The following is a 57,671-nucleotide window of genomic DNA, read 5'->3' on the forward strand; positions in this document are numbered from 1 at the left end:
ATGTGACGGTGGTGGATGCGAATGCCTTGATTCTGGGAGCCTCGACGGTTTCCGGCACTTTGGGAGTGACCACTTCGGGAGCCATCACCCAGTCCGGTGCGTTGAGTGTGGCCGGAGTCGCCACACTGGCTGCTGGAGCGGCCAACAACATCACCCTGGCCACGGCGACCAACGACTTTGCCACGGTGGCCATCACCACGGGTAATAATGTGACGGTGGTGGATGCGAATGCCTTGATTCTGGGAGCCTCGACGGTTTCCGGTACCCTGGGCGTGACCACCGCTGGTGCCATCACCCAGTCCGGGGCCTTGAATGTGGCGGGAGTGGCCACTCTGGCAGCCGGTGCGGCCAATGACATCACCCTGGGCACGGCGACCAACGACTTTGCCACGATGGCCATCACCACCGGCAACAACGTGACGTTGGTGGATGCCAATGCCATCGTGCTGGGGGCTTCCAACGTTTCCGGCACCTTGGCTGTGACCACCTCCGGGGCCATCACCCAGTCTGGCGCCTTGACCGTGACCGGGGCGGCGACCCTGGCGGCGGGAGCGGCCAACAACATCACCTTGGCCACGGCGACCAATGATTTTGGTACGATCAGCATCCTCAGCGCGTTGGGTTTGACGTTGGTGGACGCCAATGCCGTGACCTTTGGCGCCTCCACGGTGGGTGCGGGCGGCGTCAACGTGACGGCGACCGGGATCACCGTCAACGGTGCCTTCACCACGGCTGCGGCCAATGGGGCCATGACCTTCAATGCCGGAACCGGCACCTTCACCACGGGGGCGAGCGGCACCATCGCGGTGGGGTCTGGCTCTCTGCTCATCGAAAGCAATGATATCGCGCTTGGGGCCAACATTACCGGCATCGGCATTTTGACCCTGCGTCCGGATGCCAATACCGACACCATGGATCTGGCCTCCACCACCGGCGGCGGATGGCAGTTGAACGCCACGGAGTTGGCTTATCTGCAAGATGGCTTCAGCAGCATCACCTTGGGCCGGACCGCGGGTACGGGCATGGTGTATGTGGGGGGTACGGCCACGGCGGCCTTCAAGGATAACGTGGTCTTCCTGACCGCGCCGACCACCTTGGGCAGTCAGGGCATCTCCACCACGGGTTCCGCGACTGCCGCCTCCTTGACCTTCAACAGCGGTATCACCCTGGCGGGTGATGCGGGCATCACCACCGGAGGTGGGGATGTCACCTTGAATGGTACCGTGGATGGGGCGCAGGCGCTCACCATCACGGCGGGCACTGGTCTGGTCAACCTCAAGGCCGCTGTCGGCAGCACCACGCCGTTGGCCTCCTTGACCGTGGCTTCCAGCGGTGGCGCCGACTTTGCGGCAACCGTCAACACCACGGGTGGAATCTCCGTGAATGCTGCCGGAGCCTTGGGCGTGCATGCCAACATGACCTCCAGCAGCGGCAATATCGCCCTGGCCACCACCACAGCCAACGGCACCATCACGCAAGACTCCGGCACCAGCATTACCGCCACCACCGGAACGGCGGGACTCACCAGTGCCGCCGGCAACATTCTCCTGGCCCATCTCCAGGCCGGAACTACCGCCACCGTGCAGGCGGCGGGTGCGGTCACCGATAACAACGGTGCCAGCACCAACGTCACGGCCACCACCTTGAATATCACCGCCGGAACCCGTATCGGTTCCACGGGGGCTTCCAATTTTGCGGCCAGCACCGACGCTTTGGAAACCGCTCTCACCAATCTGTCTGCCACCATCACCGGAGATGACGGGCAGATCGCCATCAGCAACACCGGCGCGCTCACGGTCACCAGCCTGACGCTTCCGGCTTTGGGGGCCGCCGATGGCGCGGACAATACCCAGGTGCGCATCACCACCACCGGCGATTTGAATCTGTCCGCCGCGGCGGTGACCTCCAGCGTGGATCTGGATGACGATCTGGGCTTTGTCACCACCGGTGGAGATTTGATCCTGCCGGCCAACGGGGGTGGTTTCGCGGACGGTTCTCTGGCCAACAGCAACATCGCTCTGGTGGCCAGTGGAGCGGGCAAGAACATCGGCGCCAGCGGCGCCATGGGGGCCACTCTCACCATCATCGGCGACAAGGTGCAAGTGGTCTCCGGCACATCCGAAACCCTGGCGGTCAAGGCCAATCAACTGGATGTGGTGATCAACGGCACCGGCAATACCCTGACCATCGGCGAAGCGACCGGTTCCACGGGTTACACGGTCAAGGATCTGGATGGCGACGGCAAGAGCCTCTACGCGCCCGGCGGCGTCAGTGTCACCGCGGCCAACACCGTGACCCTGGACAACCTGACCACCGGCAGTGGCAACGGTCAGATCGCGGTCAATACCACGGGAACCGCGGGTGTGGTGCTCTCCGGCACCTTGACCGGCACCAGTTCCCAATCCCTGACGATCAACTCCGCCGGTACCGTGACCGGTGATGCCACCACCTCCCTGACCGGTCTGGGCTCCATGTCCATCACCGCCGCCGGCATCGCGTTGGACAAGAATTCCACCCTCGCGAGTACCGGGGCGATTTCCATCAACAGTTCCGGAAGTGTCAGCCTGGGTAACATCACCACCGGTACCGGGGGCACTGGCGGTTTGACCATCGCCAAGGTCTCCGGCTCCACGGCCACCTGGAATCTGTCCATCCAGGGCACCATCAATGCCGGTGGGCAATCGGTCTCCATCACGGCGCCTGGTGCCATCACCGTGGGTACGGGCGGAGTCATCACCAATGCCGCTGCCGTGGCCCTCACCGCCGCCGACGCCATTGGCTCGTCGAGTGCACCCATCACGGTCAATGCCGCCTCGGTGGCCGTCACCACCCAGAATACCGGCAAGGCGGTCTACATCAACAACACCTCCACCGGCACTGCGTCACTGGTGGCCACCACCGCTTCCGGAGCGGTGAATTATTCACAAGCCGGTGGCACCCTCAACGTCGGGACGGTCAGCCTGGGCAACGCCAATCTGACCATCGATCCGCCCCAGGATGTGGTGTTGACCAGCTCCGTGGATCTGGGAGCCGGCGTGTTCGACAGTCAGTCCACCGGTACCTTTACCTCGAATGCCGGCGCGACTGTGATTGCTCAGGGAGGCATTTCGATTGTGGCGCCGGCGGGCATCACCATCCGGGGCAACATGACCGCCACCGGTGGCGCCATTGTGGTCACCGCCAGCAACACCACCGCCGACATCACCCTGGCGGATGGCGTGACGCTGGCCACCACCACCGCGGCCAAAACTGGAACCGGGAACATCACCCTCACCGCCGGACACTCGGTCAATCTGGGGGCCATCACCAGTGGCGGCAAGGCCAATGTCACCGCCACCACCGGCTCCATCAACAACAACAACGTGGTCAACTCCACCCTGGTCAACGTCACCTCGGTTTCCACCGCCGCCCTCTCGGCCCCCATCGGAACCATCGGTTCCATGACCAATCCGGTGCGGGTTGCCACAGGGGATACGTTAACCGTTGCTCCTGGTGGCAAGGACAGCAATAATGTCTCCGCTAACCTGACCGGTTCGGCGGCGGGCAGCACCCGGACCTTCACGGTTCAGGGCACGCCACCCGGTTCGGTTTGGTTCAATGGGCGTTCCTGGCCCTTCTCCTTGATCGACGATACCAACACCGCCGTCTCCGGAACCTTGATGGCGCAAACCCAGCGGTCTGCTCCGGGTGGCCTGTATCCGGCCACGGTGGGCAACATCCAGGAGAATTACTCGACCCGTTCGGCTTGGCGCATCATGGAGTTCTTCCCGGTCGCGCCGGCCCCGATCACGGATCTGCTGTGGAAAACCGAAGCCGGTGGTCTGACCCTGCCGGCACAGCGGTTGCAACCCGAGGATCTGGCCCATGCGAAAAGAAGCTCCGACCAGCGGGTGGAACTCGAAGAGCCGGTCCAGGAAAAACAGGCTGGGCTTTTCAACAGACTCTTTGCTAAACTGTTTTGATCTTTCGATGCCAAGAATGGGGCTTTTATGTCTGATCATGCCATGTTGAATCGTAAACGGTTCGCGACTGTTTTGCTGGGGTTGATGCTGGCCGTGCCGGGAGCGCTTTCCGCCGCCTCGCCGGCCAAGGAACCCGCAGCGGTTGCCGATGACAAAGGACCACCCCTGGCCCGTATGGGTGATGTGGTTTTGACGGTGGCCGAGTTCCAGCGGTTGATGAATTACAGCAACAAAGAGGTCAAAAAACAGTTGCTGGGCAATCCCGATCTGCTCCGGCAGAAAATTCGTGAGGCCCTGCTGCGTAAGACCATGGTGGTGCGCGCCAAGGCCAGCAAATGGGACGAACGTCCTGAAGTGGTCTATTTGATGCAAAGAGCCAAGGACGGATTGTTGGTGGAACAGTTCCTGGAAAATGTGGCCAAGGTTCCGGCGGATTTTCCGGATGAGGCTCTGGTACGCAAAACCTATCAGGAGAACAAAGACAAACTTCAGTCTCCTCCCGCGGTGAACGTTTCCCAGATCTTTCTCAAGCTCGAACCCAACGCCGACGAGAAAAGCAAACAGGAAGCCGTCAAAAACGCCGAGAAATATGTCGGTTGGATCAAGAAGGGAGATGCGGATTTCGCCACCCTGGCCAGGAAATATTCCCAGCATCAACCCAGCGCCGCCCAGGGTGGTGACATGGGGTGGGTGGAAGTCAATCAGTTGTTGCCCGAGGTCCGCAAGGCCCTGGAAGGGATGAAGGCCGGAGATGTGGGGGGACCGGTGGTGAGTGGTCAGGGGTTGCACGTCATCAAACTGATCGCGTCCCGGGAGGCCACCACCCGTTCCTATGAGGAAGTGCGGGAGTCGTTGGTCCAGTTGTTGATCTCCCGGCGGTTGCAGGAGAACAAGGATAATTATTTGAAGGAGATGGTTGAAAAATATCCCATCTCTTTGACCGAAGAGAATGTTTCCCATCTGAAGTGAATCCAGGCGTATCACACTTCGGAAACGCGCCATCAAAGGATGATTGCATCATGCCAGAACTGATTTTTTATCAAAAACCGATGCCGTTGAACAAAGAAGTGCATCGGAATCTGCGGATGACCAACCAGGCAGGACAGTATGGCTTCGCCAAGCCGACCAACTCCGTGATTCTGGCGGGGGGGGAGTTCATCGAGGCGGCCAAGGAGTATCCGATTGTCTTCGTGCGTAGCGGTGGGGGGATCATTCCCGCTGCCATGCTCGGTTTGCGTGATGCGGAGAATTTGTTCATTCAACCGGATGGCACTTGGGATGCCCGGTACATTCCGGCTTTTGTCCGGCGTTATCCTTTTGTCCTGGCTGGCGGGGACAATACCCAGGAGATGACGGTCTGTATCGACGAATCGTATCCCGGATTTTCCACCACCGGCGACACGGGGCAACCCCTGTTCGACGAACAGGGCGAAGCTTCGGAATGGTTGCAGCAGGCGATTCGCTTCTTGCAGGAATATCAGGCCCAGGTGCGCCGCACCGAGGTGTTCATCAACCGTCTGAACGGATTGGATCTGTTCGTGGAGTTGACGGCCCGGGCGGATCTGGTGAATGGTGCCCAGTACGCCATGCAGGGGCTTTTGGTGGTGGATGAGAAGAAATTGTTGGAATTGAGCAAGCCGCAGGCCCTGGAATTGTTCCGTTGCGGTGAGTTGGGTTGGGTGTATGCCCATCTCTTTTCACTGTCCAACATGGGACGGTTGGTGGACCTTCTGGCCAAACGTACTTAAGGAGCGTTCGACCATGTTTGATGTTCAGCTTCTTGACAAGATCAAGTTTTTTGCAGACTTTCCCCAGAATGCCAAAAACGAGATCGCTGCCCTGGATACGGTCTTCAAGAAATATCCGGCCAACAGTCCCATCATCAACGAAGGGGACGAGTCGGATTCCTTCTTCATTCTGTTGCAGGGCAAGGTCAGCATCTACAAGAAGCCGAACGTCAATCCCATCAACGAATTGAAACCCGGTGCGGTGTTCGGCGAGATCGCTTTTTTGAGCGCCAAGCCCCGGGCCGCCAGTGTGGTGGCCCTGGAACCGTGCATCCTGCTGGAATTCGACCGCAATATTTTGCACCAGTTGACTCCGGATGTGCGGGATCACCTCAAAGACAAGTTGATCAACATTCTGGTACAGCATCTCAACGACATCATCGATCTGCGCACCAAGGAAACCTTTGGTCTGGCCACCAACAATCCCCACGAAGCCGAGATGATCGGTACCAAGGTGGAGGTGCACAAGCAGATTTTTGGTCAAGAGGGGTATTATATTTACTATGTCGGCAACGGCGAGGCCTTGATCGAAAACAAACACGAAGGCACCCAGAACAAGGTCCGCATGACCGATTTGACCGAGGTGATCCCGGGCAAGTTCGTCACCGCCATCAAAAATGCCAACCGGGATCCGGACGACTATCTTTATGGACAGTCCGGTGACTTTGGCGGTTATCTGGTGCTCAAGTCCGCCCGGCATGCGTGGAAAAGTACCCTGATGGCCATTCAGGCCGAAAAGTTCAATGTGGATCGCAAAACGGAAACCTTCCGCAATCGCAATCTCGAACTCTCCTGATTCATTGAGGCGGGTGGGATCATGGCTCCATGATCCCACTCCCTTTTATCACCGACCTGCCCCATTTGTCTCCTCCGGCGGGAAAATCATCATGAAAAACATGCGTTGCGTATCGGGTCGGCCCTGGGCTGTCCGGTTTGTTCTGGTGTTGTGGATGCTCTGCTGGGGCTGTCTGGCCTGGGCGACGGGGGAAGGTCAACCTTTGACCGCTTTCAGTCCCATCTGGAAGCAGACCGCGTTGACCCACGAGATCACGGAGAGCGTCATTGGACTGCTGAATCAGGAGATTGCCGCCATCGCGTCGAATGTGACCGATGACAGTCCCGAAGGGCGCCGCCGGAGCGCTTTGAAGGATCGGGTGATTCTCCTGCGGCAGTTGGGGGAGACCCTGGTGCGTCAACAGGAGATGGCCCAGACCAAACCGGAAAAAGGGCGCAGCGAAGCCGATCTGGACGCCAAAATTCGGGAGTGGGAGAAAAAAGCGCCGGCTCCGCCCCCGGTCAATCCCTCACAGGAGGTGTTCAAGCAGTTGGAGGAGAAACGGGCCGAACGGCTCAAGGGGGTCAAGGCGTTGCAGGATGCCCGGGACAGCCGACGGCAGATGCTGCAACGTATTCCGGAGATGATCCTTCAGGCCAAACAGACCCAGAAGACCGCCGAAGAGGAGCGGCGCAAGTTGCCTTCCATGGGAGGCAAGGCGGATGCGGCCAAGAGTGGACTGGTGGCCTTGAAGCTCGACAACGCGGAGTTGAGTCTGCAGGTGAGTCAAGCTCAGGTGGCGTTGTGGAATGCGGAGTTGGCTTACGAAAAGGAAAACGGAGTCCGTCTGGACAAGGAGTTGGAGCTGGCGCAACGGATTTTCGAGTGGGAGGAGCAGCAGGTCAAGCTGTATCAGGAGGCGTTGAGCCAGTTGCAGGCCCAGGCTTTGGAGGTGAAGACCGGTGACCTGGAACGCAAGGAGAAAGAGGCGGAACAGGCTCATACTCCCCAGGAGAAATTTCTGGCTCATTGGGAAATTCTGGTCGCCCAGACGCAAAAGAGCTACGTCGAGTGGCAGCAGTTGCGCACCGATGTGGCCACGGTGATCACCGGTCAGGAGTCCCGCATCAAGGAGGAGGAGACGGAACTGGGCAATCTGGGGGCGCTGGTCAAACGGCTCGGATCCCAGGGGGTGGCCGCCGAACTGCTCAAGTCCACCTTTCGGCTGATGGGGCAGCGGCGGCTGGAGCTGGAACAGGTGCTCACTCCGGCGTTGCGGGAGCGTCTGGTGCTGGCTCAGGCGCGGCGGGTGGAGATCGAAACCCGGTTGGTCAATCTGCGGGAGCAATGGCGCCTGGAGTTGTTCTCCCTGCCTATCGACGAGGCGCAGAACGGCAAACAGGGGCAGATGCACAAGGAGAAGGCCAGCCGTTTCTTTGACGCCTTCCGGCAGGGGTTGATGGATGAAAAGCGCATCCTGTTTGAAATCAATGTGGATGAGCGACGGCTGGAACTGTTGACCGCGGAGCGGGCCACTGTCCTGGACTCGTTGGAACGGTTCGTGTTGTCCAAGGTGTTTTGGATTCAGGATGCGGATCCCATCGGTTTGTCGTTGATCACCGGTGTGCTGGATGAATTGGGGGGGGCGGATCGGGAAAACAGCGTATTGCGTTGGATGGAGCGGCTTTTTTCCGTCGAGAGCGCAGCGCGGATCCAGGAGGCGATCTATCGACCCTTGGTACTGTTTTATGGAGCCTTGTTGCTGTTGGCGTTGTTGTTCGGAATTCCGCTGTCACGGCGTTGTGTGCGCAGCCTGTCAACTTGGCAAGAGTCCAGCGACGTGGACGCGGATGGGACGTTCTGGGTATGGCCGATCTTTGCCGTGTTGGCGGATGGGGCCTTGTGGTCGATCTACTGTCTGATCGGGGCGTTGGCCCTGGACGCGGCGGGTTTGCCGGAGGGGGTGGGCAAGGTATTGGCTCGGATTTTGACCCATCTGGCGTTGTTTTTCTTTTTGTGGCGTCTCAACCGGGGGGTATTCGGGGGCGATGGCATTGCCCGTCGTCAATTTCTCATGCCGAAAGATCTGGCCGCGACCCTGCACCAGGCCATGTGGATTTTGCTGGCCGCCTATCCCAGTCTGTTGATGCCCTGGATCATTTTTCGAGGCTCGCCATTTGATTTCCAGGCCATGCCCCGCTTGGGTTATACGGCCTATGAACTCACGGTGGCGGCGGTGCTGTATTACCTGATCCGGGACTCCTCTCCGTTGGTGCGTCACTCCTTTTGGGAAAGCAGTGACGCCGATGAGGGGGAAAAGCTGCCATCCAAACTGCAAGGTGGCTTGCTGGCCGACAACTGGCGGTTGATCAGTCGGGTGTTGTTGCTGGGCATCCTGGCTGTGGTGGGAATCGACGCCTTCGGGTACCGTTTTGGCGCCGCCACCATCACCCGCAATGGCTTGTTGACCCTGGTGACCTTGTTTGTGTTGATCGGCGGTTATCGGCTTTCGGTCTCCGTGGCGGCCCGTCTGGCCCGGGATCGCCATTGGGTGGTCTCCGTGGCCCCGGGGGAGGATGAACGGGAGAGCCAGGGGGAGTCGGCCTTGAGCATTCGCAAGTTCTTGCGACTGGTGTTCATCGTGGGCGGGGGATTGATGCTCGCCTCGTATTGGGGGGTCAACCGCCAGACCCTGGATGCCTTGAACGAATATACCCTGTTTGCCACCACCCTGGCGGATGGCAGTGTCGATGTGATCACCGTGGCGGACACGTTGCGTTTTGTGTTGACCCTGTTGATCTCGTTTTGGCTGGTGCATCACCTTCCCGGCATCTTCGAACTGTTTCTCTTCTCCCGTCTGCGGGTCGATCAAGGGGTGCGCTACGCCATCCTCACCATGAGCCGTTATATCGTGGTGTTGGTGGGCCTGCCCGCAGCCTTGTCGGCGTTGCATGTGGATGTGGGCAAAATCGCTTGGCTGGCAGCGGCCATCAGCGTGGGAATCGGTTTTGGCTTGCAGGAGATTGTCGCCAACTTTGTCAGCGGTATCATTTTGTTGCTGGAGCGTCCGGTGCGGGTCGGGGATCGCATCTCCGTAGGGGCGGTGATGGGAGAGGTACGACGCATCAACATTCGCGCCACACGGGTGCTGAACCAGGATTTGCAGGAAATTTTGATTCCCAACCGGGATCTGATCACCAAGGAGGTGATCAACTGGACTTTGAGTTCCAAAGAAGTGCGATTGGTGATCCCGGTGGGGGTGGCCTACGGCACCGATGTGGAACGGGTGCGCGCCATCCTGCTGGAGGTGGCGGCCCGGGATCCGTTGGTGTTGCGCACGCCGGCGCCCCGGGTGCTGTTCATGAATCACGGTCCCAGCGCCTTGGAGTTTCAACTGCGCATCTATCATGTGGATCCGGATATACGCGCCACCATGACCGATCGACTCAATACCGCCATCAATCGGGCCTTCCGCACCCACGGCATCCAGATTCCCTTCCCGCAGCAGGAGGTGCATATCCGCACCGGGGGGGAGATCCCGCCAGAAAAGGATGCGGCGTCACCGGGTGGTGGTTGAGCGACTGGGGAAGGGGGGGCAGCTTTTGGAGGCCTGGCCGCTGGTGCCGAAACGGTTGGCCAGTTCCTCCAGCACCTGTTCCACCGGAATCTCCAGATGGGCGAGCATCACCAGGGTGTGAAACCATAAATCGGCGGTTTCGTGGATGATCGCCGCGGGAAGGCGGTTTTTGGCGGCCAACAGGGTCTCCACCGCCTCTTCCCCCACCTTTTCCAGGATTTTGTCCAATCCTTTGGCGTGGAGTGCGGCGACATAGGAGGTGGCGGGGTCTGCCTGTTTGCGCGCCACCAGCAGCGGATACAGCCGCTGGAGAATGTCAGCGGCGTTGGGATCCGTGGTCATTTGGGGGCGTAGATCTGGCTGGGATCCAGTTCCGGAGCGGCGATGGCCTTCCAGGTGCCGGGGGAGGCCTCCAGAAAGAAACAACTGCGGCGACCGGTGTGACAGGCCACTCCCACCTGATCGATCAGCAGCAGCAACGTATCCTGATCACAATCGGTGCGGATGGCCTTGACCTTTTGCACATGACCGGAGGTCTCGCCCTTTTTCCAGAATTTCTGGCGGCTGCGGGACCAGTAGCAGGCCACGCCGGTGCGCAGGGTCTCGATCAGGGAGTCCCGGTTCATCCAGGCCATCATCAGCACTTCGCCGGTGTCGTATTGCTGGGCGATGGCGGGGATCAGACCCAGATTGTTGAATTTCAGTTCATCCAGATTGGGCAGGGGATTCATGGGGACTCCTTGGGCAGACGGACCTCCACACCCTGATCCCGGAGATAACGTTTGACCTCCGGAATGGTGTGTTGACGGAAATGGAAAATGGAAGCGGCCAGCACCGCATCCGCGTGGCCGGCGCGCAGGCCTTCGAGCATGTGCTGCATGGTGCCGACTCCCCCGGAGGCGATTACCGGAATGGTAACCGAGTCGGCGATGGTACGGGTGAGTTCCAGGTCGTAACCGTTCTTGGAGCCGTCTCGGTCCATGGATGTGAGCAGAATCTCGCCGGCTCCCAGCTCCTCCATGCGTTTGGCCCAGGCGATTGCGTCCAGTCCGGTGGGTTTGCGGCCTCCATGGGTGAAAATCTCCCAGCGGATCGGGCGGTCGGTTTCGTCCCGGGTCACGCATTTGGCGTCGATGGCTACCACGATGCATTGGGAACCGAACTGGTTGGCCGCCTCCCGCACGAACTCGGGACGAAAAACCGCCGCAGTGTTGATGCCCACCTTGTCGGCTCCGGCTTGCAGCAGGCGGCGGATGTCGTCGTTGACCCGCACGCCGCCTCCCACGGTCAGGGGGATGAAGACCTGTTCGGCGGTGCGTCGCACCACCTCCAGAATGGTGTCACGGTTTTCGTGGGAGGCGGTGATGTCCAGAAAGGTGAGTTCGTCCGCGCCTTCCGCGTCATAACGGCGGGCGGCTTCCACCGGATCGCCGGCGTCCCGGAGGTTTTCAAACTGAATTCCCTTGACCACCCGGCCTTCGCGGACATCCAGACAGGGAATGATGCGTTTGGCAAGCATGCGGCACCTTTACGCCTTTCACCATTAAAAACAAAGAGGGGGTCTGGGGGATTCATCCCCCAGGGTTTTGATTCTTTGGATTTCCAAGGGCTTCGTCCCTGGACCCCATTAATGAACGGCACGTCCCGTGATGGTCACGGTTGAACAGGATGTCACCCCGCCGTTTCCAGCCAGCGGACTGCGGCCTGGAAATCCAGCCGTCCATCGTAGATCGCCTTGCCGGTGATGATGCCGGCGATCCGGCCCCCATTGGCAAAGGGGCCCGCGTGGGCATGGGCGTTGTGGATGTCCTCCAGGCTCGACACCCCACCCGACAGGATGATCGGCAGGCTCACCGCCTCGGCCAGGGCGCGGGTGGCGGGAATGTTGGGGCCGGTCAGGGCGCCGTCTCTGGAGATGTCGGTGAAGATGATCTCCGCCACGCCCGCATCCTCGAAGCGGCGGGCCAGATCCAAGGCGGTGATGTCGGTGGTGGTGGACCATCCTTCCACGGCCACCCGGCCATCCCGGGCGTCGATGCCCACCGAGACCCGACCGGGATACAGGCGGCAGGCTTCTTTGACCAGTTGGGGATCGCGGCAGGCGATGGTGCCGAGGATCACGGTGTGAATGCCGGATTCCAGCCACAGGCGGATGGTCTCCAGCGTGCGGATGCCGCCGCCGAGTTGCACCGGAATGGTCAAGGCGGCCAGAATGGCGCTCACGGCTTTGGAATTGACCGGTTCTCCGACAAATGCGCCGTTGAGATCCACCACATGCAGCCGTTTGGCGCCCAGGGATTGCCAGTGGCCCGCCATGGCCCCGGGATCGTCGGAGTAGACTGTGGCCTGTTGCATCTCGCCTTGGAACAGGCGCACGCATTGACCGTTTTTCAAGTCGATGGCCGGGATGAGGATCATGGTCTAAGGTCTCCATTCTACAAAGTTTTTCAGCAGTCTCAGTCCGGCTTCCTGGCTTTTTTCCGGGTGGAACTGGGTGCCGAAGAGGTTGTCTTTGGCCACAGCCGCCGGAAAACGGATGCCATGGTCGCACCAAGCCGCGACCGTTTCCGGGTTGTCGGATTGGCCGTGGTAGGAGTGGACGAAATAGCAGTGGGTTGCGTCGGGGATGCCGTGCCACAGGGGGTGGGGCCGGGTGGGGCGAATGCGGTTCCAGCCCATGTGGGGGATTTTGAGCCGTTGGGTCGGGTTCTGGGGATCGGGCATCGCGTTGGAGAAGCGCACCACCTGACCGGGCAGCAGCGCGAGTCCGGGATGAACGCCGAATTCGTGACCTTCGGTATAAAGCAGTTGCATGCCCACGCAGATGCCTAAGAAGGGCTTGCCCGCCTGGATGTGCGCGAGGATCGGCGGGATGAGACCGGCGGATTCCAGGTTGCGGCGACAGTCCGCGAAGGCGCCCACCCCGGGCAGAACCAGATGATCGGCCTGCTGGAGATCTGCGGGTCTGCCGCTGACCGTGACCCGGCCTCCCGCAGCTTCGAGGGCTTTGGCCACGGAGCGCAGATTGCCGGAACCGTAATCGATGACCGTAATCATGGGTGTGCCATTGGAACGCGTCGTAAGGGGTTGGGGTGTCGGGGGTGAGGGACTCAGGCGCTGGTGCGTTGGATGTCGGCGCCCAGGGCGTGCAATTTTTCTTCGATGCGTTCGTATCCCCGGTCGATGTGGTAGACCCGGGAGATGACGGTGGAGCCTCGGGCGGCCAGTCCCGCCAGTACCAAAGAGGCGGAAGCCCGCAGGTCGGTGGCCATGACCGGCGCGCCCAACAGATGATCCACCCCGTGGACTTCGGCGATGTTGCCATGAATGCGGATGTCCGCTCCCAGGCGTTGCAATTCCGACACGTGCATGAAGCGGTTTTCAAAGACGGTTTCGGCGATCTGGCTGACCCCCTGGGCCAGACTGTCGAGCACCAGCATCTGGGCCTGGAGATCGGTGGGAAATCCGGGGTAGGGGCTGGTTTCCAGATTGACCGGCCTGATCGGATCCGGAGCGAGAATGCGAATGCGGTCCGGTTCCGGGATTTCCACGATGACGCCCGCATCCCGGAGTTTCTGGATCGGGGTTTCCAGGGTTTCCGGGTCTGCGTCGGTCAAGGTGATGTCGCCGTGGGTGACTGCCGCCGCCACCATGAATGTGGCGGTTTCGATGCGATCCGGGATGATGCGGTGCTGGGTGCCGTGGAGATCCTCCACCCCATCGATGATGATGGTGGAAGTGCCCGCACCCTGGATGCGCGCTCCCATTTTGTTTAAGAAAATGGCCAGATCCGACACTTCCGGCTCCCGTGCGGCGTTTTCTAAAATGGTGCGGCCATCCGCGAGGGCGGCGGCCATCATCAGGTTTTCGGTCCCGGTGACGGTGACCGGATCCAGATGGATGGTGGCCCCGTGCAGACGATTGGCCCGGGCGCGGATGTAGCCTTCGTCCAGGCTGATGTCCGCCCCCATCTTGCGCAGCCCTTCGATATGCAGATTGACCGGTCTGGACCCGATGGCGCAGCCACCGGGCAGGGAGATTTCCGCCATGCCGTGTCGGGCCACCAGGGGACCCATGACCAGAATGGAGGCGCGCATGGTGCGGACCAGATCGTAGGGGGCGCGGAAGTTGTTGACTCCGCTGTTGTTGATCTCCACACCGAGCCGTTCGTCCACGGTGATGGCCGAACCGTGCTGGCCCAGCAACTCCAGCATGGTGGTCACATCCTTGAGGTGGGGAATGTTCGACAGGTGGATGCGGTCGCCGGTGAGCAGGGTGGCGGCGAGGGCGGGCAGGGTGGCATTTTTGGCCCCACTGATGGGGATGGTCCCCCGCAGGGCATGACCGCCCCGAACGATAATTTTATCCATTGACACAGTCTACCGGTGTTGAACATGAGTGAACAAGTCATCGACGTGGATGATGATCCGTCGTGATGGCTTTCGTCTGGTTCCTTGATGGTTTTCGAGTATAGCACCCTGTGGCGTGGGTTGCCATTGCCGACGGTGTTTTCCGACGGATTCGGAACGGTATAATTTTGTGATCCCGGGGAAAAATCCGTTGACGCATGGGGAGTGTGATGCCAAACTCACTGATAGTTCAATAGATTTCTCATGTTTGAACCTGGGGGCAAAGGGAACATGATCGTCAAGGCCGAATCCGACGACACTGTGAACGCGGCCAATTTCGTCGCGGTGCGGTCGTACATCCTCAATGCGATTGAAAAGGGCCGGATGCCGTTTTCCGGCTGGCCATTGGAGAATTTTCACGCCATTCCCGACGTTCCGGATGCGGAAGGCAAGGCCGTGGCCCTGCTCGGGGCGTGGCTGGATCGCCACATGAATCCGAAACTCCGCGCCATGATGTTCGGGGACCTGCGGGAGATCCAGTTCGAGGCGGCCAAACGTTCCGCCGAGGTGATCCTCTCCCAAGAGACCCGCAACGCCTTGAAACAGTATCGGGATCGGGTGTTCGGCGAAGGTCAGGGGTCCATGGAGCTGGCGGTCAAGCAGTTGCTGGAAATGGCGGGACGCACACTGCCCCGGGATGCCCATCAACTGTTGGAGACCTATCGGCAACGCAAGGGACTCAGAAGTCCCGCCGAGGCGGTGCGGGCGTTGGTGGATTTGGCCGAACGTCCTCCGGTATCGGCTCCGGTGGCTCCGGTTTTGTCGGTGACTCCGGTGGCTCCGGTGTCGTCGGTCTTGATTCCGATCGGCAAACCGAGGCCATCCGGGGAGCGTGCTTTGCATCGGGAGGTCAAGGCGTTGCTGGAGGATTGGAAAAAAGGGCAAACTGTCTTGAATCATTCGGGAGGTGAGGCATGAAGCGGGTATTGATTCCCATAGCGCAAGGGTGCGAGGAGTTGGAGGCTGTCACCCTGATCGACTTGTTGCGTCGCGCCGGAGTGGAGGTGGTGACCGCCGGTTTGGGAGTGGCCGGACCGGTGACTTGCAGTCGTGGCACGGTGCTGGTACCGGACACCACCCTGGAGGCGGTGCGAGATGAGGCGTTCGACATGGTGGTGTTGCCCGGCGGTCTGCCCGGAACCACCCATCTGGACGAAGATCCCCGGATTCGGACGCTGTTGCAGCGTATGGACCGGGAAGAAAAAATGGTCGCCGCCATCTGTGCCGCCCCGATGGTGTTGGCCAACGCGGGTCTTTTGGCCGGGAAAAAGGCCACCAGTTATCCGGAGTGCATCCCGGAAGCGCATCTGTCCACCCTGGAGTATCGGGAGGAGGCGGTGGTGCGGGATGGTCGGGTGATCACCTCCCGTGGTCCCGGGACCGCCATGGATTTTGCCCTGGCGTTGATCGAGGTGTTGACCACACCCGCGATCCGTCAACAGGTGGCGGCGGATTTGCTGTATCCGTAAAGATGGTGTGTGAGGGAAGGCGGAAGGACGCTGGTGTGGGGGAGGCTGGCGTCCTTTTTTTATGATTTAATATTATTTTTTGTTTTGTATTATAGTCTAATATGGTGCGTGAGTGAGGTTTGTTTTGTAGCTTGAGCTGTCAGAGGATTGGTTGATTTTGATTATGTTAAAATCCAACAACGAGCCCCCGTCTTTGATGGGGGCTCGTTGTTTTTGTAGTATTATAAGTACGATGTTTTATATTGTTTTATTAATTTTTATATAAATTTCATCTCCTAATGATGCTCTGAAAGGTTCTTTTGCTAAGAGTTTTTTATTGATTCTCCCTGCGCAAGAAAAATCTCTTGGGGTGAATTCGTTGGATGGTTCGTTGGGTGGCAATAAACCCATACTTTGGTATGCTTCCGCGACCAGTTCACTGCAAAAAACTGAGGAAAGATCTTCCTTATTTGTGCTTCCTGGCAAAACATCGATCAAGGATTTGATCAGTTCGAGTTTGTGTTTTTCATAGGGTCTGTCGCGCAATTGCTGTCTGATTTCCCATAGTTTTTTTTCCATTCCTCTTGTGATTCCGTCGCCTGTCGTCTCTTCCTCCTCAATTTTGATTCCTTTCGGAATTGCGAGAGATCTGTAAGCGATTTCTCCATCGTAACGTTTGATTCTTTCGCTTAGTGAGACAATTTGCACCCCCATTTTTTCTTTTCCATCAGAGGCGTCTTTGATGTTGGAGAGTGTGGTTGATTCCCATGAGAAAAGCCCTATATCGTTTTTGATGACCATGCCTACATGGGACCATTTGGACCATTCGCCCAATCGGATCATCCAACTGGTCGGCCCTCGACCCGAAAAAAGTAGAATGTCTCCTGTTTTGAGATTGTTGCGGTGTTTTAAGTATTCGTCCATATATTGTTCATCCTTTTAGTTTGCGTTGGTGGGAGGAAAATTTGTGTGAGTTTTTAATCTGAATTTCTAGGTGATATGCTATTTAATTATTTATTGTAGATCTGTAGATCGATAATATTGTTCTAAGGCGTGTTCTGCAGGAGGGTGGTAGTTGGTTTTAAGTTGATTCTAAGTTTATTTTATTCCTGATTTTGAATCGGATATGCCAATCAAGGATTTCTATTTTGAAAATCTTCGCTATATTTGAATTTATTTTGATACTCGCACAAGGAAATAATAAGTCAAGGTATTTTTTGTGGTTTATTTTTTTATATCTATTAATATTGTAAATATGAAATTAATTATCAATTGTCTTGCAATTTTTGTCTGTTTGATTATTATTATTTAAGTATAGTATAATCTTGATGGCTTTTGATGCATTCTATGCCATTTCGACCCAATTGAAGGATCTTCAGGAGATGGTGTGCGAGTCGTGCAACAAACACGACAAGTAGATCATCCGGTCCGGTCCGCGCCATCCAGTCCGCTGGCCATCAACGCCACCTCCAGGGCCAGCAGGCCATGGGCGAGGGTGACTTTGGGGGGGCGGTGGGTCTGAATGGCCTGGATGAAATCCTCCAGTTGGCATTGCATCGGGTCCGGGAGTACCGGGGGCCAGATCCGCTCGCCGAGCAGGCGACGGGCGATCTTCTCCCGGAGGTTTTGGGGGGGTGGGGGACCGACCAGGTGGGCGTAGTCAAAGGTGCCGGTGGCATGGTGGATGCGCAACTCGTCCGGACGTTTTTGCGCGACAAACGTGCCGGCGGCCACCAGCAGCGTGGCGTTGTTTGGATAGGCGATCAACGCCGCGCTGGTATCCGCGCAGCGCAAGAAGTCCCGACTGCTCAGAGAACGGGCCTCGATGCGCAACGGGGCGCCAAAAAACCAGTTCATCGCGTCCAGCCAGTGGATCCCCTGATTGACCAGTACCGCTCCGTCTCGCCCCCGCCAGCCTGATCCTTGCAGATAATATTCCCGGTTCCGGGGCCACAACAGGGTCAATTGGGCCAGCTTCGGGGAGGCGGGATCCAGAGTGTCGAGCTGTTGTTTGATCGTTTCCAGAATCGGATTGAAGCGGTACGGGGAGATGACGCCGATGGGCACGGGCGACCCTTGGGCGCGGGCGGCGAATTGTCGGCATTCCGCCACCTCCACCCCCAGCGGTTTTTCGATCAGCATGGGTTTGTTGAACGCCAACGCCTGGGTGGCCAGCCCGATATGCCGCGCCGGTTCCGTCAGGATCAGCACCCCATCCACTTCCGCATCGTTCAACACCGCTTCGACCGTGGGGGCGACCCGGGGAATGCCATGGGTCCGGGCAAAGGCGGCAGTCCGCTCCGGGCTGCTTCCCCAGGCGGCAACCACCGTCACGCCGGGCATGGCGCGGATGGTTGTGGCATAGCGGTGGGCAATGCCCGAAATGCCCAGAATGGCCAGTTGCGCGGTCATGGGGGAGGGTTCATTCGATGGGATGGCATGAGCGCGATTGCCCGATCCATCTGGAGGATCACCCCAGGGCGATGCGGATCCCGATGAATTGTTTTCCTTTTGTGGAAGGGTTCAGGCACCCAGGCGATTGGCGCCGCGCGCATTCCGGGAAGAGGCGATCATGGCCTGCCAACTCAAGGGGAGTCCGTCGGCTGTCTGCCTTGGTCCTTCCAATCCCGAAAGGCATTTCCATTCCATCATTTCTTCATATTCCGGCTCCATGTCACCGAACCATTCGCGTCGGGGGGGAATTCGGATGGTCATGTATTGTCCCATGGTGTGTGGTTCCTTATAATCGTCAACGATCCGTGAGTGTGTTGTTCCGTCTCGCTGACAAAATTCAATGATCATGCCAGATCAACCCAAGACCGGGAGATTCTTCATGGCCGTCGGCCCCTTGCAGCCCCCCTCTTCCCTGCCGCCTTTGGCTGGATTTCGTTTGGCCACCGTGGCTTGCGGCATCAAAAACGGCAAACGTGAGCGCGATGATTTGTTGCTGGTGGCCATGGACCCGGAAACGACCGTGGCCGGTGTGTTCACCCGCAACCGGGTGCATGCCGCGCCGGTGGCCCTGTGTCGGCAACGACTGACGTCAGGAGTGGCCCGGGGACTGGTGGTCAATTCGGGCAATGCCAATGCGGTCACCGGTCCGGGAGGCTTGCACGACGCCCTGGAAGTCACCGGAGAGGTGGCCCGGTTGCTGGATGTGCCTGCGGAAACGGTGTTTGTCGCCTCCACTGGCGTGATCGGCGTGCCCTTGCCTTTGGAGCGGATGCTGGAGGCCTTGCCGACGCTTTGGAATGGCCTGGGGTGCGAAGGGTGGTTGCAGGCCGCCCGGGCCATCATGACCACCGATACCTTTCCCAAACTGGCAACCCGTTCCTGTGTGATCAACGGGCAGCAGGTCACCTTGATCGGCATGGCCAAGGGAGCGGGCATGATCCGTCCCGACATGGCTACCATGTTGGCTTTTTTGTTCACGGATGCGGATGTGACCTCGACCGCTTTGCAAATCCTGCTGGAGCGGGCCGTGGAGACCAGTTTCAACGCCATTTCCGTAGACGGGGATCAATCCACCAACGATACGGCTTTATTGTTCGCTTCTGGACGCTCGGATCACGGGAGCCTGGACGATCCGGACAGCCCGGAGGCCACACCTTTGGCCCACAGCCTGGAGTCCTTGTGCCAGGAGTTGGCCCAGGGGATCGTGCGGGACGGGGAGGGGGCCAGCAAGTTTGTGACCATCACCGTTTCCGGCGCGGTCAGCGACCCGGAGGCGAAACAGGCCGCCATGGCCATTGCCAACAGTCCCCTGGTCAAGACCGCCTTGGCGGGTAGCGATCCCAACTGGGGCCGGATTCTGGCGGCGGTGGGGGCGGCGGGGGTCTCTTTGCAGCCGGAGTCCTTGTCGTTGTGGTTGGGGGATGTGCTGGTGCTGGAACGGGGACAGTTGGCCGAAGGGTATACCGAAGGCAAAGGGGCCGCCGTGATGGCCCGTCCGGAGATCGTCATTCGGCTGGATCTGGCGGTGGGCGCCGGAGCGCGCACGGTCTGGACCTGTGACCTGACCCACGATTACATCACGATCAATGCGGATTATCGCACGTGACCCCAACCCCGTCGCTGCCCTGGTCCGAGATTCGGGTGGTGCTGCTCGACATGGACGGCACCCTGTTGGATCTGCATTTCGACGATGTGTTTTTTCGTCGCACCGTGCCGGAGGCCTATGCCCGGAAACACGGGATGCGGTTCGAGGAGGCCAGGGAGCGGGTGTTAAAGGCCTATCAGGAACATCAGGGCACGTTGGCCTGGTATGACCTGCACCACTGGTCCGAGCGGTTGGGGTTGGACATTCCGCTTTTGAAAGAGGATGTGGCCCATTTGATCGCGGTGCATCCCCATGTGTTGCCTTTTTTGGAACGGGTGGGGGCCAGTGGGCGTCCGATTCATCTGGTCACCAATGCCCATCCGCTTTCGTTGGACCTGAAACTGGCCCGTACCCCCATCGGGGCCTATCTGACTTCGACCATCACCAGTCACGAGGTGGGTTGGGCCAAGGAGCAGGCCCCTTTCTGGCCGGCTTTGGCCCGGCGTCTGGATTTTGATCCGGCCAGCACTTTGCTGGTGGACGATGCGGAGTCCGTATTGACCGCCGCCAGCGCATTCGGCATCGCCCATCTGCGTCAGGTGCGTCATCCCAACTCCGCGGCACCTCCCCATGCGGCGGGACGGTTTGTCTCCGTGTTGGATTTCAGGGAACTGGGACTCCCGGATGCCCCGTGGACAGAAGGGGAGGTGTCATGAGCGGATCGGTGCCTGCAGGGTGGTTGCGACAGCATCTGCTCACGATTCTGATCGCCGGGTTGGGGGTGGGGGCCACCTTTTTTTCCTGGTGGCTTTCGCATCAGCCGGTCCATGAGAGTGGCAGTTGGCGTTGGATCCTGCTGGTCGGCGGCGTGGCTTTCACCACGCTGCTGGTGACCATGCACGCCCGTTTGCAAAAGGATATGCGGCGGCAGCTCAAGGCCAAGCAGGAGTTGACCGCCGCCAACCGGGCTTTGACCCTTTTGGAACAGTGTCACAAACTGGTCAACCAGGAAAAAAGCGATGTGGTGATCCTGGCCCGGGCCTGTACGCTGCTGGTGGAGGTGGGGGGATACCGGTTCGCCTGGTGCGGCTTCGTGGAATCGGATCCGGAACGCACCATCACCCCGGTGGCCCATTCCCGGCTCGATTCGGAACGGATGCGGGATTTCCGGCAGACCTGGCTGGAATCCGGCAACATTCAGGAACCGGCCCGTACCGCCATTCGCAACCGGGCACCCACCCCCATGCACGACATTCTGCTCTCCCAGTCCACCGGGATGTGGCAGCGACAGGCCATGCGTTATGGTTACGCCTCGGCGGTGGCGTTGCCGTTGCTGGATCGGGAGAGCCTGTTCGGGGTGTTGAGCGTCTACGCCCATACCCCCCGGGCCTTCAGCGCCGTGGAGGTGGAACTGCTCACCGAGTTGGCCAATACTTTGGCGTTCGGGGTGCTGGCGGTACGGGAGTCCAAGCGGCGCAAAAAGGCGGAAAAGGAGCTGGCCCATCACCGTCAGATCCTGGAAGAGCAGGTCGCCAAACGCACCCGGGTGTTGAACACCGTGGCCGCCATTGCCCAGCGGTTGTTGTTTCACGGGGGGTGGCGACAGAACATCGACGCGGTGTTGATGGATCTGGGGGTGGCGGCCAATGTCAGCCGGGCCTACATCCTCAAGGCCAGCGTGGAAGACAACGGTGGACTGTTGATCACCCTGATCCACGAGTGGACCGCCCACGGCATCCAGGCTCAAAAAGAGGATGGACGATTCCACGAGTGTCCCCTGGACCGGTTCGGACTCTCCCGCTGGAAGGAGCGGTTTGTCGGTGGCGAGTATTTGTTTGGCCGCACCCGGGACTTTCCGGAGGAGGAGCGGGCCTTTTTGTCCGAACGGGGCATCCTGTCCATCGCCGTGATGCCGATTCTGGTCCACGATACCTTTTGGGGCTTGCTGGGCTTCGAGGATTGCCGCCGGGAACGGACCTGGAGTTCCGGCGAGATCGACGCTATGCAACTGGCCGCCAACACCCTGGATGCCGCCATCCGCAAGGATCGGCTGCTGGAGGAGAAACGGGCCGACGAGGCGTTGATTCTCAAGCTTTCCACGGCGGTGGAGCAAAGTCCCAACATCGTCTTGATCACCGATGCCTCGGGTCGCATCGAGTACGTCAATCAAAAATTCACCCAGCTCACCGGCTACGGCCCGGAGGAGACCCTGGGAACCACGCCGCTGATTCTACAGGCGCAGGCCAAGTCTGGCAGCGACTACGACCGCATGTGGGAGATGTTGCGTTCCGGGCAGGCGTGGCGGGAGGAGTTCCAGAGCGTGCGCAAGGACGGCAGCCTTTATTGGACCCATGCCTCCCTTTCGCCTCTGGTCAATGCCGAGGGGCATGTCACCCATTTTGTCTGCATCCAGGAAGATGTCACCCATCGCAAGATTTCGGAGTTGCAACTGCGGGAGACCTTTGAAAAATTGACCCGCAGCGAAAATCGCTTGCAGGCCATTCTCGACAATATGCCGAGTCTGGTTTTTCTCAAGGATTATTCCGGGCGTTATGTACTGGTCAACCGTCCCTTCTCCGAGACTTTTCAGCTCGACCCCGCCGCGATCATCGGGTGCCGGGACGATGAGCTTTTTCCGGAGGAGATCGCCCAGGGATTCATCGAGTCGGATCGCACCGTGTTGCAACGGGGAGTGGCGGCGGATGTGGACATGATCATCCCCATCGGATCCGACAGGCGGATTTTTCATACCATCCGTTTTCCCGTGGTGGTCGATGACAGTGGTTTCTTGTCCATTTGCGGCATCGCCACGGACATCACCGATCGGCGCATCGCCCAGGCGCGGCTGTTGCGCTCCAAACAGGCCCAGGACATCCTCAACGGGTTGCTGTTCGCCGCCATGGATCAGTCCCTGTTTTTGTGGGAGTTCATCCGCGACGCCTTGGGGCGGATTCTTTCCGCGCCCTGGTTCGTGCCGGATGGCCGGGGAGCGATTCATCTCTTTGGCGCCGGGGAGGGCGGGGGGGATGTGGTCTGTCAGATCGGTTTGAGCGACTCGGGCAGCGCCGAGCGGGCCGGCAAGGCGTTGCTGGAAACCGCCTGGGGGGTGCAGACCCCCGGAATCGTCTTCATCGACGCCGGCAGTTGGCCCGGAGGGATCATTCCCGGTCTGCCGGAGGGGGCATGGAGCTATTATTCCGCGCCGTTGTCCCCGGGTGGACAGGTCAAGGGGGTGATTCAAATTTTTCTGCCCTCCACCCATGTGCGGGGCCGGGATGAGGAGGATTTCCTTTCCACGGTGCGCAACACCCTGGCGGGCATCGTGGAAAAGAAAATTCTTGACCGTCAACTGATCCTCGCCAAGGAGAAGGCCGAATCCGCCAGCCATGCCAAAAGCACCTTCCTGGCCAACATGAGCCACGAGGTGCGCACACCCATGAACGGGGTGATCGGCATGTTGACCCTGCTGGGCAAGACCCGCATGAATCCCATGCAGCGGCAATATCTGGCGGTGGCCACCCAGTCCGCGGAACTGCAATTGAGCGTGCTCAACGACATTCTCGACTTCTCGAAGATCGAGGCGGGCAAACTGGTTTTGGAACAGATCCCCTTCGATCCCCGGGATGTGGTGGACAGCATCGGCACCATGCTCTCCGGCGCGGCCTATGGCAAAGGGTTGGAGCTGGCGATTCATGTCTCCTGGCGGCTGCATCCGGAGTTGATCGGCGATGCGGTGCGCTTGCGTCAGGTGTTGATCAATCTGGCGGGCAATGCCATCAAGTTTACCCAGAACGGCGAAGTGACCATCCGGGCGGATCTGGTGGAGGATGGTCCGACTGCGGTGCGCATCCGGTTTCATGTGATCGACACGGGCATTGGCATTGCCTCCCAGGCCCGGGAGAAGCTGTTTCAGCCTTTTGTTCAGGCCGATGATTCCACCACCCGGCGTTTTGGCGGAACCGGCCTGGGACTGGTCATCGCCCGGCAGATTGTCGAGGCCATGGGAGGGATGATTGGACTGGCCAGTCAACCGGGGGCCGGTTCGATCTTCTGGTTTGAAGTCGAGTTCGGCAAGCTGCCCGGGTCCCGGCCTGCCGAAAAGCCGGATCTGGGCCCTGTGCGGGTGTTGCTGGTGGAAGACAATGAGACCCATCGGACCATCCTGGAGAATTATCTGCATGTGTGGGGGGTGCGGTGTCGCAGCGTGGTGAGTGGCAGGGAGGCGTTGGCCCTGTTGCGGGAGACGGCCCGGAATCCGGATGAGGCGTTCGACGTGGTGGTGTTGGATTTGCGCCTGACCGGGGTGGATGGGCTGGATGTGGCCCGCATGATCCACGCGGACCAAACCCTTCCGCCCCTCAAGGTGATGCTGTTGAGCAGCGGCATTCATCTGGAAGAGTCGGTGTTGAACGAGGCGGGGGTGGGGGCGTTCATCATGAAACCGGTTGGCCCCAAGCGTTTGGCTCGTGCCCTGGAGGTGCTGATCCATCCGGCTGGACAAGGGGAGGCGGAGAGCGGAGGAGGCTCGGTGACCCGCACGGCGACCGCCTTTGTGGGCAAGGTATTGCTGGTGGAAGATACCTTTGTCAATCAGCAGGTGGCGGCCAGCATGCTCAAGCAGATGGGGCTGGAGGTGGAGATCGCCAGGGATGGGGAGGAGGGGGTGGCCAAGGCGTTCGCCGGGAGGCCGGATGTGATCCTGATGGACATGCAGATGCCGAACATGGATGGATTGGAGGCGACCCGTCGCATCCGGGAGTGGGAGGGATTGCGGGGACATGGGGAGCCGGTGCCCATTCTGGCCATGACCGCCAACGCCTTGAGCGGAGACCGGGAGCGTTGCCTGGAGGCGGGGATGAACGATTATCTGGCCAAGCCGGTGCTGTGGGATGCCCTGGCCAGCAAGTTGTCCCAGTGGTTGCCGATCCACGAACGGGAGATGGTGCCCCCTTCACCGGTGGCCCGGGAGATTCCCGATGAGGGCAAGGCGCTGTTTCTGGATTCGGTCTGTCTGGAACGTTTCTGGAACGCCATGAAGGCGGTGCCTGGGACTTTTTCTTTGGTGATCGAGGAGTATCTGTCCAGCGCCCCCAATCTGTTGCAGGCCATCGAGCGGGGCGGGACCAACGGGGAGTCGGAAGTGGTGCGGTCGGCGGCCCATGCGTTGAAATCCAACAGCGCCACCGTGGGGGCCATGGCTTTGTCGGAATTGTGCGCGGTGATCGAAAAGGCGGCGCGGGAACGGGATACCCTGCCGGCGGTGCGGTTGCATCCGGCGGCGGTGGCTGCGTTTCAGGCGGCGCAGCCGGGGTTGCAGGAGGCGTTGGAAAGGGAGTCGATCATCGGCCAGGGGGGATGACTGGGGAACATCCGGAAATCGGGGTGGCGCATCCGGGTGGCGCGGGCCGTTCCGATTTCCGGAGGGTGTTGGGGCGCGGTCTAGCGTGGATAAAGACAGCCGGCGGGCTGGGCAACCGGAACCGCGTAGGTGACGGTGGTGGCCGGAACGGTGTAGGCGACTGGAACGGTATAGGCCACGGGCGCGGAATAGCTCACGGTGACCGGGGTGACGATGGCCAGGGTGGAGGGGGCCGCGTAGGCCACCGGGTAGGCGGTCGCATAGACGGGATAAGCGTGGCGGGGAGCGGTATGGGCATGATGCTCGACGCTGGATCCCACCAGCAGGCCAGTGATGCCGGCGCCGATGATGGCGGCTGCGGTGGCGCCACCGTCCGCCTGGGCTGGGGTCGGGGTGCCGACGGCCAGGACGGCGGCCAGGGCGGCGGTCGTGGCGAGGGAACGGAGGCCGAATGGGGTCTGGATGGTCTGCATGAAACGCTCCTTGGATCTGGGGTGTTCAGGCGCTCGTTTTCAACCGGGGCCTGTTTCGTGACGGGTTGAACATTAATGGTACGGATCGAAAAAGACGGATCTTAACGGAAATCGTGGGGCCGGATAGGCCCCGGATCGTGTATCGTTGTTCGATGAATTATCGCATCGTTGATGCCGGATGCCAAGGCGTGATTTTGGGTTGGATGGGCGTTGGTTGCGGGATTTTCGTGGATTGGCGGGTTGTTTGGGGGGAGAATCCGGATCCCCGCGTTTTTTTGGGGAGCGTGCGGGGATCCGGGGGGGGGATGATCAGGCTTGCTGGGAGGCCAGATGGTTCAGCCCCTCTTGGAGCCGGAGCAGGCTTTGGTCCCGGCCCAGCATCCACAAGGTTTCCAGGATCCCCGGTGAAGCACCGGAGCCGGTGAGCACCACCCGCAGGGGTTGGGCCAGTTGCCCCATGGAGAGGTTGAAGGTGGTCAGAGTGGCCTGGAAGGCGCTCTCCAGGGCGGCGGTGGTCCACTCCGGCAGGGCTGCCAGGGCGGAGGCCAAAGCCGCCAGGGGGTCGCGCATGGCAACGGTCAGATGTTTGCGGGCCGCTTTTTCTTCGTAGGGCTGCACCGAGTCGATGAACAGGAAACGGCATTTCTGCGCCATTTCCACCATGGTGGCGGCCCGGGCCTGGAACTCCGGCAGGATGGTTGCCAGTTTTTCGGCGGGGGGTGGGGGGTCGATGCCGAGTCGGGCCAGTTGATAGGCCAGTTCCGGCAGGAGCTGTTCCGGGGTGGCGGCGCGGATGTGGTGACCGTTGATCCACAACAGCTTGGCCCGGTCGAAGATGGCTGCGGAACGGCCCAGGGAACCGATGTCGAAGAGCTGTTCGAGTTCGGTTGGGGTGAAGATCTCCTGTTCCCCGTGGGACCAGCCCAGGCGGGCCAGATAGTTGTTGAGAGCCGACGGGAGAAAGCCCTCCTCCCGGTATTGCAGCACCGAAACCGCTCCGTGGCGTTTGGAGAGCTTGGCCCCGTCGGAACCGTGCAGCAGGGGCATGTGGGCGTAGGCGGGAATCTCCCAGCCCAGCGCCTTGAACACATGAATCTGGCGCGGAGTGTTGCTGATGTGGTCTTCGCCGCGGATCACCAGGGTGATGCCCATGTCATGGTCATCCACCGCCACCGCCAGGTTGTAGGTGGGAGAGCCGTCGGAGCGCACCAGGATCAGGTCGTCGAGTTCGCCGTTGGCGATGCGGATCGGTCCCTGGATGTGATCCTCCCAGAGGGTTTCGCCCTCCCGGGGGGTCTTGAAACGGATCACGTGGGGGCGTTGCGGATCCGCCGGGAGGTTGAGTTCCCGGCACAGACCGTCGTAACGGGGTTTGTCTCCGGTTTCCCGCTGGCGTTCCCGCAGGGCGTCGAGCCGCTCTTTGGAGCAGGTGCAGACATAGGCGTGACCCGCCTGAAGCAGTTCCTGCACCACATCCAGATATCGGCGGGTGTGATGGGATTGAAAATAGGGGCCTTCGTCCGGCGACAGTCCCAGCCAGCGGAGTCCTTCCAGGATCACCTCCACCGCCTCTTGGGTGGAACGTTCCGTATCCGTGTCTTCGATGCGCAAGACGAAGGTACCCTGGTGGCGACGGGTGTGAAGATGGCAAAACAGCGCGGTGCGGGCGCCACCGATATGGAGGAATCCGGTGGGTGAAGGGGCGAAACGGGTGCGCAGCGTCATGGTGGGCATCTTTGGTGGTCCTGGTGTCCCGAAGGACACGGAAGCGGGGAATTCCCCGGTGAATGGGTTTGGCTGCTTTCTATTTTTTTTCAAGAAACGGATTTTGTCCAGACTGGCGTTGGAGGGGGGTCTTGGGTAAGATTCGTGGTTCTCAAAGGGTGCGTTACCCCATCAACCTTGCAAGGAGCCGTACCGTGGGTTCACCGAAAGACCTCAACCAACCTGAAATTTATGTCAGCGCCCTGGTTCGGGCTGCGCAATTGAACAATGTCGATGCGCTGACCCGCTGGCTGGCCGATGACGAGCAGGCCGAGGCCGGTCCATTTTACAAGTGGTTCCGGTATTTCGCCGAGCGCCTGATGGCCATGGCGCCGAGTCCCGAACACGGTTTCGCGGCCCGACCCATCCGTCCCGTGGCCCCGCCCAAGATCGGTCGCAACGATATCTGTCCTTGCGGCTCGGGCAAGAAGTTCAAACAGTGTCATCTGGAGTCCGAGCAATCCGTGGCCTGGAAGATCGGTTCTCCCACGCCGATGATGCGGGCCATGGCCGCCTCCCAGATCATTCAGGGGTTGTCGCTGGATGTGCTCGACGAGGTGCCTTTGGACAAATGTGCGCCCCTGGTGCTGGCGGAAATGGCAGCAGCCTATCAGAAAGAAGGGGAGTTGGATACCGCTTTGACGCTGCTCAAGCGCATGCTGGACGGGGACCGGGAAGATCCCTTCCTGTTGATCGACTACTGGATCGCCCGTTACGCCGAATGGCTGGTGGATGCGGGCTTGCAGGACGAAGGGGAACGGTTCCTGATCGACGAATACAAGAATCTGCGCAAGATCGAAGCTTGGCAGGTGGCCCAGAAGCTGGCGGCCTTCTACATCGACCAGGGCAACCTGGAAGGGGCGGAGAGCTGGGTGGATATCGCCATGGAGGGCAGACCGGACAATCCATTCAATCACTATCTGCGGGGTTTGTTGCGCCATGGCAGCGAGCAGTGGGACGAGGCAGCAGCCTCTTACGAGCGTGCCCAGGAGTTGAGCGCCGGTTTCCGGGAGCAGGAGCAGGCCTACATGGCGGAACTGGTGGCCGAATCCCTGGAGCGCGCCCGCAACCGTCAGCCGTTGATGGAAGAGGACGGGGAGGATGAGGAGGGCGAGGCGATGGAACAGCCGCCGTTGACGGGTCCGGACGGGGAGGATCGCTGATGGAGCGCAGTCATTATTGCAACGACGTGCGTGAGACCCTGGTGGGTCAGCGGGTGGTGCTGTGCGGTTGGGTGAACCGGCGTCGGGATCACGGGGGGGTGATTTTTGTCGATCTGCGGGACCGGACCGGTCTGGTGCAGGTGGTGTTCAGCCCCGATGAACACAGCACGGTCCACAGCGAAGCCCATCAGTTGCGCAGCGAGTATGTGGTGCATCTTTCCGGGGAGGTGGCCCGTCGTCCCGCCGAGACCGAAAACACCAAACTGCCCACCGGTTTGATCGAGGTACGGGTGGATCGGTTGACCATTCTCAACGCCTCCCAGCCTTTGCCGTTCCAACTCGACGAGGAGGTGGGGGAAGGGGTGCGTCTGACCCATCGTTTTCTGGATCTGCGCCGTCCGATGATGCAGCGCAACCTGATGACCCGTCACCGGGCCATGCAGTCCATGCGGCGCACCCTGGACGAGTGCGGATTCCTGGAACTCGAAACCCCCATGCTCACCCGCAGCACCCCCGAAGGTGCCCGGGACTATCTGGTGCCTTCCCGGGTCAATCCTGGGGAGTTCTATGCCCTGCCCCAGTCTCCCCAGTTGTTCAAGCAGTTGTTGATGATCTCCGGGTTTGACCGCTATTTCCAGATCACCCGCTGTTTCCGGGATGAGGATCTGCGGGCCGACCGGCAGCCGGAGTTCACCCAGGTGGATCTGGAGATGAGCTTTGTGGATTCGGATCAGGTGATCGGTCTGGTGGAAGGGTTGGTGGCGCGGCTGTTTCAGGAGGTGCTGGGGGTGACCCTGCCCGCTCCGTTCCCCCGCATGACCTATGACGAAGCCATGGCCCGTTATGGTCTGGACGCCCCGGATACCCGCATCCGCATGGAGTTGACCGATCTGACCCCGTTGCTGCGGGAGACCCAGTTCAAGGTGTTCGCCCAGGTGGCCCAGATGACCGGTTTGCGGGGCCAGCAGGGGGCCATCAAGGTGTTGCGGGTGCCCGGCGGGGCCTCCATGACCCGCAAGGAGATCGATACCTATACGGAATTCGTCTCCATCTACGGGGCTAAGGGGTTGGCCTATATCAAGATCAACGGTCCCTGGCAGGAGGGGGGATGGCAATCTCCCATCGTCAAGTTTTTCTCCGAAGCCGAATTGGCCGCCATCGCCGCCGCCACCGGAGTGCAGACGGGGGATCTGCTTTTCTTTGGCGCCGACCGGCTCAAGGTGGTCAACGAGGCGTTGGGGCGTCTGCGGGTCAAGGTGGGGCGGGAACTGAACCTGATGGACGAGATTCCGTTTTCCTTCGCCTGGGTCACGGAGTTTCCCTTGCTGGAGTGGGACGAGGAGGCCAAACGGTTTTCGGCGGTGCATCATCCCTTCACCGCCCCCATGGTGGAGGATTTCGCCAACCTGGAAGGCCAGGGGGGCGCGGGAGTGGACACGGTTCGTTCCCAGGCTTATGACCTGGTGCTCAACGGCAGCGAAGTGGGGGGGGGATCGATCCGTATCCACGACCCGGCCATGCAGCGGCGCATGCTGGAACTGCTGAACATCGGTCCGGAAGAAGCCGAGGAGAAGTTCGGATTCCTGTTGCGCGCCTTAGAGTTCGGCGCGCCGCCCCACGGTGGATTGGCCCTGGGCATGGATCGTTTGCTGGCCATGATGGTGGGAGCCGACTCCATCCGGGATGTGATCGCCTTCCCCAAAACCCAGAAGGCCGCCTGTCCGTTGACACAGGCCCCCTCGGTGGTGGATGCCGCCCAGTTGCGCGAACTCCATCTGCGCAGCACCGTCCGGCCTCGGGGAGAGTAGGCGGAGGCGCTCTTTCTGACTTTTGTTGGTATGATATTTGCGAGCCAATCCTTAGCCGGATGAGCGGGATGGTGTTTCGGGATTGGTTTTTTGACGGTTGTGATCGATGCGACCACCCGGTGGGCGATCACCGGGTGGTGATTACGGGGAGGGAGCTGCATGATTCTGGTTTTTCATGCACACCCGAAGGTCAGGGGCGTTTTTGTGCCGGAGCGTTTTTTTCAATGACTGGAAGGGTCCCCTCCGGGTAAGATCGAACCGATTCAAGCGGAAACAAAAGAATCGGTCGGAGCCGGAGCATTCGGACGAAACGACACTTTCGAGAACAGGTCGCCAACCATGTCATGCAGGATCACGTCGGTCATTCAGGATAGTGTCGCCACCGTCAACCAGTACCGCACCGTGTCGGAAGGTGTGGACATCATGGTGTCGCGGGGTGGTGGTTCCCTGGTGGTGATGGAAGGGAGCGCCGTGGTCGGCTATTTCTCGGAACGGGATCTGCTGGTGCGGGTGGTGGGCAAGAAACGGGATCCGTTCCGTACCCCGATCCATGAGGTGATGACCCGGGATCTGGTGCGGGTGGAGTTCGACACCACCTGCAAGGCGAGTCTCAACCTGATGAAAGAACACCGCATCCGCCATTTGCTGGTGTTCGACGGACAGCGCTTCATGGGGGTGGTCTCCATGCGGGATATCGCCGCCATGATGACCCGGGCGGTGAGTTATTCCGATCTCACCGTGAATGTGGTGGGTGGGGTGGTGCTGGTGGTGGTGTTGTCGGTGATCGGTTTTCTGATTTATCTGGTTCCCGACATGATGGGATTTGTGCGGCGCTTTTTCGCCTGAATCGGCTGGCCGGCGCCGCACGGTTTGAAGAGGGCTTAAGGGGGTTCAGCACTGGACCCAGGGCAGTCCGCGAAAACGCCAGCCGTTGACGCTGGAACGGTGATGCTGCTCGTCCCGATCCCCCTCGAACCCTTCCAGGACGTGGTAGACGGACGAAAACCCTTCCTGGATCAGACGGTTGCCTGCGTCGATGGAACGGTGCCCGGAACGGCAGATCAATACGATGGTGCGGGTTTTGTCTTTGGCCGTGCGGGTGATATCCGGGACAAAATCAGGATTCAACTCAAAATCCGGGGCGTCTTGCCAGGGAATGTTGATCACACCCTTCGGGCAGCCGACGAAAAAATGTTCCACCTCGGAGCGGATGTCGATGAAAAGCGTGTCCGGCTTGGATACCAACTGGAACGCTTCGGCTGGCGTCAGATGTCCAAGCTGGGGATCGGATGGACTGTGGGGGGCGGATGGCAGCATGCGAGAGGTCTCCTTGGGAAAGATCGATGGTTCATGAGGGCATCCCGCGGGGGGATTGGATTTCATGCCGATGGATGTGATCGGTTTTACGGGTGGACCCTTCCGGTCCGGTTGTTTTGAAATGGCGTCCAGGACGCTTTTTCAAGAGGTAAACCGGATGCGTGGTTCCGTCAAGCGGCTTTGGCACATGACCGGCGAAATGACATGAGCATGAACGTAAATAAACGTAAACAGAGTGTCCGGGGGAATGGCTATGATCGGTCCACCGAGCGCAGCGAACGACCCGGTCGTCCCTCGATCCTGGCCAATCAGAATATCCAGCCGAAAAAAGGCAACCGACTCCAGGAAATCCATTTGGCGGCCTCCCGGGTCGAACGGTCCCAGGGGCGGGATGCGGTGCGTCGCCGTCCGGTGGTGACCTCCCCCAGTCAGCCCATCGGCGTGCGCCTCTTCGAAGAAGGGGTGGTGATCGCCGCCGGACTCTCCCTGATCGTCAAGAACGGCATCAGCCATATCGCCGGCTGGATCCGCGATGGCCGGGAACTGGTCAGTGGTTACGGCCAGTCCCGATCCCAACCCTGGGACCGGGAGATGGTCGAAGAACCCGAAGAGGAGATCTGGCGCGACGATGCCCAGACCATGCAAGGCGGCGCTTTGCGTCTGATCGGTCGTCCTGCGGAAGACGACTCCCTGCCGGATGAGAGCGAATCCTTGTGCGATGCCACGGAATCCCCATTGCGCCAGGAAGTGGAACGGAATAAAGTTCAAAGTTTGGACGCCGAAGAGCAGGGCTTGTCGGAAGAGCAACTGGAGGACCAGGCCGGCGCCTTGCGCGCCCGCTTGCACGACGCATCGCGGCTGGGCTGATTCACGGATGCGCTCGGGACTCTGCAACTCCCTGCGCTGGAGTGTCCGCATTTTGGAACCCGTACCATCCGGCAAGAACTCATGAATTCCGAATCCTTCAGCAGCGCGCTGCCTCCCGGGTCGAAACTGCTTTGGTTTGAGATCATCCGGGTCCTGGGCAAGGGCGGGTTCGGGATCACCTATCTGGGGCGGGATACCAATCAAAACCAGGTGGTGGCCATCAAGGAATATCTGCCCACCGTCTTCGCCTCCCGTCGCGGGGGCAGTGAAGTGCTTCCCAACTCTCCCGAAGACAAAAAAACCTTTGACTGGGGTCTGGACAGCTTTCTCAAAGAGGCCCAGATCGTGGCCCGTTTCCGCCATCCGAGCATTGTGCGGGTGGTGAGTTTCTTCCGCAACGCCAATACCGCCTACATGGTCATGGAGTACGTGGAAGGGGAAGGGTTGGACGCCATTCTCAAGCGGCGCAAGGTGCTGCCGGAAGCGGCCATCAAACGCATTCTTCCCCCCCTGCTCGACGGCCTGGAACTGCTGCACAAAGCCGCTTTCATCCATCGGGATCTCAAGCCCCCCAATATTTTGATCCGCGCCGATGGTTCCCCGGTGATTCTCGACTTCGGCTCGGCCCGTCAGTCCGTGGCGGGTCAGGGGGATCAGATGACCAGCCTGTTGAGTCTGGGCTACTCCCCCTTCGAGCAGTATGACTCCTCCGGGGATCGTCAGGGGCCCTGGTCGGATATCTATGCCATGGGAGGGGTGCTGTACCGCTGCATCACCGGTGACAAACCGGTGGATGCCTCCCAGCGCATCGCCGCCCGTCTGCGTTGCGAACCCGATCCGGTGAAACCGGCGGTGGAGATGGGACGTGGACGTTATTCCCCCGGCTTTCTCAAGGCGGTGGACTGGGCCTTGATGGTGCTGGAAAAGGAACGTCCCCAGTCCGTGAGCGAATGGCGCGCCATGCTGCTGGGGGAGTCTTCCGCCGCGTCCGCCGAGGCGTCGGGGGATACGACCGTTCTGACCAGCCTGCGCCCCCCGGAAGCGGGTGTGGTGGGGGGCGGGGGGGATGGGGTGGCCCGCAAGAAAAGCAGTTGGCGCAGCTTCATCGCCTCGATGAACGAATTTGCCACCCAGGTCAATCCCGAAGAGGTCAATGCCCGCAAGACCGTGGTGTTGCGGCCCACCCGGGGGGATCTGGCCAATCCCGTCGCCACTTCATCCGAAACCCAAGTAGTGTCCCCGGCGACGGCCACCCGACTCCAGGAGAGCAACACCTCTTACAGCATGCCTGGTCCTCCCCCGGTCGCGCCGCCGCCTCCCCCCCGGAAACGGGGAGCCGTCTGGGTGGATCCTTTGACCCGCATGGAGTTTTTGTGGCTGCCCGGCGGTGTCTTCAAGATGGGTTCTTCCCTGGGAGAGTCGGGCCGACGGTCCGACGAAATGCCTCAACATGAAGTGCGGCTGGATGGATTCTGGATCAGCAAACATCTGGTCACCTGGGGCCGCTGGAACCGGGTGATGGGGGATTATCCACCGGGGATGTATCGGGAGAGCAAGATCAATCATCCGGTGGCCCGGGTCTCCTGGACCGATGTGCAGAAGTTCGTGCGTCAGTTCAGCCGTCTGCTGGGGGAGAATTTCAATTTGCGCCTGCCCACCGAGGCGGAATGGGAGTACGCGGCTCGGGCCGGTCTCGACGCCCCTTTCATCACCGGGGATGAGGATCACTGGAGTCTGACCGATTACGCCTGGGTGAAAAGCAATGCCGGCGGCCAGTCCCGTCCCGTGGGGGAGAAGCGCCCCAACGATTGGGGACTCTACGACATGGCGGGCAATGTGCGGGAGTGGACCGAGGATCGTTTCCAGGCCGAGGTTTCCACCCGTGGGGTGGCGGTCAATCCCCACGGCGGCACCGTGGATGACGCCCGGGTGGTGCGGGGCAGCGGTTTCATGTGCATGGCCAAGGAGTGCCGTACCGCCCGTCGCATGCGGGTGGAGCCGTTTGCCTCTTATGACGATCTGGGCTTTCGGCTGGTGCGCCTCGCCTGAAACCGGATCCGGGTTGGGGGTACCCTCTACCCTCTTTTGCCCGGCACGGAGGTGATCCGTGGTCTTATGGTTTATGCTTCTTCGCTTTCAAAATCCAGTCCCACGCCCCTTGGATTGATCCGGGCCACGGTGCAGGGAAACGATACCTCGTAGGTGGATCCCCCTTCTTTCATTTCCAGAAAAACCACCCCTTTGTCCCCGACTCTGAGTTCATCCGTGGGCATGTCCGACTCCATGAAGGCGCCGCTCATGCTCACATCCGCCGTGAATCCGGAAACGCTCTGACCCAGGGCGACTTCCAGGCGGATCTTGGTGTGAAACGGGAACCGGGCCTCGGTTCTGGGGCGTTCGGGTATCCCGGATGGGGTGGAGGGGGGCGGTTCCGGGGTCATGGGCGCAACTCCTGCGTGTGAGAAGGGGTGAGGTGTAATCCGGTGGCCGTTATTGTGGACCGATTCGGTATGCCCGCGCAATCAGGAGAGACATTTGGAGGCGATTTCGTGGCTGTTGCGGGATAGACCCGGCAGGGCGACGATCTCTTCCAAGGCGGCGCGCATGGCCTGACGGCGTCGCGGTTCAAACTGTTTCCAGCGGCTCAAGGTGGAGACCAGTCCCGCGGCGGTCTGGGGATTGTGGGGATCCAGATCCCGGATCACTTCGGCCAAAAACCGGTAGCCCGATCCCGCAGGATCGTGGAAACAGACCAGATTGGCCCGGCAGAAGGTGCCGATCACCGCCCGGATCCGGTTGGGATTGCGGGGGTCGTAGGCCGGATGGGTCATGAGCTGGCGTACCCGTTCCAGGGTCTGCTCCAGGGGGGCCATGGCCTGGATGGCGAACCATTTGTCCATGGCCAACGGATTGGCGTGCCAACGTTGTTCCATCCGGGCCAGGAGTGGTTGGGCTTCGGGTCGTCCGGCGTGGACCAAAGGCAGCAATCCCCCCATCCGATCGGTCATGTTGTCGGCGGATTCGACCTGCTCGACGGCCATGCGGGCCGCCGGATCGTTGTCCGGCAGGGCCATCAGCAGTCCCAGAGCGAAATTTTTCAAGGAGCGTCTGCCGATGGTGGCACCGTCGAGCCGATAGTGGCCGGGAGTCTGGTTTTCGGCGTAGAGTTCCAGCAGGGTGTCGCGACAGGCCATCGCCAAGCCACACCGTATCGCCTCCCGCGCCCGGAAGAGGGCGCCGGGATCGGCATTTTCCATGGCTTCCACCAAAACCCCCAGAGGGGGCAGGGTGATGGCCAGGGTCTTCATGGCCGGATCCAGTTCCGGGGCTTGCAGGGTGGCGGAAAACGCCCGCACGAAGGGATCCGGTACGGCGACGGATTGATCCGGCGGCGTGCGGGCGGCGGTCAGCAGGGTGCGGATGGCCAGAGTCTGTCCGGCGTCCCAACGGTTGAAAGGATCGGTCTCCGCCCCCCAGAGAAAGGCCAGATCCGCCTCCGAAAGGGGGGCGTCAAGCTTGACCGGAGCGGAAAAACCCCGCAACAGCGACGGGATCGGGGGGCGTTCGATCCCGGTGAAACGAAAGGTCTCGACGGCACGGGTCAACTCCAGCACCCGTTCCAGAGGGGCGGCAGCCGGATTTTCCCCTTCCAGGGTGAGGGGCAGGGGAGCGCCGGATTGGGGATCCAGCAGGGCCATGGCCAGCGGAATGGTCAGAGGCGGACCGGATTCGGTCTGGTTGTGGGCGCGGCACTCCTGCTGGATGGTCAATTCCAGAACGCCGGAGTCGGGTCGGTGCTGCTGGTGTACGGTCACCCGGGGGGTGCCGGCCTGGTGATACCAACGCTGAAACAGACTCAGATCCCGACCCGAGGCGCTCTCCATGGCCTGAATGAACGCCTCCACCGTCACGGCCTGACCATCGTGGCGGTGCAGATAGAGGGTGATGCCCCGATGGAAGGCTTCCCGACCGATCAGGGTCATGAGCATGCGTACCACCTCGGCCCCTTTGTTGTAGACCGTGGTGGTGTAAAAGTTGTTGATCTCCATGTAGGCTTCGGGTCGGACCGGATGGGCGGTGGGTCCGGCGTCCTCGGGGAACTGCACCGAACGCAGACGCTGGACCTCCCGGATGCGCTGCACGGGTCGGGAGCCCACATCCGCCGAGAACTCCTGATCCCGGAAGATGGTCAAGCCCTCCTTGAGACTGAGCTGGAACCAGTCGCGACAGGTGACCCGATTGCCGGTCCAGTTGTGGAAATATTCGTGGGCGATGACGCTTTCCACCTCTTCGTAGTTGGCGTCCGTGGCGGTTTCCGGATCGGCGAGGACATACTGGGCGTTGAAGATGTTGAGTCCTTTGTTTTCCATGGCCCCGGCGTTGAAATCGTTGACCGCGACGATCATGTAGAGATCCAGATCGTATTCGCAGCCGAAGCGCTGTTCGTCCCAGGCCATGGATTTTTTCAAGGCGTCCAGGGCGTGTTGACATTGGGCGATGTTTTCCGGCTCCACCCAGATTTGCAGATCCACCGGACGGCCCGAGCGGGTGGTGAACGCTCCGGCGTGACAGGCCAGTTTTCCCGCCACCAGGGCAAAGAGATAGGCGGGCTTGGGATGGGGATCCTCCCACAAGACGAAGTGGCGGTTGTCCGGCAGCTCCCCGGTTTGCAGGCGGTTGCCGTTGGACAACAATACCGGCAGGGACTCCCGGTCCGCCTCCACCCGCACGGTGAAGCGGGCCATCACGTCGGGCCGGTCCGGATAGAAGGTGATCTTGCGGAAGCCTTCCGCCTCGCACTGGGTGCAAAACAGGCCACGGGAGCGGTACAGCCCCTCCAGGGAGAGATTGGCTTCCGGATGGATGCGGGTTTCCGACTCCAGAACAAATGCCTCCGGCACGTTCGGCACGGTCAGGTGTTCCGGGTCGAGGGTGTAGTGGTCCGCTGACAGCGGTTTGCCGTCGAGGCTCAAGGAGAGCAGTTCCAGCTCCCGGCCATCGAGACGCAGCGTCGTGGCGCTCTCCCCCGTGACCAGCGGATTGCGGCGCATGGCCAGACGGGCACGCACCCGGGTTTCGTGGTCGTGGAGGGAGAACTCCAGATGGACCGTCTCCACCAGATGGACCGGCGGGGTGTAATCGGCCAGACGGGTGATCTGTTTCGGTTTATCGCTCATGGGGTGCGTGGCCTTCGAGGATGGCAAGAATAACGAAGATGGCTCAAAGGCCGACAGTTTAGCGCGGGGCCGGGCGATACGCCACGGTTGACCCGTCGGGGCGGGCAGGGAGCTGGGGGATGGCTGAAATGGAGTCCGGAAACGATGGAATGGCCGAATCAGGGGGATTCGCACCATTTTTTGGTTTTGTGTCCCCCGTCATAGGGGGTGGCGAGTCCTTTGTTCAACAGCATCGCCCCCACATCCACCTCGTCGGCCAGGACCGTGGCCACGATGCGGAAATATTTGTCCCGTCCCACGTCTTTCAAGGTGATGTGGCCGGCGCTGGCGAGCAGATGATGGACCTGACGGCTGGCCTCTTGGGCCAACTGTTTCTCCCTGGGACACAGACCCCGGATTTCCGGGGTGTCCACCCCCCGGATGCGTATCGAGATGTTTTCCCCTAACAGGGGTGGCACCCCGGGAATGTTCATGCGCAGGGTGTCGCCGTCGGGATTGCTCAGATAGACCGCTCCGTCGATGTCGCCGTAACTTTTTTTGGCGGCCATGGCGGGGGTGGTTAGGCTGACCAGCAGGACCAGAAGCGGAAAGGCGCGGGGGAGAATGGGGATCATGGCGGATTTAAATTATAAAAGTTTTGGATTGATAAATTTCTTAGTCTATTCTAACATCCAGTAGCGAGAGCGCAATCCTTTTCATCAAGAATATGACGATGGATGCATTATTTTCCGGATCGGATCGATGCGGAAAGGATGAGTTTGGGTGGGGTGCGTGTTGGCGCAAGGCGGGGGGTGGGCAGGAGGGTTGCGCCAGGGTTGGGAGTCGGAGGGGGCCGCTGGATCGGATGGGGCGTTGAGGGGGCTTTTTGAGGTCAAGTGCTATCGGATGTTAGAATGCCTTGTTGTCCGGCTTTGGGTTGGCTAATCTGTCGCATTCCAACGTGTCATTCGCCATGCCTTTTCCGATGGAGACCGCCTCGATGTCACCGCAAACACTGTTTCACAAGATCTGGAATGCCCACGTCATCCGTTCCGAGTCGGACGGCACTTCGTTGTTGTATGTGGATCGTCATCTGGTCCACGAGGTGACCAGTCCCCAGGCTTTCGAGGGGCTCAGGCTCGCCGGACGTCGGGTGTTTCGGCCCGGTCAGACCTTCGCGGTCCCGGATCACAATGTGCCCACCCGGGATCTGGAGTTGGGCATCCGGGATCCCATCTCCCGGTTGCAGGTGGAAACCCTGAATGCCAACTGTGCCGAGTTCGGCGTGCTTGAATTCGGCATCGGTGATCCCCGTCAGGGGGTGGTGCATGTGATGGCCCCGGAACAAGGCATCACCCTGCCGGGCTGCATCGTGGTGTGCGGCGACTCCCATACCGCCACCCATGGGGCTTTCGGCGCGTTGGCCTTCGGCATCGGTACCTCCGAGGTGGAACACGTGCTGGCCACCCAGACCTTGCCGCAAAAAGAGCCCCGCACCATGCGGGTGAGCGTGGAGGGGGAATTGTCGCCGGGAGTTACGGCCAAGGATCTGATTTTGCATATCATCGGCGCCATCGGCACCGCCGGGGGGACCGGGTATGTGATCGAATTCGCCGGATCCGCCATGCGTGCCCTCTCCATGGAAGGTCGCATGACCGTGTGCAACATGGCCATCGAGGCGGGTGCCCGCGCCGGCATGGTGGCGGTGGATGACAAGACTCTGGCCTATTTGCAGGATCGTCCCCTGGCTCCCAAAGGAGAGACCTGGGAGCGGGCGGTCGTGGCGTGGCGGGAGTTGCACTCCGATGCAGGGGCGCGCTTTGATCGGGAGATCACCTTCAACGCTCCCGACATCGCCCCCCAGGTGACCTGGGGCACATCTCCGGAAATGACCCTGCCGATCACCGGTCAGGTGCCGGATCCGGCTGCCGAATCCAATCCGGTGCGGCGCACTTCGGTGGAGCAGTCTCTGGCCTACATGGGATTGCAATCCGGAACCCCGCTGGAGTCCATTCCGGTGGACAAGGTTTTCATCGGTTCGTGTACCAACGGACGCATCGAGGATTTGCGGGCCGCCGCGGCCATGGTGCGGGGACGGCGCAAGGCGGATTCGGTCAAACTGGCCATGGTGGTGCCGGGAACGGGTCTGGTGCGGCGTCAGGCCGAGGAGGAGGGGTTGGACCGGGTTTTCCTGGCCGCCGGTTTCGAGTGGCGCACGCCGGGATGCTCCATGTGTCTGGCCATGAACGACGACGTGTTGCAACCCGGTGAACGCTGCGCCTCCACCTCCAATCGCAACTTCGAGGGACGGCAGGGACCGGGGGGACGTACCCATCTGGTCAGCCCGGCCATGGCGGCGGCTGCGGCCATTGCCGGTCATTTCGTCGATGTACGCGCCGGGCAGTGGGCCAGCGCCTGAAATTTTTCTTCCAACCGACACGGGAGTCGATCCCCCATGGAACCTTTCAACAGCCTGACCGCCCTGGTGGCCCCGCTGGACCGGGCCAATGTGGACACGGACGCCATCATACCCAAGCAGTTTCTGAAATCCATCCGTCGCACGGGATTTGGACCCAACCTGTTCGACGAGTGGCGTTATCTGGATCGGGGAGAGCCGGGCCAGCCTTGTGACCACAGGCCGAAAAATCCCGAATTCGTTCTCAACCAGCCCCGTTTCCAGGATGCCCGGATTTTGTTGGCCCGGGAGAATTTCGGTTGCGGCTCCAGTCGGGAGCACGCCCCCTGGGCGTTGCTGGGGTATGGATTCCGGGTGATCATCGCGCCGAGTTTCGCGGATATTTTTTTCAACAACTGTTTCAAGAACGGCATTCTGCCCGTGGTGCTGCCGGCAGCGGCGGTGGAGAGGCTGTTTGCCGCCGTGGTCGGACAGGAGGGATATACCCTGTCGGTGGATCTGCCCGCCCAGACTGTGACCACTCCGGATGGAGAGGTCCACGCCTTCGCGGTGGATCCTTTCCGAAAGCATTGTCTGGTCAACGGACTGGATGACATCGGCTTGACTTTGGAACACCAAACCGCCATCGAGGCTTTCGAGTCGCAACGACGCCAGTCGGCGCCCTGGGTTTTTTTTGCGTGACCAATGAATGAAGGATGACATCATGAGCAAATCGATTCTGTTGTTGCCCGGTGACGGTATCGGCCAGGAGATCATGGCCGAGGCGGTCAAGGTTTTGGACTGGATGCAGGCCCAGGGTCTGACCTCCTTGCAAAGGAGCGAAGGCCTGATCGGCGGCACGGCTTACGACCAGGTGGGCACCCCGTTGCCCGCCCAGACCGTGACCGCGGCCAAGGCGGCGGACGCGGTGCTGCTGGGGGCGGTGGGGGGGGTGAAATGGGAAGCTCTGGACTATGCGGTCCGGCCCGAGCGGGGGCTGTTGGGCATTCGCAAGGCGTTGGATCTGTATTGCAATCTGCGTCCGGCCCAGGTTTTCCCCCAGTTGGCCAACGCCTCCACCTTGAAGCCCGAAGTGGTGGCGGGCATCGATATCATGGTGGTGCGGGAGTTGTCCTCCGGGATCTATTTCGGGGAGCCCAGAGGGGTGGAGACCCTGCCCGACGGACGGCAGAAGGGATTCAACACCCTGGTCTACTACACCGACGAGATCCAGCGCGTGGCCCGGCGCGCCTATGAGATCGCCGGCAAGCGTCAGGGCCGGCTTTGCTCGGTGGATAAGGCCAATGTGCTGGAATCCACCGAACTGTGGCGCAAGACCGTGATCGCCATGGCGGCGGATTATCCGCAAGTGGCCCTGTCCCACATGTACGTGGACAACGCCGCCATGCAGTTGATCCGCAATCCCCGCCAGTTCGACGTGATTGTGACCACCAATCTGTTTGGCGATATTCTCTCCGACGAGGCCAGCATGTTGACCGGTTCCATCGGCATGCTGCCTTCGGCGTCTCTGGGGGATCGCAGTGCGTTGTACGAACCCATTCACGGCTCGGCTCCGGACATCGCCGGGCAGGGAGTGGCCAATCCGTTGGCCATGATTCTCTCCGTGGCCATGATGTTTCGTTATACCCTCGACCAGCCCGCCCTGGCGGACCGGATCGAGCGGGCGGTCAACCGGGTGCTGGATGCGGGCTTGCGCACCGCCGACATCTGGCAGACCGGCATGAACAAGGTGGGCACCGCGGCCATGGGTGATGCCGTGGTGGCGGCGCTGACCGATTAACGGCCCGTTTCACGGGAATCTTCAAACCTTTTGTACAGGATGTTATCGATCATGGACGTATTCAATGTAGCCATCGCCGGAGCCACCGGCAATGTGGGACGGGAGATTCTCGCGATTCTCGAAGAGCGTCGATTCCCGGTGGGAGAGGTCCATCTGCTGGCCTCGGAACGCAGCGCCGGCAGTGTGGTGGAGTTCAAGGGTCGGGAGTTGGTGGTGAAGAATCTGGCCGACTTCGATTTCACCGGCGTGCATGTGGGACTGTTCTCCCCTGGCGGGTCGGTGTCGGCGGTTTACGCCCCCAAGGCCGCCGCCGCCGGTTGTGTGGTGGTGGACAACACCTCCTATTTCCGTATGGATCCGGATGTGCCCCTGGTGGTGCCTGAGGTCAACCCCCAGGCGATCGCCGACTACAAGAAAAAAGGCATCATCGCCAATCCCAACTGCTCCACCATTCAGATGGTGGTGGCCTTGAAACCGATCCATGACGCGGCGGTCATCAAGCGGGTGGTGGTGTCCACCTATCAGGCGGTTTCCGGGGCGGGCAAGGCGGCCATGGACGAACTCATGGAGCAGACCCGTTCGTTTTATATCCCTGGCCGGGATGTGCCCCCCAAAAAATTCACCAAGCCCATCGCCTTCAATCTCATTCCCCAGATCGACGTTTTCTTGGAAAACGGCTACACCAAGGAAGAGATGAAGATGGTCAATGAGACCCATAAGATTCTCGATCCGGCCATTCGCGTCACCGCCACCACCGTGCGGGTTCCGGTGTTCAATTCCCACTCCGAGGTGGTGACCATCGAAACCGAACGTCCCCTCTCCCCGGAAGAGGCGCGGGCCCTGTTGGCCCAGGCACCGGGTGTGGAGGTGGTGGATGATCCGTCCACCCTCACCTACATGACCCCCCGGGAAGCCGCCGGTCGGGATGCCACCTTCGTCTCCCGCATCCGTCGGGACTTCAGCGTGGACAACGGCTTGCAAATGTGGGTGGTCTCCGACAACCTGCGCAAGGGCGCCGCGCTGAATGCGGTGCAGATCGCCGAGGTGTTGATTCGCGATTACCTGAACATCTGATTTCAGGGGTTGACGGACGATAGCATGATTTTTGCAAGGATATGGGGTCGTCTCCTTCATACGCCGATGCACAGGGGTGGTCATGCCGCGTATCCTTTTCTCCCGCAAGCCGGGGGTCTGTCGTCCGTCAATCCTGTTATCCTTGGTGCTTGCGTTGTGTGTTCCGGTCAGCGCCGAGGCCTTTTCCCTGGGTGATATGCGCATCTCCAGCAGTCTGGGAGAGCCATTCCGGGCTGAAATTCCAGTACTACTGGCGCCGGGAGAGGAGCATGCGGATCTCTCCATGATCTTGGCCGGGTCCGAGGAGTACCGGTTGATGGAATTGGTCCGCTCTCCGGCGATCGCCGGGTTGACGGCCACCCTTTCTCCGGGACAGGATCGCCAGCGGCGTGTGACCATCCGGGGCAAGTCCCCGATTACGGATCCGTTTTTTCATCTTTTGCTGAAAGGCAGCGTGGGTCGGGGATCCCAGATTCGGGCCTATCGGGTCATGCTGGATCCGGCGCCCCGGGAGCGAGGCGCCCCGGTTACTCCGATGGCGGCTCCGAACCTGACGGTCCGCCAGACGGCTGCCACCGGCACCTCAGTCGCCAAATCCACCACTTCAAGCCAGAACAAGAACCGGGAGAAGCCGAAGACCGCTCCCGCCAAAAGCATGACCCCTGGGCCTGACCACGGTGTTGCGGCCCCGACGGCTCCTGTGACTCCGGCTGCGACGCCACCGGTCGCCCCGGCTGTGACGGTTCCCGTGACTCCTGCTGCGCCGCCACCGGTCGTTGTGACGGCTCCCGTGCCTCCTGCCGCGCCGCCATCGGTCGTTCCTGCTCCCCCATCCCCCGTTTCTGCGTCTGCGCCGCCACCGGTGGTCGTTCCGGATCCGGGGAGTGCTGCCGCGCTGGCTGCGGTTGCCAGGAAGCCTGACACGTCCTCTTCCGGGGGTGCCGGGAACGCTGCGGCGGAACCTTCCCGTCCGGCTGTGGACTCCGACGCCGCTGTGGCCACCAGACTGGCCGATACCCTCCAGCAGTTGAAGAGCCAGACCGAGCGGTATGAGGAGCTCAACCAGAAATTCGTCAAGAGCGAAGCCGAGCGGGAGAGGCTCAGATCCCGGTTGAGCGCCATGACCAAACGGGTGGAAACGCTGGAAACCGAAAAGCTGGTCGCTATGCAGGAGGCCATCGATTGGACTTTGGTGGGGGGCGCGGGTGCCACGGGGGTGGCGGTTTTGGTGGGCGGTCTGGTGTGGTGGCGTCGTCGGGAGCGTCCTGAAGGGGATGTCGGTGAGCCGTCCATGGACAAAACCGCTGAATCCGCATCTGTACCGGATGGGACGGATCCGGTTTCTACGGAGAGCAAATCCGCAGAGGGCTTCACGTCGGAGCCGAAATGGGGGACGACTGCGGTTGGTTCGTCCGTGGTTCCCGTGGTTGCCACCGGGGTGGTTGTGCCGCTGTTGGCCATGGCCGCCGGGTTGACGCGCAAAAATGACGGGGAGAACGACAGTGAGGAGGATGATCTGGAACCGGTGGGCCTGATGCCCATGGAAACCGGGCAGACTCAGGACTCCAGGGGGGTGCTTTTCTTGCCGGATCTGGACGATGACGGCGAAACGTCGGTGGAGTTGATTTCGTCAGGGGCCGACGACCCGCAGGTGGCGGATGTGCCTTCTTTGCATCTGCCGGAGATCATTCCGTTTTCCATGGATCAGGCACTGACGGGCGGTATGGGGGGGATGGTTTCTTCCGTGGGGGGGGAGGGCGGGTTCGAGGAGGATCCGCTGGATGTGATCGAGTTCGAGCGGGAGCGGATTGTTGCCGATGTGGCGGCGGAACAGTCGTCAGGGGATGAAAAAGCGGACAAAAGGGAGTGGCCGACTTTGGCCCAGGAAGACGATGACGCAATGGTGTTGGAGATTTCCGAGGAGTTTTCCGGCCATGACGATGCCAGGAGTTGATTTGAAAACGGGCTGGTTGCGACGGGTCGGCTGGGGCGTGTTGATTCTCGGGTTGATGGTCAACGAGGCTTCCGCCCTCACCATGACCGGACCGTTGCAGGTGCAAAGTGCCTTGAACGCCCCTTTTTCCGCCGAAATTGCCTTTGCTCTGGATCCGGGAGAGGAGATGCCGCGTATCGAGGTGCTGGTGGGATCCCGCTCCGATTTTGTCGGAGGGGGCGAGGCCCGTACCCGCCTGAGCGCCCGTCTGGTCGAAAACTCGCCCAGCCCGGAGCGTCCCGGACGCAGCGGACGGATTCTGATCTCCGGCAGTCGGCCTGAGAATGAAGCGTTCTTCACGCTGCTGCTGCGTGTCACCCAGTCGGATATCTCCTTTGTGCGCAACTATCCGGTGGTGCTGGATGCCTTTCCCACCACGGGCACCGCGCCGGTCTTTCCGGTGAAAACCGGGATGGATCGGGTTGAGTCTCCGGTGGTGCGTGTGGAGGGTTCCGGTTCGTTGGCGGGCGGGCGGGGATGGCTGACGGGTTTGCCGGGATGGGCCGCCGGTTGGCCGGCTTGGGTATCGGGTGTGCGGGGATGGGTGGCGGGATTGTCCCGGGAGGTGCTGGCCGGGGTGTCGGGTGGCGCGGCGTTGTTGGTGTTGCTGGGGATCCGTCGGGTGTTTCGCCGTCGGGAGGAAGCGGATGAGTTCTTGATGCCGGAAGCCTTGCCCCACGCCGGGGGAATCCTGGATGCCCGGCGTGAGCCGGTGGCCGTGGCCGATGAGCCGGAACCCGCACCGGAACCAGTTCTTAAAGCGGTACCCGCACCGGAACCGGCACCAGTTCTTAAAGCGGCACCCGCACCCGCACCGGAACCCGCACCAGTTCCCAAAGCGGCACCCGCACCGGAACCCGCACCGGTTCCGGAGGAGCGTTGGAGCGATGATCCGGCGTTGGCCGCGTTTGTGGTGGTGGAGGAGCCGCGGCCAGGGCATGGAACGGGTTTCGCTCCGGATCCTCTGGGGGAGTTGCCGGCGCCGCCGCCGGAAATTTCGGAGGAGGCAGGGAGTCTTTCTGCGGCGGAGCAAAAACCGGGAGGAATCCCTCTGGCAGAGACCACCGGTGTGGATCTGCTGAGGGAGTCCGGTTTGGCGTCCGCTGCGGCAGTCGGGCTTGACGCGGAGTTGGATGCCTTTGCCGATTTCGCCAGCGCCGAGAAGGAGACCGACTGGGGTCCGGAGCGTGGCGTTTCTCCTGTCGGGCCGGATGAGACGGAGGCGTACATGGATTTGGATGTCAAGGATTTCTGGTCCTTGACACCCGAAGAGGAGGCAGCCTCCAGGCCGGAGGCAACCCACACCTTGAAAACCCATGAGAAGGAAGGAATCGAGATGCTCTCTTTTGAATTCCTGCCCACGGACGTCCCTTCAGCCCCCCATGTGGTGGCGCCGATGCCGCCGGATCCGGTGGTCGTCGGGGGGGCGGTTCAATCCTGGGAGTTTGTGCCTTTTGACGCGGAGGAGACGCCGGCCGGTGGGGGGCGTCGGGTGGGGCGGTGAGACGCGGCAGAGATCCCCGTTTGACCGTATTGGCCTTCGGGTTGTTGTTGTCGGTCATGATGTCCGCGCCGCTGTTTTCGTTGGTCTGGTGGCTGGGGTGTGGGTTGGTGGGTTTGGCCGCATGGGCCGCGTCCCTTTCCTGGAGATTCCTGGGGCGCGGCCTTTTTCATTTGCGCTGGCTGCTGCTGGCGCTGCTGCTGGTGCATGGCTGGATGACCCCTGGGGAGTTCCTGTGGGCATCATGGCCGTTTGTGACACGGGAAGGGCTGATGGCGGGTGTGCATCAGGCGCTGCGTCTGATGATCCTGGCCCTGTTGGCCTGGAGCGTGGGACGTGTCACCACCCCCATGGAGCTGGTGCGGGGAGTGGGATTTTATCTGGGGTGGCTGGAGCGGTTCGGGGTGCCTGTGGCGCGGGGGTTGTCGATTTTGGGATTTTGTCTGTCGGGTCTGGGGCGTTTCCGGGAGCAGGCCCAGTGGGTGCGGATGGGCCTGACGGCGCGACTCGGGGCGGCGATGGGGCGGGGGGAACGGCTGGAACGCTTGGCTTTTGCCGGGAGCGCCTTGCTGTCGGGTTTGTTGTGGGATTTGCGGCGGCGTGAAGAGGGGTTGCGTGCGCGTGGCTTTGTGGAGGGACTGCCGCCGGTGGCGCACGCAGTGGGATCGGGTCGCTGGACAGATTGGCTGGTGCCTCTCGGGCCAGGGCTGTTGTGGCTTTATGGATGGTTGAGTTGAGGCCGGTTCATGTCATGGTGAACAGTTGGGAGAAATTGGCCACATCCAGAATCTTGCGGACCTGATCGTTGCAATGGAGCAGTTGCACGCTGTTTTTGTCGCCTCCGGCCCCTTCTTCCTTGAGCAGCAGCAGCATGCCCAATGCGGAACTGTCCATATAGGTGACCCGGCGGAAATCAAGAATATAGCGGGTTCCGGGTGGTCGGTTGTGATAGGTGTTCCGGAAGGCCCGGTGGTCACTGAAAACGAATTTGTCATCCAGGGTGATGGTGACAACCCCGGACTCTTCATGGGTGGTGATGGACATGGGGAACCTTTTGCATCCAGACAAAGGCCAGGGGGAGGGCGGCAACGCCTCCCCCTGGCGGTGAAGAAACGAAAATCAGGCCGCTTTTTCCGCGGGGGCCTTGGCGGAGCTTCCGACCTTGCCCGCATCCTGAAGCAGGGAAAGCTCGGCGGCCGAGAAGACCTTGTCGGTATCCAGCAGAATGACGAAGTGGTTGCCCTGCTTGCCCATGCCGCGGATGAAATCCGTGCGCAGTCCGGTACCGATCTTGGGCGCAGGCTCGATCTGATTGGGATCGAGTTCCACCACTTCCTTGACCGAGTCGGCCATGGCACCGATGACCGTAGTGCCTTCTTCCTGGATCACATCGATGATGATGATGCAGGTATTGACGGTCTTTTCACTTTTGGACATGCCGAACTTCAGGCGCAGGTCCACCACCGGCACCACACTGCCCCGCAGATTGATCACCCCGCACATGAAATCGGGAGTCCTGGGGATCTTGGTCACGGCAGAGAACTCCAACACCTCCTTGATTTTGGAGATGTCGATGGCGAACACCTCCCGATCCAGGTGAAAGGTCAAAAATTGGGTCACTTCGGTCAGTCCAGGAACGCTCATGGTCTGGGCTCCTTGAGGAGTTAGAAGGTCTCGAATTCATCATCCGAGGCATGACCACCCATGTTCAGATCCACGCCGCCGGATTTATGTCCGGACGGAGCGGGCAGGGCTTTGGTGGCGTGCTTTTGGAGATGGGGTTGGGGTTTGGCACCGCCGCCGCCGATCTTGGGTCTGGAGGCGGGCTTGCTCCGGGTCACATGGGGCGTCTGGTTGCCGATTTTGAAGAAGGAGATGGATTGGCTCATGATGTCGGCCTGGGCGCTCAACTCTTCGGCGGTGGCGGCCATCTCTTCGGAGGATCCGGCGTTCTGTTGGATCACCTGATCGAGCTGCTGAATCGCCTGATTGATCTGCGTGGCCCCCTGGTTTTGCTCCTGGCTGGCCGCGGCGATTTCCTGGATCAGTTCGGCGGTCTTTTGGATGTCCGGAACCAGTTTGTTGATGATGCCTCCGGCCCGTTCGGCCACGCCTACGCTGGATGCGGACAGATGGCTGATTTCGCCTGCGGCGGTCTGGCTGCGTTCCGCCAGTTTGCGCACTTCGGCGGCCACCACGGCGAAGCCTTTGCCGTGTTCACCGGCGCGGGCGGCTTCGATGGCGGCGTTCAAGGCCAACAGATTGGTTTGACGGGCGATCTCTTCGATGATGCCGATCTTGGAGGCGATTTCCTTCATGGCGGTGACCGCTTCTTCCACGGCGACTCCACCTTCGGCGGCATCCTTGGAGGCTTTCTGGGAGATGTTCTGGGTGGTGTTGGCGTTGTCGGTGTTCTGCTGGATGTTGGAAGACATCTCTTCCATGGCCGAGGATGTCTCTTCGATGGAGGCGGCCTGTTCGGTGGCCCCCTGGGAGAGATTCTGCGCGGCGTTGGAGATTTCGTTGCTGCCCGCCGACACCTGGGCGGCGGCGACCGACACTTCGCCGATCACTTCTCGCAGCTTGGTAGCCATGTCCTTGAGGGCGTTGGCCAGTTGACCCACTTCGTCTTTCTGGTCCAGATCGATGGTGGCGGTGAGATCACCCCCGGCAATGCTCCGGGCGAAGACCACACCCTGGGTCAGTGCGCTGACGATCAGGCGGGTGAGCAGATAGGCGATCACCAGTCCGATCAGCACGGCGCCGACGCTGGCCGAGATGATCAGGGAGCTGGAAGAGGTGATCTGGGCCGCTGCCTTTTTGTTTTGTCCCTCAACGATGGCGTCCACTTTTTCTTCGGCTTTGGTGCGTGCCGCGATCAACTCCTGTTCGGACTTGTTTTGCGACTGGATGGCTTCATTCATGATGACCATCTCTTTTTGATACTGCTCAAGGCCCGCGATGATTCTCTTGCCCTGATCGATGTTGCTTTGTGCCTTGAAAGTAACCAACAGTTCCTGAGCGTTTTTCAGGGCTGAGGAGGAGCCATCCAGGTTGCGTTTGACCTGTTTTTCATCCTTGCCGTTGCTGATGAAGATCTCTTTTTCTCCGATGCGGGCATCCTTGAAATCAATCAACATTTGTGCAGCTTTTGCGGCCTTGGTCGCCCGGTCTTCGATTTTGGCGGTGTGCTCGATTTGGGCCGCTTTGTCCGCCGCATTTACGTTGGCTTGCTGGGCGATCAGTTCGTGGAGTTTTTTTGCCTGATCTTCCTGCATGGAGGTCACTTCCACACGCACGACATTGTCTGCGATATCACGGATGCGGGTCAGGCTTTCGTTGCGTTTTTTTTCCATGGCCACATATTGGGTAAAGGCCTTGTTGTAACCTTCGGCCAGACCCAACACATCGTCCATTTCCCGTTTGTCGTTGGGATCCTGGAATTTTTGATCCCGGTCGATGAGTGCCTGTTTCTTGAGGTTTTCCAGTGCCTTATTGTTTTCTTCTGCATGCTTGAAATCTTTGCGGATGATGAAGTTCTTTTCCGCGATGCCGGCTTTGTTGATTGAGTCAATCAGGGAGGCCATGTCATGGCTTTTGTCGATGCGATCCGCCAGTCCATTCAAGCCGCTGTAGCCGCTGAAGGCCACGAGGGCGGTCAGAAGCAACACGAGACCAAAGCCGAGTCCGAGTTTGAGTCCCAATTTCAGATCTTTCATGCCCCTTCTTCCTCCAGTTTCAGACGGTTGCAGGTTTCTTTCAAGAGTGATGTGCTGTTGTGATGGGGATCATAACTGATTCTGGTTTCGATGCAACGGTTTTTTCAGAATCTCATGATATTACACATTAGAACTTAGTGAATCTCTGATCCGTGAGAGAGCCTGCGCTGCGGGGCGGAGCGGGCAACGCCAGTCGGATGTTTTGGGAGGCCGGCAGGCGTGGAACGTGTGGGCCGGCACGCCGGAACCGGGTCTCATCACCGGTATTGAAGAAGGATATGGCGTTTTGCAGGGTATCCGCCTGGGCGGAGAGTTCCTCGGAAGTGGCGGCCATCTCTTCCGAGGTGCCGGCGTTGCGTTGGATCCCCTGATCCATGGATTGAATCGCGGCGTTGATCTGGTCGGCGCTGCGGTTTTGCTCCTGGCTGGAGGCCGAAATTTTTTGGATCAGTTCGGCGGTCTTTTGGATGTCCGGCACCAGTTTGCCCAGCATGTTGCCGGCCTTTTCCGCCACCGCGACGCTGGACGAGGAGAGGCCACCAATCTCGCTGGCCGCGGTTTGACTGCGTTCCGCCAGTTTGCGCACTTCGGCGGCTACCACGGCGAATCCCTTGCCTTGTTCTCCGGCCCGGGCGGCCTCGATGGCGGCGTTCAGGGCCAACAGATTGGTCTGGCGGGAAATTTCTTCGATGATGGAGATTTTTTCGGCGATTTCCTTCATGGCGGCCACCGCGTTCAACACCGCCTTGCCGGTTTCCACCGCATCCGTGGCGGCCTGTTGGGAGATTTTTTCGGTGATCTGGGCAGTGTCGTTGTTCAAGCGGATGCTGGCGGTCATCTGTTCCATGGCCGAGGAGGTCTGTTCGATGGCGGCGGCCTGCTCGGTGGAGGAGTTGGACAATCCCTGGGAGGCGTCCGACAGTTGCAGACTGCCTTGGGCCACCTCGATGGAGGCCAGTTTCACCTGTCCCAGTACCTCTTGCAACCGGGTGACGGTGGCCGACAAGGAGGTGGCCATCTGGCCCACTTCGTCTTTTTGCCGGATGTCGGTGGTGACGGTCAGATCCCCCTGGCCAAAGATTTCGGTCATCTTTTGTAGCGACCGGACCGGGACCGAAATGGCGTGACCGATGATCCAGGCGAGCACAGCACCGATCATCAGGATCACCAGACTGGTGGTCAGGGCCAGTTGGGCGTTGTGGCGCGCGTGGCTGTTGGTTTCATCGGCGGTTTTGCTCATGTCCGTGCTGGCCTCTTTGACCAGATCGGCAATCAGCGGCTCCATGGCGTGGATCGCGGCCCGCATTCTTTCCGCAGCCGCTTGGATCTCTTGGTCTTTTTCCACCAGGGCGGCAAAGGTTTGGGCGTAGGTCCGGGCAGCATTGGCGAGACTCTTCTTGTCGTCATCCGGAATGGTGGCGCTGGCCAATGCCTGATGGATGGCCTGGATGCGTTTGGCGACATGGGCTACGTATTTCTCTTCCCCGCGCAGTTGATAATCTTTTTCATCCTTGCGCAGTTCCAGATAGATCCGGGCCAGACCCGGCACATACAACGCCTGCAAGGCGTGTTCGATGTCGTGGGCGATCTCCCGATAGCCATGGGCCTGGCCGGATCCGTCCCCCTTGCCGGCGAGCAGGGCGGCGGAGGCGTTCTGGAAATCCTTCAGGTAAAGAGCGGCCTGATCGGAAAGCTGTTTCTTGATCGTGTCCGGCAGGGTGGACTCGGCTACAACAGTCGAGAATTGCTTGACATTTCCCTCCAGTTGCGTGACGTATTTGGCCTCCTTGCGCAACAGAAAATCTTTTTCGGTTCGGCGTGTTTGCAACAAGGCCAGATAGATCTCCTCGGTGTCGTAACGCAGAATCTGTTTTTCCATGGCGTGGGCCGCCTCCCGGAAGGCCCCTTGCAGACCGGATTGGGCGGTCAATCCCTTTTCGGTCTCGTTTGTGGCGACGGTTTTGAAGCTGTTGTAATACTCTTCGGTCCGTTTTTTGATTTCGGTGTCCAGGCGCAGGCTTTCGGCATCTTGATTGTCGGTGGCCTTCTGGAGCATGGTATCGACTGTTTTTTGGACCTCTTCCACGTTTTTGGTCACCGCGTCGAGATATTGGCTCTCCTTGCGCAGCAGGAAATCCTTTTCGGCGCGTCGGGCTTGCAGCATCAGGATGTTGGTGTTGAGGGCATTGGACTTTTCCACCTCCGTCCGTTCCAGGACATCCCCCTTGAAGCGGTCCAACGATTGGGTCAGGGTGGTTTGATACAGCCCGATCACCCCCAGAAACAATACCCCCACCAGACCGAATCCCCCGCCGACTTTGGTCCCGATGGTCAAATTGCGCAGCGTTTGCGTCATTCCCATGTTTCCCCCCCCAGGTATGGGTCTGATCACCTTCTTGTCAAAAGTGATCTTTTGAAATGGATGTTTGTCTCCATTAACTATCATTTAAGTTATAGATTATTTTTTGATGGCGTGCAATCAAAAATCTAATGACGGTTGCGTCGCTCCCGCAGCAGGGCGAAAACCGCCACAGGATCCGCCCCGGCCATGCCCAGTCGAGCGGCCAATGCCGGGTCGTCGGCGCGCAGAAAAGGATTGAGTCGTTTTTCCAGCCCCAGGGGGTGGGGCAGGGTGAATCCGCCACCATCGAGCATCTCCATGAAGCCCTGTTTCAAGGTGTGGAGTTCGGCCACATCGGGTTCCAGGTGGATGACAAAATCCAGATTGGCCAGGGTGTATTCGTGGCCGGCGAACAGACGGGTAGTGTCGGGCAGGGCGCGGAACCGGCTGAGGCTGTGCCACATCATGGCCGGGGTACCCTCGAACAGACGACCGCAGCCGAAACCGAACAGGGTGTCCCCGGGAAAAAGCGCGTCGTCCACCCGGTAGGCCAGATGTCCCAGGGTGTGTCCCGGCACCTCCATCACCTCGGCCACCCGATTGTCGTCGAGGAGAAGACGCGCCCCCTCGCTGACTGGCTGATCCAGACGGGGCAGGCGATGGGCGTCGTGACCCGCTCCCACCACCCGACCACCATGGCGTTGACGCAAGATGTCGATGCCGCCGATGTGGTCCGCGTGGTGGTGGGTGATGAGCAGATGAGACAGGGTGGCGGCTCGTTGATTCAGAAAGGCGCTCACCGGATCCGCCTCCCCGGGATCCACGACGGCATAGCGGTTCGGACCCGTGGCGATCATCCAGATGATGTTGTCCCGGGCCGCCGGGACAGCCTCGACGCTGGGATGGGGTTGGGGCATAATGACGACTCCTCGATTTTGAATGGAAAAAGTACCGATTAAAGGATGACCGTGGAAGCGATCCGTCTACAGAGTTGGTACGAATCCCCCCTGGGACGGACCGCGGCCCGTGTGGTGGGGGAGGCCATGGGGCGTTGGCTGCGAACCAATCCGTCGGGTCATACCTTGGGATTTGGTTATCCCCATCCTTATCTGGGGGATGGGGCGCCCCATCTCGGCACGGTGTTGGGTTGCTCTCCCGCCGAAATGGGGGTGGCCCACTGGCCCAGAGGGGGCGGCAATCGGATTGCCCAGGTTCGGCCCGATGCCTTGCCCTTTCCCGATGAATCCTTCGACCGGGTGATCATGACCCATTTGCTGGAGGGAGTGCAATCCCCCCGCGCCACCCTGCGGGAGACTTGGCGGGTGCTGGTGCCGGGTGGACGGGTGCTGGTGATGGTTCCCAACCGGGGAGGATTGTGGGCCAGACGGGATGCCACGCCATTCGGCTGGGGACGGCCCTATTCTCCGGCCCAACTGCGGGTCACCCTGGAGGAGTCGTTGTTTTTGTCCCGCCAATCCTGTTACGCCCTGTTCATGCCCCCCCTGGAAGGCAAACGCTGGCTTGCCGCCGCGTCGGCCTGGGAAAAGGCCGGCGCCCGCTGGTTCGCTCCGTTGGGGGGAGTGATTTTGTGGGAGGCGGAAAAGGTGGTGTACGCGGTGCCCAGTATCGACGCGGGTAATCGCCACACCTCTCCGCAGCGCCGTCTGGCCGTGCCGATGTGCAACAACAACCGGGTGCGGGAAGAAGAGGAGCGCAACCGATGAACGATATCAGCCGTATCGGCGCCTTTCTCGACGAGTTGCTGGTGGAACGGGGATTGGCGAACAATACCCTGGAGGCCTACCGCAACGATCTGGAGGGATTCGCCGGATTCATCGCGGCCCGGGGAGAGGGGTTGCTGTCCGTGAGCCGGGAGGATCTGGCCTGCTGGCTGGAGGATCTGCATCAACGGGGGTTGGCCGCCACTTCGGTGGCGCGCAAGCTGTCGGCGGTGCGGCGGCTGTTTCGGCATCTGGTGGAGCGGGAGGTGCGGGCCGACGATCCGGCCCGACTGCTCTCTTCTCCCAAGCGGCGGCGCACCCTGCCCAAGGTGCTGGACGAACGGGAGGTGAACGAACTGTTGGCCGCCCCCGACGATTCCACCCCGTTGGGATTGCGGGATGCGGCCATGCTGGAGACCCTGTACGCCACCGGCATGCGGGTGTCGGAGTTGGTCACCATCGGCACCCAGGACTTGAATGCCGAAATGGGTTTTTTTCGGGTGGTGGGCAAGGGGGACAAGGAGCGGATCACCCTGGTGGGGGAACGGGCCTTGGCCATGATCGCCCGTTATGTGCGTTCGGCCCGACCCGTCTTGATGCAAGGGTGCAAACCGACTCCGGCTTTGTTCGTCACCGCCAGGGGCGAACCGATGACCCGTCAGAATTTCTGGTATGTGATCCGGCGTCACGCGGCCATGGCCGGAATCGTCAAGACCATCTCTCCTCACGGTCTGCGCCATTCCTTCGCCACCCATCTGGTGAAAAACGGCGCGGATCTGCGGGGGGTGCAGATGCTGCTGGGGCACGCGGATGTCTCCACCACCGAAATCTACACCCATGTGGCCAACGAACGGCTGAAACAGGTCCATGCCCGGTTTCATCCCCGGTCTGGACGGGGCGCGGATTGACCACCGGTGGCGATTCTGGGTTGGGGGCGGCGCATGCGGTGTTCCATGCGGCGGATGCGGATCAGGGCGGCGATTTGTTGAAGTCGGATCCGGGCCATCTGCATGCGGGCGTCCGCCTGGGCCAAGGCCATCGACGCACGGCTGTGAACCGGTTCCGGCTCCGCGGCCAGAGAGCGGCGGGGAGGGCCGGCGCGGAATTGTTCCAGTCGATGTCGGATCCGGGCGCTGCGCATGCGTCCTTGGATCACGGCGTGTCTGGCCTGGGTCACGGCCCGGATCAGCGCGGCGCGAATGGGCAGGGGATCGGTTTCCGCGAGGGTGTCGATGGGGGGTGGGGTCCAGATGCGGGCGCCGTTTTCCGGGGGCAGCCGGACCGAGTCCGCCGCATGGTGGTATTCGTAAGCGCCGTCCGGCGACAGGGTGTCGAAGGAGCCGTCCCCATGGGTGACCCGATGGCCCTGGTCCAGGCTCCAGGTGTGCAAGGTGCCGTGGATGTCGGACCAGGAGCCGGAGCCGTTGGTCTGCAACACCCCGATGGCCCCGTCCGGTGACAGATGGGTGAACTCGGTGGGTTCCCAGGCTTCGCAATGGTGCCGATTGTGGGACAACTCCCCGGAGGCCTCTCCCTGCCAGGACTCCCGGATCCCATCGGTCCGGACCCAGGTGCCTTTTTGATGGTCCGGCTCCCAGGTGCCGGTGACGGGACCGCGTTGCTGGGTCCATACCCCGTGGCCTGTCGCATCCCAACGGGATGACAGAATGGCATCGGCAAAAGTGCCGGATCCGTCGGCGTTCAGACTCCAGGTGGCCCCCACGGGATCCCGTCCCCCCCGGTTGCCCTGGTCATCCCACCAGCCCGAGTAGCCCGATCCGTCCCGCCAGCCGCCGGAACCGGTGCCGGTTTCGTAGAGGCAGGAACCGTCCCCGCCGTGGGCGCCCCGGGATCCATCCGCCATCGACCATCCCCCCAGCCCGGTTCGATCCATCCAGAACCGTACCCGGTGGTGCTGCCAGATGATCAGACCGTCGGTCTCCAGGGTGGCCAGGGCATGGTCCGGGGTGCGCAGGGTGTGGATGTCGGCGCCATCCCAGATCAGCTCCTCTCCCGTTTTTCCCAGCCAGCTTCCGGATCCGTCGGCGGCGTAACGCATGCGGTCGCCTTGCGCATCGCTGTGGCTTTCCGCCCCTGTGGGGGTGAACGACTCCCGGATGTCGTGATCCGGGCCGGGAAAAGTGCCCATATCATAAGAAGAGGGCAGAAATTCCACCCCGTCCGGGGTGATGAACAGGGCTTCCCGGTAATCGTTCCAAAGTTCCACCGAACCGTCCGGATGGTGGATCCCGCCGGATCCGTCCGCCTGAAACCATCCCCGGGTGTCGTGGGGGGTGGTCCATTCCCCTTTGCCCTCCGGATCCCAACTGGCGTGGGAGCCGTCTTTGGCGTGCAGGTGTCCCGAGCCATCTCCGAGAACCGTCAAGCGGATTCCGTGGAGGGGTTCGGTGTAATCCATCGAACCATCCTGCCGCCAGACCCCCACGGATCCATCCGCGCCGTGCCAGGAGCGTTCCCCCTGGTCATTCCATTGGCCCGTGGAGCCGTCCGGCTCCCGGAAACTCCCGGAGCCGTGGGTGTCCCAGGTGAGGGTGTGGTCTGGATGCGTGATGGCGTGGTCGGGCATGAAGGGGATCGCGTTCTTTATCAAGACAGATAGGGGGTCAAATCCACCGTATCGATTTGGGAGGCGCTCAGATATTTCTCCGCATACTGTTGATATACGCCGCTTTTCAGGAAAATGACGAACAGATCCGGGTCGATGTGACCGTCTTTTTTCATGAAGCCCATGATCTTGATGGCCTGACTGAGGGTTTTCGGCTCTTTGTAGGGACGATCCGTGGCGGTCAGCGCCTCGAACACATCGGCGATGGCCATGATCCGGGCCGGAACGGACATCTGGTCCCGTTGCAATTGACGGGGATAACCCGTGCCCCGCATGGTTTCGTGATGGGCGCCGGCGAACTCCGGTACCCGGGCCATGGAGTCGGGAAAGGGGAGGTTTTCCAGCATGGCCAGGGTCTGCACCACATGTTCGTTGATCTTGTAACGCTCCTCATACGTGAGGGTGCCCCGTTCGATGCACAGATTATAGATTTCCCCCATGTTGTACAGGTGTTCCGGCACCGGCATGCGGATGCCCATGGACTCATCCCGCATGGTGGTATCCCGCTCCCTGGGGATGATGTGTTCGACTTTGTCGGCCAACAGGGGTTCCGGCACATGCAGGCCGCGGGCTTCCGGGGGCTTGCGCTTGAGTTC

45 protein-coding genes (1 of these 45 running past the window's edge) are annotated in these 57,671 nt (G+C 60.7%); 24 read left to right on the forward strand and 21 right to left on the reverse strand.

The annotated features are described in order from the left end of the window. The 5 genes from HQL98_04485 to HQL98_04505 all read left to right on the forward strand — a co-directional run. The coding region (locus HQL98_04485) for an S-layer family protein (GenBank protein ID MBF0271325.1) at nt 1-3,962 on the forward strand (3,962 nt) is incomplete at its 5' end. A gap of 27 nt (nt 3,963-3,989) precedes the next feature. Continuing rightward, nucleotides 3,990-4,931: a peptidylprolyl isomerase gene (locus HQL98_04490; GenBank protein ID MBF0271326.1), complete on the forward strand. Its 942-nt coding sequence runs from the start codon at nt 3,990-3,992 to the stop codon at nt 4,929-4,931. A 50-nt stretch (nt 4,932-4,981) separates the two neighbouring features. Next, on the forward strand, nt 4,982-5,710 hold the full coding sequence (locus tag HQL98_04495; GenBank protein ID MBF0271327.1) for a SapC family protein: 729 nt from the start codon (nt 4,982-4,984) through the stop codon (nt 5,708-5,710). 13 nt (nt 5,711-5,723) lie between these two features. Beyond that, nucleotides 5,724-6,545, forward strand: a complete 822-nt coding sequence (locus HQL98_04500) for a cyclic nucleotide-binding domain-containing protein (protein MBF0271328.1) — start codon at nt 5,724-5,726, stop codon at nt 6,543-6,545. Between the two features lie 91 nt (nt 6,546-6,636). Then, the gene (locus HQL98_04505; GenBank protein MBF0271329.1) at nt 6,637-10,101 is read left to right on the forward strand and encodes a mechanosensitive ion channel; all 3,465 of its coding nucleotides are present in this window, start codon (nt 6,637-6,639) and stop codon (nt 10,099-10,101) included. On the opposite strand, the gene HQL98_04510 is transcribed toward HQL98_04505, so the two are convergent. The 6 genes from HQL98_04510 to murA form a co-directional block, all read right to left on the reverse strand. Then, nucleotides 10,084-10,443, reverse strand: a complete 360-nt coding sequence (locus tag HQL98_04510) for a phosphoribosyl-ATP diphosphatase (protein MBF0271330.1) — start codon at nt 10,441-10,443, stop codon at nt 10,084-10,086. The two genes, HQL98_04505 and HQL98_04510, sit on opposite strands and share 18 nt — an antisense overlap. Further along, nucleotides 10,440-10,832, reverse strand: a complete 393-nt coding sequence (gene hisI / locus HQL98_04515) for a phosphoribosyl-AMP cyclohydrolase (protein MBF0271331.1) — start codon at nt 10,830-10,832, stop codon at nt 10,440-10,442. Before hisI ends, HQL98_04510 begins: the two co-directional genes overlap by 4 nt. Then, nucleotides 10,829-11,620, reverse strand: coding sequence for an imidazole glycerol phosphate synthase subunit HisF (gene hisF, locus HQL98_04520; protein MBF0271332.1), 792 nt, complete (start codon nt 11,618-11,620; stop codon nt 10,829-10,831). The genes hisI and hisF overlap by 4 nt, the downstream gene beginning before the upstream one ends. Before the next feature lie 152 nt (nt 11,621-11,772). After that, nucleotides 11,773-12,519 (reverse strand): 1-(5-phosphoribosyl)-5-[(5-phosphoribosylamino)methylideneamino]imidazole-4-carboxamide isomerase, encoded by a 747-nt coding sequence (gene hisA / locus HQL98_04525; protein ID MBF0271333.1) that lies wholly within the window; start codon nt 12,517-12,519, stop codon nt 11,773-11,775. Nucleotides 12,520-12,522: 3 nt separating this feature from the next. After that, a complete protein-coding gene (gene hisH / locus HQL98_04530) occupies nt 12,523-13,158 on the reverse strand; it encodes an imidazole glycerol phosphate synthase subunit HisH (GenBank protein MBF0271334.1) in 636 nt (211 codons plus the stop codon). Between the two features lie 53 nt (nt 13,159-13,211). Then, complete coding sequence (gene murA, locus HQL98_04535; protein MBF0271335.1) at nt 13,212-14,471, reverse strand: UDP-N-acetylglucosamine 1-carboxyvinyltransferase; 1,260 nt, start codon at nt 14,469-14,471, stop codon at nt 13,212-13,214. A gap of 243 nt (nt 14,472-14,714) precedes the next feature. Between murA and HQL98_04540 the strand changes: the two genes are divergently transcribed. Beyond that, nucleotides 14,715-15,428: a hypothetical protein gene (locus HQL98_04540; protein ID MBF0271336.1), complete on the forward strand. Its 714-nt coding sequence runs from the start codon at nt 14,715-14,717 to the stop codon at nt 15,426-15,428. Continuing rightward, nucleotides 15,425-15,979 (forward strand): DJ-1/PfpI family protein, encoded by a 555-nt coding sequence (locus HQL98_04545; GenBank protein ID MBF0271337.1) that lies wholly within the window; start codon nt 15,425-15,427, stop codon nt 15,977-15,979. The genes HQL98_04540 and HQL98_04545 overlap by 4 nt, the downstream gene beginning before the upstream one ends. A gap of 237 nt (nt 15,980-16,216) precedes the next feature. Here the strand turns inward: HQL98_04545 and HQL98_04550 are convergent, their stop codons facing one another. Both HQL98_04550 and HQL98_04555 read right to left on the reverse strand, forming a co-directional pair. After that, on the reverse strand, nt 16,217-16,882 hold the full coding sequence (locus HQL98_04550) for a hypothetical protein (protein ID MBF0271338.1): 666 nt from the start codon (nt 16,880-16,882) through the stop codon (nt 16,217-16,219). Between the two features lie 495 nt (nt 16,883-17,377). Then, nucleotides 17,378-18,370, reverse strand: coding sequence for a Gfo/Idh/MocA family oxidoreductase (locus tag HQL98_04555; protein ID MBF0271339.1), 993 nt, complete (start codon nt 18,368-18,370; stop codon nt 17,378-17,380). Nucleotides 18,371-18,791: 421 nt separating this feature from the next. On the opposite strand from HQL98_04555, the gene argJ reads away from it, so the two are divergent. The 3 genes from argJ to HQL98_04570 are packed head-to-tail and all read left to right on the forward strand — an operon-like array spanning nt 18,792 to nt 25,356. After that, nucleotides 18,792-20,018 carry a bifunctional glutamate N-acetyltransferase/amino-acid acetyltransferase ArgJ gene (gene argJ, locus HQL98_04560; protein MBF0271340.1) on the forward strand — a complete coding sequence of 409 codons (1,227 nt, stop codon included), beginning with the start codon at nt 18,792-18,794 and terminating at the stop codon, nt 20,016-20,018. Nucleotides 20,019-20,068: 50 nt separating this feature from the next. Next, the gene (locus HQL98_04565) at nt 20,069-20,713 is read left to right on the forward strand and encodes an HAD hydrolase-like protein (protein ID MBF0271341.1); all 645 of its coding nucleotides are present in this window, start codon (nt 20,069-20,071) and stop codon (nt 20,711-20,713) included. Further along, the gene (locus HQL98_04570; GenBank protein ID MBF0271342.1) at nt 20,710-25,356 is read left to right on the forward strand and encodes a response regulator; all 4,647 of its coding nucleotides are present in this window, start codon (nt 20,710-20,712) and stop codon (nt 25,354-25,356) included. Before HQL98_04565 ends, HQL98_04570 begins: the two co-directional genes overlap by 4 nt. Before the next feature lie 80 nt (nt 25,357-25,436). On the opposite strand, the gene HQL98_04575 is transcribed toward HQL98_04570, so the two are convergent. Together HQL98_04575 and gltX are read right to left on the reverse strand one after the other, a co-directional pair. Further along, nucleotides 25,437-25,829 (reverse strand): hypothetical protein, encoded by a 393-nt coding sequence (locus HQL98_04575; protein ID MBF0271343.1) that lies wholly within the window; start codon nt 25,827-25,829, stop codon nt 25,437-25,439. A gap of 309 nt (nt 25,830-26,138) precedes the next feature. After that, nucleotides 26,139-27,554, reverse strand: coding sequence for a glutamate--tRNA ligase (gene gltX / locus HQL98_04580; GenBank protein ID MBF0271344.1), 1,416 nt, complete (start codon nt 27,552-27,554; stop codon nt 26,139-26,141). Nucleotides 27,555-27,616: 62 nt separating this feature from the next. On the opposite strand from gltX, the gene HQL98_04585 reads away from it, so the two are divergent. The 3 genes from HQL98_04585 to HQL98_04595 all read left to right on the forward strand — a co-directional run bounded on the left by HQL98_04585 (nt 27,617) and on the right by HQL98_04595 (nt 31,410). Next, entirely contained in the window at nt 27,617-28,756 is a 1,140-nt protein-coding gene (locus HQL98_04585; protein ID MBF0271345.1) for an SEC-C domain-containing protein, read from the forward strand. Beyond that, complete coding sequence (gene aspS, locus HQL98_04590; protein ID MBF0271346.1) at nt 28,756-30,564, forward strand: aspartate--tRNA ligase; 1,809 nt, start codon at nt 28,756-28,758, stop codon at nt 30,562-30,564. Before HQL98_04585 ends, aspS begins: the two co-directional genes overlap by 1 nt. A gap of 339 nt (nt 30,565-30,903) precedes the next feature. Continuing rightward, on the forward strand, nt 30,904-31,410 hold the full coding sequence (locus HQL98_04595; GenBank protein ID MBF0271347.1) for a CBS domain-containing protein: 507 nt from the start codon (nt 30,904-30,906) through the stop codon (nt 31,408-31,410). 45 nt (nt 31,411-31,455) lie between these two features. Here HQL98_04595 and HQL98_04600 read toward each other — a convergent pair whose 3' ends face one another. Next, nucleotides 31,456-31,881 carry a rhodanese-like domain-containing protein gene (locus tag HQL98_04600; protein ID MBF0271348.1) on the reverse strand — a complete coding sequence of 142 codons (426 nt, stop codon included), beginning with the start codon at nt 31,879-31,881 and terminating at the stop codon, nt 31,456-31,458. 204 nt (nt 31,882-32,085) lie between these two features. On the opposite strand from HQL98_04600, the gene HQL98_04605 reads away from it, so the two are divergent. Next, nucleotides 32,086-32,748 (forward strand): hypothetical protein, encoded by a 663-nt coding sequence (locus HQL98_04605; GenBank protein ID MBF0271349.1) that lies wholly within the window; start codon nt 32,086-32,088, stop codon nt 32,746-32,748. 81 nt (nt 32,749-32,829) lie between these two features. After that, nucleotides 32,830-34,797, forward strand: coding sequence for an SUMF1/EgtB/PvdO family nonheme iron enzyme (locus HQL98_04610; GenBank protein ID MBF0271350.1), 1,968 nt, complete (start codon nt 32,830-32,832; stop codon nt 34,795-34,797). Nucleotides 34,798-34,868: 71 nt separating this feature from the next. Here the strand turns inward: HQL98_04610 and HQL98_04615 are convergent, their stop codons facing one another. From HQL98_04615 to HQL98_04625, 3 genes are all read right to left on the reverse strand, one after another. Next, nucleotides 34,869-35,189: a PilZ domain-containing protein gene (locus tag HQL98_04615; GenBank protein MBF0271351.1), complete on the reverse strand. Its 321-nt coding sequence runs from the start codon at nt 35,187-35,189 to the stop codon at nt 34,869-34,871. 81 nt (nt 35,190-35,270) lie between these two features. Then, a complete protein-coding gene (pepN, locus tag HQL98_04620; protein ID MBF0271352.1) occupies nt 35,271-37,925 on the reverse strand; it encodes an aminopeptidase N in 2,655 nt (884 codons plus the stop codon). Nucleotides 37,926-38,083: 158 nt separating this feature from the next. Beyond that, entirely contained in the window at nt 38,084-38,539 is a 456-nt protein-coding gene (locus HQL98_04625) for a thermonuclease family protein (GenBank protein MBF0271353.1), read from the reverse strand. Between the two features lie 365 nt (nt 38,540-38,904). On the opposite strand from HQL98_04625, the gene leuC reads away from it, so the two are divergent. The 7 genes from leuC (at nt 38,905) to HQL98_04660 (ending at nt 47,405) form a co-directional block, all read left to right on the forward strand. Next, nucleotides 38,905-40,323, forward strand: coding sequence for a 3-isopropylmalate dehydratase large subunit (gene leuC / locus HQL98_04630; protein ID MBF0271354.1), 1,419 nt, complete (start codon nt 38,905-38,907; stop codon nt 40,321-40,323). Between the two features lie 36 nt (nt 40,324-40,359). Beyond that, nucleotides 40,360-41,001, forward strand: coding sequence for a 3-isopropylmalate dehydratase small subunit (gene leuD / locus HQL98_04635; GenBank protein MBF0271355.1), 642 nt, complete (start codon nt 40,360-40,362; stop codon nt 40,999-41,001). 22 nt (nt 41,002-41,023) lie between these two features. Next, a complete protein-coding gene (leuB, locus tag HQL98_04640) occupies nt 41,024-42,100 on the forward strand; it encodes a 3-isopropylmalate dehydrogenase (protein MBF0271356.1) in 1,077 nt (358 codons plus the stop codon). 51 nt (nt 42,101-42,151) lie between these two features. Continuing rightward, nucleotides 42,152-43,174 carry an aspartate-semialdehyde dehydrogenase gene (locus tag HQL98_04645; GenBank protein ID MBF0271357.1) on the forward strand — a complete coding sequence of 341 codons (1,023 nt, stop codon included), beginning with the start codon at nt 42,152-42,154 and terminating at the stop codon, nt 43,172-43,174. 82 nt (nt 43,175-43,256) lie between these two features. After that, on the forward strand, nt 43,257-45,128 hold the full coding sequence (locus tag HQL98_04650; protein ID MBF0271358.1) for a hypothetical protein: 1,872 nt from the start codon (nt 43,257-43,259) through the stop codon (nt 45,126-45,128). Between the two features lies 1 nt (nt 45,129). Next, the gene (locus HQL98_04655) at nt 45,130-46,671 is read left to right on the forward strand and encodes a hypothetical protein (protein ID MBF0271359.1); all 1,542 of its coding nucleotides are present in this window, start codon (nt 45,130-45,132) and stop codon (nt 46,669-46,671) included. Next, nucleotides 46,668-47,405, forward strand: coding sequence for a hypothetical protein (locus HQL98_04660; protein MBF0271360.1), 738 nt, complete (start codon nt 46,668-46,670; stop codon nt 47,403-47,405). The genes HQL98_04655 and HQL98_04660 overlap by 4 nt, the downstream gene beginning before the upstream one ends. A 7-nt stretch (nt 47,406-47,412) precedes the next feature. Here the strand turns inward: HQL98_04660 and HQL98_04665 are convergent, their stop codons facing one another. The 5 genes from HQL98_04665 to gloB form a co-directional block, all read right to left on the reverse strand. Then, nucleotides 47,413-47,712: an STAS domain-containing protein gene (locus HQL98_04665; GenBank protein ID MBF0271361.1), complete on the reverse strand. Its 300-nt coding sequence runs from the start codon at nt 47,710-47,712 to the stop codon at nt 47,413-47,415. 75 nt (nt 47,713-47,787) lie between these two features. After that, complete coding sequence (locus HQL98_04670; GenBank protein ID MBF0271362.1) at nt 47,788-48,312, reverse strand: chemotaxis protein CheW; 525 nt, start codon at nt 48,310-48,312, stop codon at nt 47,788-47,790. A 20-nt stretch (nt 48,313-48,332) separates the two neighbouring features. Next, nucleotides 48,333-50,387: a HAMP domain-containing protein gene (locus HQL98_04675; protein ID MBF0271363.1), complete on the reverse strand. Its 2,055-nt coding sequence runs from the start codon at nt 50,385-50,387 to the stop codon at nt 48,333-48,335. A 127-nt stretch (nt 50,388-50,514) separates the two neighbouring features. Continuing rightward, nucleotides 50,515-52,443: a HAMP domain-containing protein gene (locus tag HQL98_04680; protein MBF0271364.1), complete on the reverse strand. Its 1,929-nt coding sequence runs from the start codon at nt 52,441-52,443 to the stop codon at nt 50,515-50,517. 431 nt (nt 52,444-52,874) lie between these two features. Then, entirely contained in the window at nt 52,875-53,645 is a 771-nt protein-coding gene (gloB, locus tag HQL98_04685) for a hydroxyacylglutathione hydrolase (protein MBF0271365.1), read from the reverse strand. 51 nt (nt 53,646-53,696) lie between these two features. On the opposite strand from gloB, the gene HQL98_04690 reads away from it, so the two are divergent. Together HQL98_04690 and xerD are read left to right on the forward strand one after the other, a co-directional pair. Next, on the forward strand, nt 53,697-54,452 hold the full coding sequence (locus HQL98_04690; protein ID MBF0271366.1) for a class I SAM-dependent methyltransferase: 756 nt from the start codon (nt 53,697-53,699) through the stop codon (nt 54,450-54,452). Next, complete coding sequence (gene xerD, locus HQL98_04695; protein ID MBF0271367.1) at nt 54,449-55,357, forward strand: site-specific tyrosine recombinase XerD; 909 nt, start codon at nt 54,449-54,451, stop codon at nt 55,355-55,357. Before HQL98_04690 ends, xerD begins: the two co-directional genes overlap by 4 nt. On the opposite strand, the gene HQL98_04700 is transcribed toward xerD, so the two are convergent. Next, the gene (locus HQL98_04700) at nt 55,327-57,036 is read right to left on the reverse strand and encodes a hypothetical protein (protein ID MBF0271368.1); all 1,710 of its coding nucleotides are present in this window, start codon (nt 57,034-57,036) and stop codon (nt 55,327-55,329) included. The two genes, xerD and HQL98_04700, sit on opposite strands and share 31 nt — an antisense overlap. A 20-nt stretch (nt 57,037-57,056) precedes the next feature. Then, a protein-coding gene (locus HQL98_04705; GenBank protein ID MBF0271369.1) for a GAF domain-containing protein crosses the window boundary here: on the reverse strand, nt 57,057-57,671 show its final stretch. Its footprint extends 1,278 nt past the window's final position; the window shows 615 of its 1,893 coding nt (coding positions 1,279-1,893); its start codon lies off the right edge, out of view; the stop codon is at nt 57,057-57,059.

This window comes from Magnetococcales bacterium (assembly GCA_015231755.1).
In the GTDB taxonomy this organism is placed as follows: domain Bacteria; phylum Pseudomonadota; class Magnetococcia; order Magnetococcales; family Magnetaquicoccaceae; genus Magnetaquiglobus.

What these genes read in the sequence shown, in the direction of transcription:
- gltX (MBF0271344.1), bottom strand. Translation starts at nt 27,554, where the DNA reads ATGACGCTGCGCACCCGTTTCGCCCCTTCACCCACCGGATTCCTCCAT.
- HQL98_04670 (MBF0271362.1), bottom strand. Translation starts at nt 48,312, where the DNA reads ATGAGCGTTCCTGGACTGACCGAAGTGACCCAATTTTTGACCTTTCAC.
- murA (MBF0271335.1), bottom strand. Translation starts at nt 14,471, where the DNA reads ATGGATAAAATTATCGTTCGGGGCGGTCATGCCCTGCGGGGGACCATC.
- HQL98_04600 (MBF0271348.1), bottom strand. Translation starts at nt 31,881, where the DNA reads ATGCTGCCATCCGCCCCCCACAGTCCATCCGATCCCCAGCTTGGACAT.
- HQL98_04540 (MBF0271336.1), top strand. Translation starts at nt 14,715, where the DNA reads ATGTTTGAACCTGGGGGCAAAGGGAACATGATCGTCAAGGCCGAATCC.
- hisI (MBF0271331.1), bottom strand. Translation starts at nt 10,832, where the DNA reads ATGAATCCCCTGCCCAATCTGGATGAACTGAAATTCAACAATCTGGGT.
- HQL98_04505 (MBF0271329.1), top strand. Translation starts at nt 6,637, where the DNA reads ATGAAAAACATGCGTTGCGTATCGGGTCGGCCCTGGGCTGTCCGGTTT.
- argJ (MBF0271340.1), top strand. Translation starts at nt 18,792, where the DNA reads ATGGCCGTCGGCCCCTTGCAGCCCCCCTCTTCCCTGCCGCCTTTGGCT.
- HQL98_04625 (MBF0271353.1), bottom strand. Translation starts at nt 38,539, where the DNA reads ATGATCCCCATTCTCCCCCGCGCCTTTCCGCTTCTGGTCCTGCTGGTC.
- HQL98_04570 (MBF0271342.1), top strand. Translation starts at nt 20,710, where the DNA reads ATGAGCGGATCGGTGCCTGCAGGGTGGTTGCGACAGCATCTGCTCACG.
- HQL98_04550 (MBF0271338.1), bottom strand. Translation starts at nt 16,882, where the DNA reads ATGGACGAATACTTAAAACACCGCAACAATCTCAAAACAGGAGACATT.
- HQL98_04545 (MBF0271337.1), top strand. Translation starts at nt 15,425, where the DNA reads ATGAAGCGGGTATTGATTCCCATAGCGCAAGGGTGCGAGGAGTTGGAG.
- gloB (MBF0271365.1), bottom strand. Translation starts at nt 53,645, where the DNA reads ATGCCCCAACCCCATCCCAGCGTCGAGGCTGTCCCGGCGGCCCGGGAC.
- HQL98_04605 (MBF0271349.1), top strand. Translation starts at nt 32,086, where the DNA reads ATGAGCATGAACGTAAATAAACGTAAACAGAGTGTCCGGGGGAATGGC.
- HQL98_04575 (MBF0271343.1), bottom strand. Translation starts at nt 25,829, where the DNA reads ATGCAGACCATCCAGACCCCATTCGGCCTCCGTTCCCTCGCCACGACC.
- HQL98_04585 (MBF0271345.1), top strand. Translation starts at nt 27,617, where the DNA reads ATGGGTTTGGCTGCTTTCTATTTTTTTTCAAGAAACGGATTTTGTCCA.
- HQL98_04700 (MBF0271368.1), bottom strand. Translation starts at nt 57,036, where the DNA reads ATGCCCGACCACGCCATCACGCATCCAGACCACACCCTCACCTGGGAC.
- HQL98_04650 (MBF0271358.1), top strand. Translation starts at nt 43,257, where the DNA reads ATGCCGCGTATCCTTTTCTCCCGCAAGCCGGGGGTCTGTCGTCCGTCA.
- hisA (MBF0271333.1), bottom strand. Translation starts at nt 12,519, where the DNA reads ATGATCCTCATCCCGGCCATCGACTTGAAAAACGGTCAATGCGTGCGC.
- leuC (MBF0271354.1), top strand. Translation starts at nt 38,905, where the DNA reads ATGTCACCGCAAACACTGTTTCACAAGATCTGGAATGCCCACGTCATC.
- HQL98_04500 (MBF0271328.1), top strand. Translation starts at nt 5,724, where the DNA reads ATGTTTGATGTTCAGCTTCTTGACAAGATCAAGTTTTTTGCAGACTTT.
- HQL98_04510 (MBF0271330.1), bottom strand. Translation starts at nt 10,443, where the DNA reads ATGACCACGGATCCCAACGCCGCTGACATTCTCCAGCGGCTGTATCCG.
- HQL98_04615 (MBF0271351.1), bottom strand. Translation starts at nt 35,189, where the DNA reads ATGACCCCGGAACCGCCCCCCTCCACCCCATCCGGGATACCCGAACGC.
- HQL98_04645 (MBF0271357.1), top strand. Translation starts at nt 42,152, where the DNA reads ATGGACGTATTCAATGTAGCCATCGCCGGAGCCACCGGCAATGTGGGA.
- hisF (MBF0271332.1), bottom strand. Translation starts at nt 11,620, where the DNA reads ATGCTTGCCAAACGCATCATTCCCTGTCTGGATGTCCGCGAAGGCCGG.
- leuB (MBF0271356.1), top strand. Translation starts at nt 41,024, where the DNA reads ATGAGCAAATCGATTCTGTTGTTGCCCGGTGACGGTATCGGCCAGGAG.
- HQL98_04565 (MBF0271341.1), top strand. Translation starts at nt 20,069, where the DNA reads ATGGACGGCACCCTGTTGGATCTGCATTTCGACGATGTGTTTTTTCGT.
- pepN (MBF0271352.1), bottom strand. Translation starts at nt 37,925, where the DNA reads ATGAGCGATAAACCGAAACAGATCACCCGTCTGGCCGATTACACCCCG.
- HQL98_04680 (MBF0271364.1), bottom strand. Translation starts at nt 52,443, where the DNA reads ATGCTCCAGAAGGCCACCGACAATCAAGATGCCGAAAGCCTGCGCCTG.
- HQL98_04555 (MBF0271339.1), bottom strand. Translation starts at nt 18,370, where the DNA reads ATGACCGCGCAACTGGCCATTCTGGGCATTTCGGGCATTGCCCACCGC.
- HQL98_04490 (MBF0271326.1), top strand. Translation starts at nt 3,990, where the DNA reads ATGTCTGATCATGCCATGTTGAATCGTAAACGGTTCGCGACTGTTTTG.
- HQL98_04675 (MBF0271363.1), bottom strand. Translation starts at nt 50,387, where the DNA reads ATGAAAGATCTGAAATTGGGACTCAAACTCGGACTCGGCTTTGGTCTC.
- hisH (MBF0271334.1), bottom strand. Translation starts at nt 13,158, where the DNA reads ATGATTACGGTCATCGATTACGGTTCCGGCAATCTGCGCTCCGTGGCC.
- HQL98_04595 (MBF0271347.1), top strand. Translation starts at nt 30,904, where the DNA reads ATGTCATGCAGGATCACGTCGGTCATTCAGGATAGTGTCGCCACCGTC.
- aspS (MBF0271346.1), top strand. Translation starts at nt 28,756, where the DNA reads ATGGAGCGCAGTCATTATTGCAACGACGTGCGTGAGACCCTGGTGGGT.
- HQL98_04495 (MBF0271327.1), top strand. Translation starts at nt 4,982, where the DNA reads ATGCCAGAACTGATTTTTTATCAAAAACCGATGCCGTTGAACAAAGAA.
- HQL98_04665 (MBF0271361.1), bottom strand. Translation starts at nt 47,712, where the DNA reads ATGTCCATCACCACCCATGAAGAGTCCGGGGTTGTCACCATCACCCTG.
- leuD (MBF0271355.1), top strand. Translation starts at nt 40,360, where the DNA reads ATGGAACCTTTCAACAGCCTGACCGCCCTGGTGGCCCCGCTGGACCGG.
- HQL98_04610 (MBF0271350.1), top strand. Translation starts at nt 32,830, where the DNA reads ATGAATTCCGAATCCTTCAGCAGCGCGCTGCCTCCCGGGTCGAAACTG.
- xerD (MBF0271367.1), top strand. Translation starts at nt 54,449, where the DNA reads ATGAACGATATCAGCCGTATCGGCGCCTTTCTCGACGAGTTGCTGGTG.